This is a genomic window from Levilactobacillus zymae (assembly GCF_032190635.1).
GTDB classification, from domain to species: Bacteria; Bacillota; Bacilli; order Lactobacillales; family Lactobacillaceae; genus Levilactobacillus; species Levilactobacillus zymae_A.
The window spans coordinates 2,476,431-2,534,101 of record NZ_JAVLAS010000001.1 but is presented as its reverse complement, the minus strand read 5'-3'; the positions used below and the strand labels follow the sequence as shown (position 1 = coordinate 2,534,101).

Annotated in this window: 54 protein-coding genes and 1 tRNA gene (2 of these 55 cut by a window edge); 33 read left to right on the top strand and 22 right to left on the bottom strand. The window is 52.6% G+C overall.

Going from position 1 to position 57,671, the window contains the following annotated elements:
• A protein-coding gene (locus RI501_RS12045) for an RrF2 family transcriptional regulator (RefSeq protein ID WP_313822916.1) crosses the window boundary here: on the top strand, window positions 1-249 show its 3' portion. Its footprint begins 228 nt before the window's first position; 249 of the gene's 477 nt are visible here — the last part of the coding sequence; its start codon lies beyond the left edge, outside the window; it ends in the stop codon at window positions 247-249.
• Between the two features lie 349 nt (window positions 250-598).
• Window positions 599-1,612 carry a lipoate--protein ligase gene (locus RI501_RS12040; protein WP_313822914.1) on the top strand — a complete coding sequence of 338 codons (1,014 nt, stop codon included), beginning with the start codon at window positions 599-601 and terminating at the stop codon, window positions 1,610-1,612.
• Window positions 1,613-1,679: 67 nt separating this feature from the next.
• Here RI501_RS12040 and RI501_RS12035 read toward each other — a convergent pair whose 3' ends face one another.
• Entirely contained in the window at window positions 1,680-2,609 is a 930-nt protein-coding gene (locus tag RI501_RS12035) for an IS30-like element ISLpl1 family transposase (protein ID WP_313819825.1), read from the bottom strand.
• A gap of 173 nt (window positions 2,610-2,782) precedes the next feature.
• Here RI501_RS12035 and RI501_RS12030 point away from each other — a divergent pair, with 173 nt between their 5' ends.
• Together RI501_RS12030 and RI501_RS12025 are read left to right on the top strand one after the other, a co-directional pair.
• A complete protein-coding gene (locus RI501_RS12030; protein ID WP_313822912.1) occupies window positions 2,783-3,190 on the top strand; it encodes a hypothetical protein in 408 nt (135 codons plus the stop codon).
• A 16-nt stretch (window positions 3,191-3,206) separates the two neighbouring features.
• Window positions 3,207-3,791 carry a hypothetical protein gene (locus RI501_RS12025; RefSeq protein WP_313822910.1) on the top strand — a complete coding sequence of 195 codons (585 nt, stop codon included), beginning with the start codon at window positions 3,207-3,209 and terminating at the stop codon, window positions 3,789-3,791.
• A gap of 304 nt (window positions 3,792-4,095) precedes the next feature.
• On the opposite strand, the gene RI501_RS12020 is transcribed toward RI501_RS12025, so the two are convergent.
• A complete protein-coding gene (locus RI501_RS12020) occupies window positions 4,096-5,424 on the bottom strand; it encodes an MATE family efflux transporter (RefSeq protein ID WP_313822909.1) in 1,329 nt (442 codons plus the stop codon).
• Window positions 5,425-5,687: 263 nt separating this feature from the next.
• On the bottom strand, window positions 5,688-6,443 hold the full coding sequence (locus RI501_RS12015) for a spore germination YkwD domain-containing protein (RefSeq protein ID WP_313822907.1): 756 nt from the start codon (window positions 6,441-6,443) through the stop codon (window positions 5,688-5,690).
• Window positions 6,444-6,643: 200 nt separating this feature from the next.
• Here RI501_RS12015 and RI501_RS12010 point away from each other — a divergent pair, with 200 nt between their 5' ends.
• The 5 genes from RI501_RS12010 to RI501_RS11990 all read left to right on the top strand — a co-directional run bounded on the left by RI501_RS12010 (window position 6,644) and on the right by RI501_RS11990 (window position 9,494).
• Window positions 6,644-6,847: a hypothetical protein gene (locus RI501_RS12010; protein ID WP_313822905.1), complete on the top strand. Its 204-nt coding sequence runs from the start codon at window positions 6,644-6,646 to the stop codon at window positions 6,845-6,847.
• Window positions 6,848-7,029: 182 nt separating this feature from the next.
• Window positions 7,030-7,815, top strand: coding sequence for a CPBP family intramembrane glutamic endopeptidase (locus RI501_RS12005; protein WP_313822903.1), 786 nt, complete (start codon window positions 7,030-7,032; stop codon window positions 7,813-7,815).
• A 191-nt stretch (window positions 7,816-8,006) separates the two neighbouring features.
• Window positions 8,007-8,780, top strand: a complete 774-nt coding sequence (locus RI501_RS12000) for a CPBP family intramembrane glutamic endopeptidase (protein ID WP_313822901.1) — start codon at window positions 8,007-8,009, stop codon at window positions 8,778-8,780.
• A 26-nt stretch (window positions 8,781-8,806) separates the two neighbouring features.
• Complete coding sequence (locus RI501_RS11995; protein ID WP_313822899.1) at window positions 8,807-9,022, top strand: hypothetical protein; 216 nt, start codon at window positions 8,807-8,809, stop codon at window positions 9,020-9,022.
• Between the two features lie 163 nt (window positions 9,023-9,185).
• A complete protein-coding gene (locus RI501_RS11990) occupies window positions 9,186-9,494 on the top strand; it encodes a hypothetical protein (RefSeq protein ID WP_313822897.1) in 309 nt (102 codons plus the stop codon).
• A 481-nt stretch (window positions 9,495-9,975) separates the two neighbouring features.
• Here the strand turns inward: RI501_RS11990 and RI501_RS11985 are convergent, their stop codons facing one another.
• The 4 genes from RI501_RS11985 to RI501_RS11970 form a co-directional block, all read right to left on the bottom strand.
• Entirely contained in the window at window positions 9,976-10,248 is a 273-nt protein-coding gene (locus tag RI501_RS11985) for a type II toxin-antitoxin system RelB/DinJ family antitoxin (RefSeq protein ID WP_313822894.1), read from the bottom strand.
• 101 nt (window positions 10,249-10,349) lie between these two features.
• Entirely contained in the window at window positions 10,350-11,201 is an 852-nt protein-coding gene (locus RI501_RS11980; protein ID WP_313822892.1) for an SAM-dependent methyltransferase, read from the bottom strand.
• 112 nt (window positions 11,202-11,313) lie between these two features.
• Window positions 11,314-11,736 carry a helix-turn-helix domain-containing protein gene (locus RI501_RS11975; RefSeq protein WP_313822891.1) on the bottom strand — a complete coding sequence of 141 codons (423 nt, stop codon included), beginning with the start codon at window positions 11,734-11,736 and terminating at the stop codon, window positions 11,314-11,316.
• Between the two features lie 70 nt (window positions 11,737-11,806).
• Window positions 11,807-13,630 carry a M3 family oligoendopeptidase gene (locus tag RI501_RS11970; RefSeq protein WP_313822889.1) on the bottom strand — a complete coding sequence of 608 codons (1,824 nt, stop codon included), beginning with the start codon at window positions 13,628-13,630 and terminating at the stop codon, window positions 11,807-11,809.
• Between the two features lie 196 nt (window positions 13,631-13,826).
• On the opposite strand from RI501_RS11970, the gene RI501_RS11965 reads away from it, so the two are divergent.
• From RI501_RS11965 to RI501_RS11955, 3 genes are all read left to right on the top strand, one after another.
• Window positions 13,827-14,726, top strand: coding sequence for an alpha/beta hydrolase (locus RI501_RS11965; protein WP_313823240.1), 900 nt, complete (start codon window positions 13,827-13,829; stop codon window positions 14,724-14,726).
• 104 nt (window positions 14,727-14,830) lie between these two features.
• Window positions 14,831-16,435 (top strand): ribonuclease Y, encoded by a 1,605-nt coding sequence (gene rny / locus RI501_RS11960; RefSeq protein WP_313822887.1) that lies wholly within the window; start codon window positions 14,831-14,833, stop codon window positions 16,433-16,435.
• 100 nt (window positions 16,436-16,535) lie between these two features.
• Window positions 16,536-17,330 (top strand): hypothetical protein, encoded by a 795-nt coding sequence (locus RI501_RS11955; protein ID WP_313822885.1) that lies wholly within the window; start codon window positions 16,536-16,538, stop codon window positions 17,328-17,330.
• A 73-nt stretch (window positions 17,331-17,403) separates the two neighbouring features.
• Here the strand turns inward: RI501_RS11955 and RI501_RS11950 are convergent, their stop codons facing one another.
• Window positions 17,404-18,984 carry a bifunctional metallophosphatase/5'-nucleotidase gene (locus tag RI501_RS11950; RefSeq protein ID WP_313822883.1) on the bottom strand — a complete coding sequence of 527 codons (1,581 nt, stop codon included), beginning with the start codon at window positions 18,982-18,984 and terminating at the stop codon, window positions 17,404-17,406.
• Window positions 18,985-19,389: 405 nt separating this feature from the next.
• On the bottom strand, window positions 19,390-21,408 hold the full coding sequence (locus RI501_RS11945) for a cation:proton antiporter (RefSeq protein ID WP_313822881.1): 2,019 nt from the start codon (window positions 21,406-21,408) through the stop codon (window positions 19,390-19,392).
• Window positions 21,409-22,054: 646 nt separating this feature from the next.
• Between RI501_RS11945 and spx the strand changes: the two genes are divergently transcribed.
• Window positions 22,055-22,453: a transcriptional regulator Spx gene (gene spx, locus RI501_RS11940; protein WP_057733836.1), complete on the top strand. Its 399-nt coding sequence runs from the start codon at window positions 22,055-22,057 to the stop codon at window positions 22,451-22,453.
• Window positions 22,454-22,625: 172 nt separating this feature from the next.
• On the opposite strand, the gene RI501_RS11935 is transcribed toward spx, so the two are convergent.
• Window positions 22,626-22,901, bottom strand: a complete 276-nt coding sequence (locus RI501_RS11935) for a hypothetical protein (RefSeq protein WP_313822878.1) — start codon at window positions 22,899-22,901, stop codon at window positions 22,626-22,628.
• A gap of 189 nt (window positions 22,902-23,090) precedes the next feature.
• Window positions 23,091-24,020, bottom strand: coding sequence for an oxidoreductase (locus RI501_RS11930; protein WP_313822876.1), 930 nt, complete (start codon window positions 24,018-24,020; stop codon window positions 23,091-23,093).
• Between the two features lie 215 nt (window positions 24,021-24,235).
• On the opposite strand from RI501_RS11930, the gene RI501_RS11925 reads away from it, so the two are divergent.
• The gene (locus RI501_RS11925) at window positions 24,236-26,203 is read left to right on the top strand and encodes a S9 family peptidase (protein WP_313822874.1); all 1,968 of its coding nucleotides are present in this window, start codon (window positions 24,236-24,238) and stop codon (window positions 26,201-26,203) included.
• A 217-nt stretch (window positions 26,204-26,420) separates the two neighbouring features.
• Here the strand turns inward: RI501_RS11925 and RI501_RS11920 are convergent, their stop codons facing one another.
• Together RI501_RS11920 and RI501_RS11915 are read right to left on the bottom strand one after the other, a co-directional pair.
• Window positions 26,421-26,903, bottom strand: coding sequence for a C40 family peptidase (locus RI501_RS11920; RefSeq protein ID WP_313822872.1), 483 nt, complete (start codon window positions 26,901-26,903; stop codon window positions 26,421-26,423).
• Window positions 26,904-27,056: 153 nt separating this feature from the next.
• A complete protein-coding gene (locus RI501_RS11915) occupies window positions 27,057-28,013 on the bottom strand; it encodes a linear amide C-N hydrolase (protein WP_313822870.1) in 957 nt (318 codons plus the stop codon).
• A gap of 156 nt (window positions 28,014-28,169) precedes the next feature.
• Between RI501_RS11915 and RI501_RS11910 the strand changes: the two genes are divergently transcribed.
• Entirely contained in the window at window positions 28,170-28,796 is a 627-nt protein-coding gene (locus RI501_RS11910) for an LVIS_2131 family protein (RefSeq protein WP_313822868.1), read from the top strand.
• A 262-nt stretch (window positions 28,797-29,058) separates the two neighbouring features.
• Here the strand turns inward: RI501_RS11910 and RI501_RS11905 are convergent, their stop codons facing one another.
• The gene (locus RI501_RS11905; protein WP_099267109.1) at window positions 29,059-29,982 is read right to left on the bottom strand and encodes an IS30 family transposase; all 924 of its coding nucleotides are present in this window, start codon (window positions 29,980-29,982) and stop codon (window positions 29,059-29,061) included.
• A 252-nt stretch (window positions 29,983-30,234) separates the two neighbouring features.
• Between RI501_RS11905 and RI501_RS11900 the strand changes: the two genes are divergently transcribed.
• A complete protein-coding gene (locus RI501_RS11900; protein WP_313822867.1) occupies window positions 30,235-31,356 on the top strand; it encodes an NAD(P)-dependent alcohol dehydrogenase in 1,122 nt (373 codons plus the stop codon).
• A 161-nt stretch (window positions 31,357-31,517) separates the two neighbouring features.
• Here the strand turns inward: RI501_RS11900 and RI501_RS11895 are convergent, their stop codons facing one another.
• From RI501_RS11895 to RI501_RS11880, 4 genes are all read right to left on the bottom strand, one after another.
• On the bottom strand, window positions 31,518-32,459 hold the full coding sequence (locus RI501_RS11895; protein WP_313822865.1) for a DMT family transporter: 942 nt from the start codon (window positions 32,457-32,459) through the stop codon (window positions 31,518-31,520).
• A 180-nt stretch (window positions 32,460-32,639) separates the two neighbouring features.
• Window positions 32,640-33,191: a M15 family metallopeptidase gene (locus tag RI501_RS11890; RefSeq protein ID WP_313822863.1), complete on the bottom strand. Its 552-nt coding sequence runs from the start codon at window positions 33,189-33,191 to the stop codon at window positions 32,640-32,642.
• Window positions 33,192-33,313: 122 nt separating this feature from the next.
• A complete protein-coding gene (locus RI501_RS11885) occupies window positions 33,314-33,961 on the bottom strand; it encodes an NAD(P)H-hydrate epimerase (RefSeq protein WP_313822861.1) in 648 nt (215 codons plus the stop codon).
• 33 nt (window positions 33,962-33,994) lie between these two features.
• Window positions 33,995-34,450: a MarR family winged helix-turn-helix transcriptional regulator gene (locus tag RI501_RS11880; RefSeq protein ID WP_313822859.1), complete on the bottom strand. Its 456-nt coding sequence runs from the start codon at window positions 34,448-34,450 to the stop codon at window positions 33,995-33,997.
• Between the two features lie 159 nt (window positions 34,451-34,609).
• On the opposite strand from RI501_RS11880, the gene RI501_RS11875 reads away from it, so the two are divergent.
• The 4 genes from RI501_RS11875 (at window position 34,610) to RI501_RS11860 (ending at window position 38,244) form a co-directional block, all read left to right on the top strand.
• A complete protein-coding gene (locus RI501_RS11875; protein WP_313822857.1) occupies window positions 34,610-34,936 on the top strand; it encodes a hypothetical protein in 327 nt (108 codons plus the stop codon).
• Between the two features lie 25 nt (window positions 34,937-34,961).
• Window positions 34,962-36,287, top strand: a complete 1,326-nt coding sequence (locus RI501_RS11870; RefSeq protein WP_313822855.1) for a replication-associated recombination protein A — start codon at window positions 34,962-34,964, stop codon at window positions 36,285-36,287.
• A 422-nt stretch (window positions 36,288-36,709) separates the two neighbouring features.
• Complete coding sequence (gene brnQ / locus RI501_RS11865) at window positions 36,710-38,080, top strand: branched-chain amino acid transport system II carrier protein (protein ID WP_313822853.1); 1,371 nt, start codon at window positions 36,710-36,712, stop codon at window positions 38,078-38,080.
• Between the two features lie 92 nt (window positions 38,081-38,172).
• A tRNA-Arg gene (locus RI501_RS11860) sits at window positions 38,173-38,244 on the top strand.
• Window positions 38,245-38,449: 205 nt separating this feature from the next.
• Here the strand turns inward: RI501_RS11860 and RI501_RS11855 are convergent.
• The 3 genes from RI501_RS11855 to RI501_RS11845 form a co-directional block, all read right to left on the bottom strand.
• On the bottom strand, window positions 38,450-39,742 hold the full coding sequence (locus RI501_RS11855) for a DNA/RNA non-specific endonuclease (RefSeq protein ID WP_313822851.1): 1,293 nt from the start codon (window positions 39,740-39,742) through the stop codon (window positions 38,450-38,452).
• A 385-nt stretch (window positions 39,743-40,127) separates the two neighbouring features.
• The gene (locus tag RI501_RS11850; protein ID WP_313822850.1) at window positions 40,128-40,265 is read right to left on the bottom strand and encodes a hypothetical protein; all 138 of its coding nucleotides are present in this window, start codon (window positions 40,263-40,265) and stop codon (window positions 40,128-40,130) included.
• 167 nt (window positions 40,266-40,432) lie between these two features.
• On the bottom strand, window positions 40,433-41,281 hold the full coding sequence (locus tag RI501_RS11845) for a MurR/RpiR family transcriptional regulator (RefSeq protein WP_313822848.1): 849 nt from the start codon (window positions 41,279-41,281) through the stop codon (window positions 40,433-40,435).
• Between the two features lie 260 nt (window positions 41,282-41,541).
• Between RI501_RS11845 and RI501_RS11840 the strand changes: the two genes are divergently transcribed.
• The 7 genes from RI501_RS11840 to RI501_RS11810 all read left to right on the top strand — a co-directional run bounded on the left by RI501_RS11840 (window position 41,542) and on the right by RI501_RS11810 (window position 48,380).
• Window positions 41,542-42,006: a PTS sugar transporter subunit IIA gene (locus RI501_RS11840; protein WP_313822846.1), complete on the top strand. Its 465-nt coding sequence runs from the start codon at window positions 41,542-41,544 to the stop codon at window positions 42,004-42,006.
• Window positions 42,003-43,325: a PTS ascorbate transporter subunit IIC gene (locus RI501_RS11835; protein ID WP_313822844.1), complete on the top strand. Its 1,323-nt coding sequence runs from the start codon at window positions 42,003-42,005 to the stop codon at window positions 43,323-43,325. The genes RI501_RS11840 and RI501_RS11835 overlap by 4 nt, the downstream gene beginning before the upstream one ends.
• 34 nt (window positions 43,326-43,359) lie before the next feature.
• The gene (locus RI501_RS11830; RefSeq protein WP_313822842.1) at window positions 43,360-43,644 is read left to right on the top strand and encodes a PTS sugar transporter subunit IIB; all 285 of its coding nucleotides are present in this window, start codon (window positions 43,360-43,362) and stop codon (window positions 43,642-43,644) included.
• Window positions 43,645-43,670: 26 nt separating this feature from the next.
• Window positions 43,671-44,744 carry an L-ascorbate 6-phosphate lactonase gene (gene ulaG, locus RI501_RS11825; protein ID WP_313822840.1) on the top strand — a complete coding sequence of 358 codons (1,074 nt, stop codon included), beginning with the start codon at window positions 43,671-43,673 and terminating at the stop codon, window positions 44,742-44,744.
• Window positions 44,745-45,039: 295 nt separating this feature from the next.
• Entirely contained in the window at window positions 45,040-45,564 is a 525-nt protein-coding gene (locus RI501_RS11820; protein WP_313822838.1) for a DUF6933 domain-containing protein, read from the top strand.
• A 610-nt stretch (window positions 45,565-46,174) separates the two neighbouring features.
• Window positions 46,175-47,104, top strand: a complete 930-nt coding sequence (locus tag RI501_RS11815; RefSeq protein ID WP_313822836.1) for a helix-turn-helix transcriptional regulator — start codon at window positions 46,175-46,177, stop codon at window positions 47,102-47,104.
• 220 nt (window positions 47,105-47,324) lie between these two features.
• Window positions 47,325-48,380 (top strand): zinc-dependent alcohol dehydrogenase family protein, encoded by a 1,056-nt coding sequence (locus tag RI501_RS11810; protein WP_313822834.1) that lies wholly within the window; start codon window positions 47,325-47,327, stop codon window positions 48,378-48,380.
• A 79-nt stretch (window positions 48,381-48,459) separates the two neighbouring features.
• Here RI501_RS11810 and RI501_RS11805 read toward each other — a convergent pair whose 3' ends face one another.
• Complete coding sequence (locus tag RI501_RS11805) at window positions 48,460-51,609, bottom strand: MucBP domain-containing protein (protein WP_313822833.1); 3,150 nt, start codon at window positions 51,607-51,609, stop codon at window positions 48,460-48,462.
• A gap of 572 nt (window positions 51,610-52,181) precedes the next feature.
• Between RI501_RS11805 and RI501_RS11800 the strand changes: the two genes are divergently transcribed.
• From RI501_RS11800 to RI501_RS11775, 6 genes are all read left to right on the top strand, one after another.
• Window positions 52,182-52,703, top strand: a complete 522-nt coding sequence (locus tag RI501_RS11800) for a hypothetical protein (RefSeq protein WP_313822832.1) — start codon at window positions 52,182-52,184, stop codon at window positions 52,701-52,703.
• A 119-nt stretch (window positions 52,704-52,822) separates the two neighbouring features.
• Window positions 52,823-53,029, top strand: a complete 207-nt coding sequence (locus RI501_RS11795; protein WP_313822830.1) for a hypothetical protein — start codon at window positions 52,823-52,825, stop codon at window positions 53,027-53,029.
• Between the two features lies 1 nt (window position 53,030).
• Window positions 53,031-53,942 carry an SPFH domain-containing protein gene (locus RI501_RS11790; RefSeq protein WP_313822828.1) on the top strand — a complete coding sequence of 304 codons (912 nt, stop codon included), beginning with the start codon at window positions 53,031-53,033 and terminating at the stop codon, window positions 53,940-53,942.
• 107 nt (window positions 53,943-54,049) lie between these two features.
• Window positions 54,050-54,988 carry a restriction endonuclease gene (locus RI501_RS11785; protein WP_313822826.1) on the top strand — a complete coding sequence of 313 codons (939 nt, stop codon included), beginning with the start codon at window positions 54,050-54,052 and terminating at the stop codon, window positions 54,986-54,988.
• Between the two features lie 628 nt (window positions 54,989-55,616).
• Window positions 55,617-56,546 (top strand): IS30-like element ISLpl1 family transposase, encoded by a 930-nt coding sequence (locus RI501_RS11780; RefSeq protein WP_313819825.1) that lies wholly within the window; start codon window positions 55,617-55,619, stop codon window positions 56,544-56,546.
• A 351-nt stretch (window positions 56,547-56,897) separates the two neighbouring features.
• Window positions 56,898-57,671, top strand: the 5' portion of a protein-coding gene (locus RI501_RS11775) for an APC family permease (RefSeq protein ID WP_313822824.1). 582 nt of this gene lie beyond the right edge of the window; only the first 774 of its 1,356 coding nucleotides appear in the window; the start codon lies at window positions 56,898-56,900; its stop codon lies off the right edge, out of view.

Genomic DNA, 57,671 nt, shown 5'->3' with positions numbered 1-57,671 from the left:
TATGATTTAACAATTCCTCCCACTATTAGTTATGCGCGCTTTATTACGGGGGATTCTAAGGGCGCCAAGGCCAGCGACAGTACCGATATCTCGGCCAACATCTCACAGACGCTGACCGACTTATTTACCTTAGCCGATGAGGATTATCGGCGGTTCTATCACCGCTTCACCATGACGGATTTGAAGCAAGACCTACACCAGCACGGCTTCTTCCGGAACCTGGTGGGGCAAGATCATCCCCAGGCCTAACCAAGCAAAATTAACCCCTTTCCTAATGAAAGCGCTTATAATAAAGGCATAAAAGGGATGGCGGTTACGGCCACCATTAAGCAATACCAGCCAGGAAAAACATCCCGGCCGAAAAGGGCACCCGCAATTTGGGTGTCCTTTTTGCGTCGCGGTGGTGCTGGTTGGCGACTAGTTTGGCGGTGCCAACCGGGGTGGTGTCCGGGATGACTTGCGCGACTTTTCACAATTAATTTTATAATTGAAAGTACAATTGTAATCGTTTTCAATCCGTGCTATGCTTTTAAGTAACCAGTGCCCCGGTTTGGTCGCCGGACGCACGGTTGGTTAATTTGAAAGGGGTTTTTGGGTTATGTACTGGTATGCGATGAAGTCACACGATATTCGGCGGAACTTAGCCACCGAACAATACTTAATGAACAACAAGCAATTCGACGAACCACTGGTTTTGTTCTACTACGAAGGCCCTTGCATCATTGTGGGGCGTAACCAAAACACTTTGGAAGAGATCAACCAAAAGTACGTTGAAGAACATAACATTACCGTGACCCGGCGGTTATCCGGTGGGGGTGCGGTCTATCAAGACCTGGGTAACCTTTGCTTTAGCTTCGTGGTGGATAGCGACAGCGAAGAATTCGGGGACTTCAAGTCCTTCGTCCAACCGGTCGTCGACGCCTTGCACGACATGGGCGCGACCAGTGCCGAGGTTTCCGGGCGCAACGATATCCTAGTTGACGGCAAGAAGTTCTCCGGCAACGCGATGTACTCGCACAGCGGCAAGACCTTCTCCCACGGAACCTTGATGCTCGACGTGGATCAGGACGTGATTGCGCACGCCTTAAACGTGCCCGCCGACAAGATGAAGTCCAAGGGCATCAAGTCCGTCCGCTCCCGGGTCACGAACCTTAAGCCATACCTGGCACCGGAATACCAGAACCTGACCGTGCCGGAATTCCGGGACACTCTGTTGAAGGAACTCTTCCACGTGGAGAGCCTCGACGCCATCCAGGACAAGGAAGTTCAGCTCAACGACGACGAACAAGCTGCCATTGACGAGATCTTCAACCAATACTACAGTAACTGGGACTGGGTTTACGGTAACTCCCCAGAATTCACGGTCAAGAAGCGGCAACACTTCACGGCTGGCACTATCGACGCGCGGTTATTGGTCGAAGGGGGGAAGATCAAGAACATTAAGTTCTACGGGGACTTCTTCGGGCCAAGCGACGTCACCGAGTTGGCTGATAAGCTAGAAGGCGTCCGTTACGACCGCGAACACGTGGGGGCCGTCCTGACGGGTGCCGATACGCAGAAGTACTTTAACGGCATCGACGTCCACGACGTTTTGGACCTGTTAGTGGACTAGTTGAAAACGGATTCGGGGATTTTACTGATTTTCCCTGCGGAATACGTTAAAATGGTAGATTGCAAATTTAATCCGAATTTTTGGACAAATTGGTCAGCATAACCTGATACGGTGTTTGCCAGTCGAGTATTTTAAGCGGTCGCTGGTTAATTTGGAGTAACGTCGTCGTTAAATCTTGAGCACTAATGTGCTCAAAACGAGTCCCCTTAGGATAAAAATAACGTAAATTCCGATTAAAGCGTTCATTACTACCACGTTCAGCTGGCGTATAAGCATGACAGTAATAGGTCTTAATACCATATTGTGATTCAAATGATACTAGCCCACTAAACTCAGTACCACGGTCCACAGTAAAACTGTGCACCGGTCCATTAAAAGTTGTTAGGAACTTAGTCAGTGCTTCATTAACACTCGCTGTCGTTCGATCTTTTAACCGGTATGCCCAAAGGAACCGTGATTTTCGATCGATTAAAGTTAATAAAACTGCCTTACTATGCCCACGAGGACCAACGACTGTATCTAGTTCAAAATCGCCGATGCGATTACGTTGATTAATCATCATGGGACGCTGTTCAATTGATCGCCCCAAAGATTGATTATATTTGGATCGTTGGTCAACGTTACGCCGTTGGCGTACGCCATGTTCAGGTAGATCATTCAAGGAGAAATCAATTCTCCCCTGATTTAGCCAATTATAAATAGATTTAGTAGCTAGTTTAAATTCGTGAGCAATCATTCCTGGTGACCAGCTTAGACGTAAATGGTTGAGAATTTTTTGCTTTAACTCATCGCTCAGCTTAGTTTTCCGACCACATCGTGATCGCTTGTATTCGGCATCTGTTTGTGCTAATTCAGCCTGATAAGGTTGACATCGAGATAATTCATAAGAAATTGTTGACGGTGATCGGTTCAGCCGAACGCCCATTTGGATATTGGACAGCCCTAGTTCACAAAAGGTTTCGATTTTAATTCGTTCGGAATAGGTTATACTAGACAAAAGATCAGCTCCTAAAAGATGGGTTTGTGGTAAACACCATTTTAAAGGAAGCTGATCTTTTTTGTCCGAACAGCGTTCGGATTAATTTTACAATCTACCAAATAGAATCAAATTGACTAAACGTGGTCGGTTGACCACGTTTTTTATTTTCCCGGATATAAGGAGTTTTATAAATGAGAGATCGTAACGTTATTTCGTGGTCCATTATTTCGTTGGTCGGGTTTTTGGTGATCAACTTCTTGATGAACCAACCCTTTGTTAAGATTGGCAGTGTCGCCAACGACTTCGGCCGGACGTCGCTTCTGGCGTTGGTCCTATACGCCGTACCGATTGTGCTGGCAATTTTGAACTGGAAACCGTCATTTTACTTGCTGGGACTCGTAATTGTGTTGTATTCTTTGGGTCTGCTGGGCATGGTTTTCGTGATGTGGGGAACCAGTCACGCCGGGTTGACCGTTCGGTTGGTGATGTCCGCCTTGAGCATTGGAATGCTGGTGGCCAACGCCTACTGGTTAGTCCTGGCACTGCGCTTGCGGAAGGCCGAACGTGACGCCCGTGACCGCAGACGATTTGGCGAATAGGACGAGGTGAGTAGAAATGGAACGCAAGATTCAAGAGTTTATTGATGCTGTCGAGAACGATGAGGTGGAACATTTCACCTCGAAGACGCCCCAAAAGGCTTTTTATGCCGACCCGGACAAGGCGGTGGCCCCGTTAGCCGCCTTTATCCGTGAACAGATTGGTCAGGATCACCTGGCTCAAGCCGAAACCACGGTCAACGGTACCGACATTTCGGTGCGCTTGGAACTCAGCGTGATTAACCTGCCGCTGCAAGATACCAAGACCATTGCCAAGATTATGGACGTGGCCGCCACGGCACCGCTGAACGTTAACGCCGTGATCGAGACGCCGGACATTAACGTGTCGGGTCTACGGATCGATGCGTTGGCGCCGGCCGAGACCTACGTGGCGCAAGCGGATACGGCGGACGCCAGCCTACACGACTGGTTAAAGCTGCAAATTGAAAAGTTGCAGACGGCCGCCGAGAACGCCAAGGAAGCCGCGGCCGCTACGGATCAGCCCAAGGCCGACCTGAAGCAGCCCGCCACCAAGGCGAAGACCGCGACCAAGCGGAAAACGACCACGCGCAAGACCACGGCGAAGAAGACCACTAAGAAGTAACGCTGGACGTTCGGGAGACTGCCTGGGCGTTTTTGTTTGGGCCTTGCATCGCGGGTGGCGATGTGGTAGAGTATTTTTATGCGATGAGTCGAGAAATCACGCGCGATTGGCTTGCCAATCACGTCCGCGCAAGCGGCTAGGTGAATTTTGAGCGGCAGGGCACTTTTGATCACCGTATTGTGATGTGTCTGATTTTGCGGGAATGTGGATTCCAAAATAAATCCTGTTAGGGTTCGCCCTAACGGCTGCCAAAAACGAGCCGAGAAGTTTACTTCTCGGCTCGTTTTTTTGTATCGAATTGAATTTAGGCGTGTAGGGGCACGTCGCGGAAGGCCCGGCGGTAAAGCCAGCCACCAATCAGGCAGGTTAAGACGTCGGCCACGGGTTGGGCCCAGATGATGCCGGTCAACCCGAAGAAGTGCGCCAGAATGACGATGGCTAGGCCCAGTAAGACCGCTTGCCGGGCGAGGGCCATGATCAGGGCACTGGTACCGTTGCCGACCGATTGGAAGACGGTCGTGAACACCAGAATCGTGCCCACCAACGGGGTGGTGATCAGGATGGCCCGCAGCATGACGGTGCCCATGGCCACGATGGCGGGTTGGGCCATGAACAGGGTAATCAGCTGGGGTGCGAAGATGATGAGAAGCAGGGCACAGACTAGGGCGTACCCGACTTCGATTTTTAGGTCGAACCGGAGAATCGCGCGGAGCCGGGACCAGTTCTTGGCACCGTAATTATAGCCAATGAGGGGTTGCGCGCCAAACGCAAAGCCGATCATCACCATCATCACGACCATGTAGATCTTTTGGACGATCCCCATGGCCGCCACGGCCTGAGCCCCGTACGCGGCAAGGTAACTATTCAGTAGCATTAAGCCGAAGCTCTGGGTCAGGTTGGTGAGAGACGCCGGAATCCCCACGGCCACGACCGCCTTAAACGTGGGGCGTGAGATGTGGGCCTGGTTGGGCGCCAGCGATAACGATTTGGCCCGGCGCATGAAGATCACCAGTAGCCCGGTGTTCACGGCAAAACCTATGACGTTGGCCAGGGCCACGCCGGAAGCGCCCCAGTGAAAGCCGAAGAGAAACAGCGGGTCGAGGATGATCGTGAGAATCGTTCCACTAACGGTGGCAATCATCGAGAACTGCGCCAAGCCCTCCGTCCGAATAATGTTACCGGGGACTAAGGACACGATGATGAAGGTGGATCCCAGGACCAGCACTCGGTAGAAGTCGGCGATGTAGGGCCGCGTAGCGTTCGTGGCCCCGAGGAGGTTTAAGATGGGCGCCTCAAAAACCAGTAGCAGCACGGTCAGGACCAGACTTAAAGCGATGGCGGCATAGAAACAAAAGCTACTGATCCGGGCGCTTTGTTGATAGTCGTGTTTCCCAAGGACCCGCGAAATCACGGCACTGCCGCCGAGACCGAAGATGTCCCCGATGGCTAGCATGAACGAGAACAGGGGACTGCCCAGGGCAATGCCGGCAACCAGGTCGGCGTTACCGGTCTGGGCCACGAAAAAAGTATCCGCTAGGTTGTAGATCATGCTGGCAACCATCCCCAACACCACGGGTAGGGCTAGTTGCAGGTAGGCCTTCGGAATCGGGGCCTTTTCGAATAAATCATTCATCAAAAGTCACTCCTTATCTGAACGGTCGCTCGTCAGCTGGCGTGACTTGGCGGAACAGAAAAATAATATTTTTATTGCACTAAAAATCATACGCTTGAACAAATGGGATTTCAAACTGACCTGCGTTAATCGGGAACGTGGGGGGCTTCAATGGTTCAGTTGAGCAAAACGACCACGCTGCCCAATTGGCTAGCGTGGTCGTTTTAACGTCGAGCGGGTTAAATTTTTGGGGAAAAGCCGGGGCCCTTTCGAATGAGCGTAGGCTAAACGTGAAAGAGTTGGGCCATGGTGCCGGAGTAGTCGTTCTTGAAGCTGAAACTGACGGTGCTGTAACGTGCCCAGGTATTCAGCTCGGTCTGCCGGTGGAGCTGATCTTCCGTGAGTAAGAAATGGCTGGCCGACTGGGCGGTCCGCTTGTAGCTAAGGGTGCCCCCGGCCGTGTAGCAGATCATGGGGCCAACGGTTTTAAAACCGCCGCCCGTTAGGAAGAGGCTTGGTGTGTAGGCCATGACCTCCGCGTAGCCGCTGTTCTTAGCGTTGTACGAGGTGCCGTTAGGACGCACGTGACTAGGTTTTTGCCAGAGCTCGTGGGCCCGGACCCGGGCCTTCTTGGTGAGGGCCGCTTGATGGCGGAAAGGCTTGAGGTGCTTTTGTTTGCGGTAGGCGTTGATCTGCTTGAGGTATTGGGTACCGACCTTTTTAGCGACCGTACTGGTCTTGACGTAGATCAACGTGAGTTTACGGGGGAGTTGCGAGGCCGCGTAGGTTTTGCCGAGCTTGTAGGGCAGATAGCCCTTGATGGTTGGCGTGTAGACCGCAGCGTCAAGCACCACGTCGGCGTTCGGGTCGGCGGGGTCGGCACTGGTGGGGTAAATGGTCCGGGTGGCCCGGAGCGTCTTTCCCGTGGTGGAAACGACGCGAAGCTGGGTTGCGGTGGGCGTTGCTGCCTGAGCCGTAATGCCGCTAAGTAACAAGCTTCCACCCAACACTAGACCGCCGAAAAATGATCGTGAAAACATCGAAAGAACTCCTCTGTTATCGAATTAAATAACTAACTTAATTATGAGGAAGTGGCTCTTTAAATTCAATGGGCAAAACCGGTAAAGATTTGGTAATTTTTACCCGTTACAAGGGAGCTGGCTTAACCAACCGCTCGGTGACCTATTACCCCGCATAAGTTGGCATAATGGGGGTAAATAAGCTTGGGGGAGCTGAGAAGATGTTGATGCGAAATTTACCGTTGATCTTTTTTGTGATTGAACTGGCCGTGGCGTTTCACGTCCGGAGTGTCTCGGGGGCGACCCGGACTAAGGGGGTCGCGTCGGTTCAGGTCATCTATACGGTGATTGTCAGTGCGTTCATCGCCGTGATTGCGACCTGTGTCATCGTGGGGTTGCAGGGATCACTAAGCGTTAGTGAATAGCCGAATAGTCATGGGCCTACCGGAAGAATTTTTCGGGGGCCTTTTTGGCGGTCGCCGGCAGCGCAATAGACTATTCGGACGGAAACGAAAGTGCTATGCTTAACCTCTAGATAAGTGGATTTTACGATGGTCACCGCGGGGACCCGACAAAGCTGGTGACAGGAACGAAGGAGGATGTAGGCGTGAAGTTACGACGGCAAGGCATTCAGATTCTGGAATTAGTGGTGTTGGTCTTAGGAATCATGTTCGGGGTGGCGTTAGTCAGCCGGAGTCTGGGTGGGGGACCGATTGGCCGTTTGTTGACCCAAGATGGGGTCTTACTGGTCGTCTTGGTGGCCTTCAATCGCTGGTGGCTTCACGTGCCCATCTATTTTCGGCCCACGCCAACGTTCGGAGAACAGCTGCGGATCAATACGCTACCCATCATTTGGATGGCGTTGCTAGCCGTCGCGTTGGTCGGAAGCTTGACGGTGGGGCAACCGGCCCTCGGCGTAGGGTTGACCCTAATCATTGCCCTGTTGGTGGGGAGCTGTGAAGAGTACCTGTTTCGGGGGCTAATTTTGGGGTTATGTCTACGGTTGTTTCACCTGACCACGTTGCGCCGAGTCTGGGCGGCCGTGGCGCTGAGTAGCCTGTTGTTCGGTGCCACGCACCTGGTTAACCTAACGCACCAGGGGCTGGAGCCGACGTTGGTGCAGATGCTTAACGCCTTTGCCTTAGGCGTGCTGTTTGCGGCGAGCTACCTGCGTACCCGCAGCTTAGTTTGGCCGATCCTGCTCCACTTCTTCAACGACTTCGTGGCCATTCTGATTGGGGGCCTATCCGAAGAGGCCCGGCCGGTGGGCAGTGTGCTGGCGGTTGGTGTGATGGTCATCCTCTACTGTGGGGTGGCGGGGTACCTGTTACGTCGCCAACAGCTTCCTAAGGTGCAAGCGAATTTCGCGGCATTAGCACCGCTTGAACGTTAAAACTTAGCTTACCGGTTATCCTGTTGATGCGGGATGACCGGTATTTTAGTTTCTAGGGCACCTTATTTTCCCACCAACCCAATTTAAAAGCGTTAAATTGTTTGACCGGTTGGTTGGCCTAACCGGTAAGGGATTAAATCGGTCCCGTTAAGGTCCGCCTATAATGGGCTTACTAAGGGGGCGTTAAAGGCATGCACATTAAAGCAATGTTGCGCCTAGGAGGGGTCTGCGCCCTGTCGTTGGTGGTCATGCTGGGCTTAGGAACGATTGGGCACCTGCGGCAATTGTCCGATCCGACCGACATCATCTTACAGGATGGCATTTTACTTGTGCTGATGCTGGGACTGAACGCCGAGTGGTTACGGGTTCCCATCTTTCTCCGGTCGGCGTTACCGCTACGGCGGCAGGTGACGATTAACCTCGTGCCGTTGTCGATTATGGGGCTCACGGGGCTGGAGTTGTTGAACTTTGCACGCGTGCAACTGCAGCCTTTCGTGATGCCGGTGACGTTGGCGTTTCTCCTGGCGTTGTGCGTGGCGAGTTACGAAGAATACTTCTTCCGGGGCTTAGTCCTGGCCCTGGTGATGCGGTTGATGCCGCACCATCTCCTCAGTGCCGTCACGGGAGCGAGTCTGATTTTTGGGTTGTTTCACCTGGTCAATTGGGTGCACCAGCCGCTTAACGTGACGCTGTTGCAGGTGGGTAACGCCTGGGCCATGGGAATGTTATTAGCCGCCGTGTACCTGCGGACCAGGGGGCTGTTATGGCCCGTCGTCTGGCACTTCGCCAACGACTTCACGGTGATGGTCATGAGTGGCCTGGCTGAAGATACGCGGCCCACGGCGTCGGTATCCCTGGGCGTCTTGGTCGCCGTCATCTACGTGGGAACGGCGTTATTTTTACTGCGACCGGCCCACCGAGAGGGCCTGGAGTGGCCCACCCAACCGGCCGAGCATGTGTGGTAACCGTTAAGTAAAGGGAGGTGATAAGTATGATGGGAACGCTCTTCTGGGTCATGACGGGCATCGTGATTTTGGGAATAGTCGTCGGGGTGCAAGTCACGGCCGTGGCGAGTCAACGTACCGCAACCGCCAAGTGGTTAGGGGTCACCCCACTCATGGGGCTAACCCTGGTCGCGTTAGTGGTCCTCATTGGTGGCGCCTGCGGGTTACTCTGGTTCGGTGCGGGGTGGCACATGGGTTGTTAACGGCTAAACCAGGAAAATGAAAGTTATTTAATCGGGTAATTGATTTTGTGCTAGACTGAATCTAGGGAGAGTAATGAGTCAATTTTTAGTGAACCGATGAGACCGCCCAGTAGGGATCGGGGCCTACTGGGTGGCTGGTAAATGTAGAGGGGAATTTAGGATCATGCATAAGTTTTTCAAAGCGGGGATGTTACTAGGTTTGAGTTTATCGGGGATGTATTCTGCGGCCATCAGTTCAACGACGGCGAGGCGTTCGCCCGTGTTAGTGGCGGATCACCGTTTCGGGGGAAAACGGCTACAGGTGCACTACGGTCAAGAGCGCGTGACCACGGCAGTGACTTACTATTCAGCGAGGCGTCATCTCCGTGTCATGCCCGTTTATCGGGTGCCGCAGGACCGGGACAGCGCCGATGGTTGGATCTGGCGGGGTAACCTGCCGACTCAGCGTTCGGTGACCTCGGAATTGGATTAGCTATTATTCTAAGTAATGTTAGGAGCCTACGGAGCTTCGGATGGTAAAAGACCGTTTCGGTCCACTAAATTAGTGGGCTGAAACGGTCTTTTTAATATGAATTATAGGTGGTTAAAAATTGTATGGTGGGTACCGATGGCAATCATTGTGGTAACTGCTGGCGAGTCATGATAGACCAATAAATGATCACCATTATGGCCATCAAAATGTAATTCAAGAATTTTAATAGCCATATTCTGATGAATACCTAGCCGTTTTTTTACTTGTTGTTTGAGCTTGTTAGAGATTCTTAGTTCGTGCGAGTAGAAGTACTCCGGGATGGGGCGACGTTCGAAAAAGCATGTTAGAACATAGTCCCAAGGAGATAGGGTGTTGTTTTTCAAAGGGGCAGTTCCCTCAAAGATTGGGCGCCATCGTGGATCCTTCTGAACCTTTTTGAATTGTTTGTGAAATAGGGTGGTTCGTTCGATTCGATGCGACATTATTTGAGTGTCCGTTCGAATGCTTCTTGACTGTTCCCACCGGGGAGTGATTGATGCTGTACTTTAGCGTCCACCATTTCTAAGATAGACTGATTAACATCCGTGGAGGGCATCGCAAAGTTTTCTGGTAATCCATGTTCAGCCACGCCAGTTAAAATAATTCGAATGTACTCTGAGATAGTTAAACCGTTTTTCTTGAGCTCAGCTTGGGCTTTGAGTTTTATGGTCGAGTCGATTCGCGAATTAACGCGATCAGTATCAGTATTTTGCATTAATAATCCCTCCTTGTCATCATAATTGTATACCATACGTCATACAAAAAGAATTAAAATGCTTGGAATTTTTCTTAGTTTGAGGACGTCACTTAGATAGGTCATTTTACCAGATAGACATGATCTTTGATTAAATCAATGGCGGTATAGTGACGGTTCAACTGACGGGATGCGGCGTTTTCAATCAACTCGGCGTTGTCCCAGAACTTGGTTGACCCGGTGGCCCCGTGCGGTTCGCCGATGACCACGAAGTCTACCGTGGCGTTGGATTGGCGGATGGCTTGCAGAAGTTCCCAGTCCAGTGGTAGGCCGTCCGGAGACCAAGACATCACCACCACACCGACCTGGTCGCGGTAATTCTGGAAGGCGTCCACGGCACTGAGCGCCTCGATGGCCGTTACGGGGTGCCGGCCGGTTTCGTTTTCGGCGGTCCAGGCCTGACTATCCGTGGCGTAGACGGTCTTGTGGGCGTCACGCAGGCCCTTGGAGATGTAGCCGTTGCCGGCCATGACCTCGAGGACGGCCCGGTCGCCCACAAAGTCGGCGAGGTCGCTGATGAATGGCCGCGGCGTGTAGGCCCACATGCCGTAGTGGTCTTCGAGGTAGTCGCGGAAGGAGCGTAGGTCGTGATCTAGGTGCGGCAACGCGTCGATCAGGTCGTTCCAGAGCTTGTCACCGGTCTTATCGCCGGCCGGGTAAAGCTGGTTGAGCCGGTGGTAGATCAAATCTTCGCTGTTGTCCGGTAATTGAAGCAGGGGCAACTGTTGTGGCAGGTCGCCAGCCGCCAGCATGTGGTCGGCCAGTAAGACGTTACTGATGAGCAACTTGATGGCCGGGTAATCGTTGAACTGCTTGTAGTAGCCGTTCATTCGGTCCATGTAGGCCGTGCGTTGCTGGGGTAACGGTTGGTGGCGGAAAGTCTTTTTTAATTTTTTGAGTTTACGGGGATTCAAAGCAGTAACCTCCTAATTGAAATGAGTGCCGGTTGGCGGCAGTCCCGCTAGTGAAGTGCGAACGGGGCCAACCGCCAAACAAAAAGTCGGCTGACAACAGCCGACTTTGACCCTAGTGATCGTCGAGGTGCAGGTCCAGTTCCTCTTGCTGGTTGGGCGTAGTATTAGTAAAGCGGTTCTCCTTACCGTGCAAGTAGCCGTCAATCAACTGGTAAATTTCGTAGCGGTCCTGCCCACTCAACACCTCACGGTTAAAGCTGAGCTGTTTGCCGGAGAGAAATAACCGACTCAAATCGTAGGCATCGCGCTCGGTCTTGCCCGCTAGGTAGTCCATGGTGACGTCAAAGTATTCTGCTAATTTGCGAACCTCGACGAAGGAAGGCGTCCGCACACCCCGTTCCCAATTACCAATCTGGGAGGCGGTATTCTTGTGTTCGTCATCGGTCGTCGAAAGTTGCTGGTTCAAAGCCTCTGCTAATTGTTCGAGGGTAATGTGTTGCCCCCGGCGCAAAGCCCGAAGTCGTTCCGGAAACATCTGCTCACCCGCTTCTTTATAATGGTATAAGTTCTAATCTCTAAATTCATTATACCACGAAGCGTTGGGTTTAAGCGCGAGGGGTTGGGTGAACCAACGGATCGGTTAGGCGCATGAACTCGGCCACGTCTTTTTTGATCAACGCCACGCCTGCCAGCCAGAAGTCTGGTTGGGTCAAATCGACCCCCAAGTGTTTTTGGGCCAGGGATTCGCTGGACATGTTGGCCGTATCACGCAACAGGGCGATGTATTGGTCTTCGAAGTTGTCGGTCTGTTGGGCCTTGGCGTAGATGCCCAGGCTGAAGAGGTAGCCAAAGACGTACGGGAAGTTGTAGAAGGACAGGTCGTCGATGTAGAAATGCAGCTTGCTGGCCCAGAGGTGTGGTGAGTAGGTCGACAGGTCGTGCCCGAAGGCTTCCTTTTGGGCGTTTAACATCAATTCGTTGAGTTCGGCGGGGGTAACGAGCTTTTGCTGCCGTAACTGGTAGAAGCGCGTTTCGAACAAGAAGCGCGCCCGGATGTTCAAGAACATGGCGACCGGGTTGTCCATCTTGGCATTGAGTAACGTGATCTTCTCGGCATCGCTGGTCGCGGCCTTGACGTTGGCGTCGGCCACAATCAGTTCGCCAAAGGTCGACGCGGTTTCGGCGACGTTCATGGCGTATCCCTGGCGCAGGTAAGGCAGGTCGCCCATCACGCTGGAGTGAAAGGCGTGGCCCAGCTCGTGAGCCAGGGTGGACACGTCGTTAGGTGAACCGGTGAAGGTCATGAAGATCCGCGATTCGTTGGTTTCGGGGGCACTTTCCATCCAACCACCGGGAGCCTTGCCCGCGCGGTCCTCGGCTTCGATCCAGTGGTTGGTGAAGGCCTTCTGGGCTAGGGCGGCCATCTTCGGCGAGAATTCGCCGTAGTGCTTGATGATGAAGGCCGCGGCTTCGTCGTAGGTAAAGTGGTGCAGCTGGCTACCGGGAAGGTTCAGTGGCGCTTCGACGTCCTGCCAACCGGCGTGCTTCTTGCCCAGTAACGCCGCCTTGCGGTCCAGGTAATCGAGCAGGAATTGTTTATTGTCGTCGACCACCTGCCAGATGGTCTTGAGGGTTGCCGCGCTTAACCGGTTATCCTTTAACGGTGCGCGTAAAAAGTCGCTAACGCCGTGTGCCCGGTACTCCGTGAGCCGAAATCCGGCCAGGTGATTCAGCGTATCGGCAAAGAGTTGTTCTTTGTCCGTCCAAGCCTGTTCCCAAGCGGGTAAGAGGTCGGCGCGGTACTGCGGATCGGCGTTGCCTAACAGGTTATTATCGGCTTGGCCGGCCGACAGGGTGACGGGATTGCCGTGGGCGTCGTGGAAGGGCACGTTAACCGTGGCAACCAGCGAATCGTAATGTGAACTCCAGGCGGCCTTACCGTCGAGGTTAAGTTGGTTGATCAGGTTTTCGGTCTTGTCGTCGAGGAGTTCCTTACCGGCGTCACGCATCTCGGTCAGGTTAAAGGCGATGGGCTGCAGGGCCGGCAGGTTGAGCATTGCGGCAAATTGCGCGTCGGGAACTTGCACCAGGACCTTGTTGAGTTTATTGCTGACGGTTTGCAGCTGGGTGTCCAGGTTGCGCAGGCGGTCTTCGGTCGGAGCGACGGCGGGGTTAGCGATGTCGGCGGAGCCAATCGAACTGACGAAGAGGTTGGCTTGGGCCAATCCGGCTTCGAGGGTCTGTAGCTGGGTGATGAGCTTGATGAATTGTTGAAAGCCGGGCGCGTCACTGGTAGCGTCCCAACGGTCGAGTAGGTCGCCTAGCGCGGCGGTGTCGGTCTTAATCTGTTTGAGTTTAGCTTTCAGTTGGGCGGAGTGAATCCCGCCGGTGAAGAGTGAATCGAGATCCCAATTTAACGAATAGGTCATGGGCGTATCCCCCTTTAAGGTGTGTGGTGCGGGGTGCGTTTCGGTACCCACGCACAGAAGTTGGCTATATTATAGCAAACTTCTTAACGATTGCGCTGAGGGATAGAACCCCTGTATACTATCTCTAGGCAAGATTAAGGGGGAAATACAGTTGAATAAGGTTTTAAAACGCTGGCTAGTCGCCGGCGGAATTTTTATGGGCGTCATCATCGTGGCACTGGTGGGGGCCAGTTTTTACTTTTATAATATGACGGTGGCTCGCGGTAAAAAGAGCTTTATCGGGGCGCCCAAGGCCCTGACCACCGATGATCCACTGTACACGCAAAAGCACTGGTACCAGACGGCCAAGAAGTACCGCTGGACCGAAACGGCGGCGGACGCCAACTTTAAACTCGTCGCCAACTACATCCCGGCGACCCGCGCCACTAAAAAAACCGTGGTCTTGGTTCACGGCTTTGCGTCCAGTAAGGAACAGATGGGCGGGTACGCCGGTATGTTTCACCAATTAGGTTATAACGTGCTGGTTCCCGACGACCGGGCCCAGGGAGCCAGCGGCGGCAAGGCCATGAGCTACGGGTACTTCGAAAGTCGCGACTACCTTAAATGGATCAATCAGGTGATTGCCCGCCAAGGTAAGCAGTCACAGATCGTGCTCTTCGGGGTCTCGATGGGCGGGGCCACGACCATGATCGCCAGTGGTTTGAAGACACCCACGCAGCTGAAAGCCTACATTGAAGACTGTGGCTACACCACGGCCGACGATGAGATTCGCTACCAGGCCCGTCAGATGTACAATCTGCCGTACTGGCCGTTAGTCCCCATGACCAGCGCGGTCACCCGGTTACGAGCCGGTTTTAGTTTTAAGGACGCCGATGCGGTGAGTGCGGTCAAAAAGAATCATAAACCGATGTTGTTCATTCACGGCGGGGCGGACACCTTCGTGCCGACCAAGATGGTCTACCAGGTCTACCATGCCGATGCCGGTCCTAAACAGTTGTTAGTGGTCCCTGGCGCCAAGCACGCCGCGGCGCTGTCGCACAACCCGCAATTGTACCAAGCGACCGTCAAACGATTTTTAACGCAGTACTTCCATTAAATTGAAGAGTTGGGTTGTCCCTGAAAATAGCGTATAATTAACGAGAAACCTGACCAACCCACCCGGGGAATTCCCCGGGAGTCAAATTTAAGGAGTAAGTTAAATTGTTAGTAACCGGATTGATTATCGGTCTGTTATTGATTGGGCTGGTACTGGGCTATCTCGTGCGGCAACACCAACACCGTCAGGAACTGCTGGCGGTTCAGGAGCAGGCACGTGACATTGTGACCCAAGCCACGGCGAAAACCAAGGCCCGGATCGCAAAGTTACAAGCGAAAAACCAACGAGAAACCTTAGCTTATCAGCAATCCGTCAAGGACGAATTGACCGAACAACAAAGTGATATTGCGGTGCGAGAACAGCGCCGCCAGCAACGAGAACGATTGTTAGACCAGATGGCCGTCCGCTTGGATGACCAGACCACGATGCTGGATCAACGCAGCCAAGTCAACCAGCAGCAGCGCCACGCAATCCATGACTTACGGGACCAAGCGGCGGAACTGCGCGAGACGCGGACGACCACGTTAGCCCAACGCGCGGGGATGGATACCCAGGCGGCGCAAGACGAGGTGATCCGGCAAACGGAGATTGAGTTAAAGCGCGACCGCGACATCGAGATCAAGGCGCAAAACGATAACGCCGTGGCCAACGCCGAACGTTGGGCCAAGGACGTGGTCTTACCCGCCACCCAATCGGGGCCGCAGGACTTGCCCAAGGAACACTTGGAGCACACGGTCACGGTGCCTAACGGTGAGGTCCGCAGCAAGATCATTGGCCGCGACGGCCAGCACATTCGCTTGCTGGAGACGTTAACCGGGACGGATCTGATCTTCGTGCCGGACGACAACACCACGTTATTTATCAGCACGCACGACCCGATTCGCCGAGAGGTTGCCCGGGTGGCCATCACCAACCTGGTGGCGAGTCGCCGCATTTCAGCCAACCAAATCGAAACCCAGGTGGAAAACGCCCAACGCGACGTCAACCACAGTCTCTGGGAGACCGGGGAACAGGCCGTCAGCCTCTTACACGTGGGCTGGATGCATCCCGACTTGATGAAGCTGATTGGTCGGCTCAAGTACCGGACCAGCTACGGTCAAAACGTCCTGCAACACTCGATCGAAGTGGCGCAGATGACCGGCGCCATGGCCGCACGCTTGGGGTACAACACCCGCTTAGCACGGCGGGCTGGGCTCCTGCATGACCTGGGGAAGGCCATCGACCACGAAGTCGAGGGGACCCACGTGGAAATTGGGGTCGAATTTGCCGAAAAGTACCAGGAAGATCCGGTGGTCATCAACGCGATTGCCGCGCACCATGGCGACGTGGAGAAGACCTCGCCGATTTCGGACCTGGTTGCGGCGGCCGATGCAATTTCCGGGGCCCGACCGGGGGCGCGGAGTGAATCCGTGGAAGACTACATCAACCGGTTGCGGTCGCTGGAAAAGATTGCTAACGACCAGAACGGCGTCACGGAAAGCTACGCGATTCAGGCTGGCCGGGAGTTACGGATCATTGTGAACCCGCAGACGTTAGACGACCAGGCGGCGGCTAACCTGACACAAGAAGTTGCCAAGCGTGTCGAAGCCGAGTTAACTTATCCCGGGAAGATCAAGGTCACCACGATTCGTAAGCTCACGGCGGTCGAATACGTCGGCGACGAAAAGAAAAAGAAGAAGAAAAAGAAAAAGGCGGCCAACGCTTCGTAGGTGGTCGCTGGTGGTGCGGTTGCCGGTTGGCAAGTGCACCATTTTTTTAGCCAAGCGTGCTATACTTAAGCCAATCAGGGATGTTTGGAGGAGAACTATCATGCACATGAATGAGTTAAAATCAGGGCTCTTATTGTTGGGCGCCGTGGTGGCAGGGGTGGCCGGAATGACCGCCAGTGCGGCGGCCGATTCACGGTCCGACCACACCTATTACCGGGCTAATCAGACCTTTCGGATTCAGCTGTACGGCTCCAGTCAGCGGGTCACGATTCCGAAGGGGACCGTGGTCAAGGGGCAGGTGTCCGGGCCGTATCCGGGATTAACGGATCCCGCCAAGACGCGCTTAGAGGCGAGTTTTGATTTGCTAACGGTTAACTACCAGTTGAAGGTCAAAAACGGCTGGCCGAAGAAGGTCCACGCGGGCGGTATTGGGGAGTACACGGCGTTGAATAACGTGGGCCGGCATCTGACGGCGACCACGCGGCCAAAGTACATGTTAGAATCCAAGGGCGAGATGCCCGCCTTTACACCGACGATGAAGACCAGTATCTGGACCGGACCCTGGGTCACCGTCACGACCGACGGCTACTTAGAATCCTTTGGCACGGTCAAGCATTCCCGGCAACGGACGGAGTACCGCCCGCAGGCCAGTGCGAAGATCACCAAGTTTACCCAGAAAGGGACTCACCGGTACTATTACACCCAAAAGGCCGTGAAGGGACTCCCAACCAAGCGGGTGGCGACTCACGGAAAGTACCAGTACCGCTTGACGGTCACCAACCTGAAGAAGACCAAGTTACAAACGCCTAAGAATCAAAGTTATGCGAATTATTACCACGTCTACAAACTCGGCAAGCAGACCTACTACACGTATGCCGGCAATGCTGAATCCTAAGAGCCAGAATTAAAAAGCGTTCGCTGCGAAACCTAACGACCAGGTTAGGTGTTGCAGCGAACGCTTTTTCAGTTTAATCGGTGAGCTCGTGGGGGTCGTTAATCACCTTGAAGTTATCGTTGGTGGTGGCCTCGACGACGGGGTGTTCTTGCAGGTAGTCGGCAATCAGTTCACTCATCGGACTTTGACTCTCCGCAACGATCTTGCTGGCCTCGTACATGCTGTAGTGGCCCCCGCCCACGGCGCGGTACTGGTTCAAGACGATCCGGAGCGGTTGATCCGGTCGGACTGGCTGGCCGTGGTAGGTCAGATCCTCGACGCGGTGGCCCATCGGTTGGGCGATGTTGAGCGTATAGGTGATGCCTTCGTACATGTCATAGTTATATTGCCGGTGTTTGGGGTGCACGAACGCCGGATTGACGGTAATCTGATCGTCTACAATGGTGAAGTATCGTGCGGAAACCTCTAAGGCGGCCTTTAAGTCGGCCCCCGTGATGTTTAACAGCGACAACCCGTTGGGATAGACGTAGTTGGTCATGATATTGCGCATGGTAATCGGATTTTCAAACCCGAGGGCCTCGTCACTGAACAGGGCTGTGGCCGAAATGTCGGCGCCCATGGTGGCCATCTGAACCTGCTGGATGAACTCGATGTAGGGCGTTTCGTGAATCCGCGCCTTGAACGGGTCGTGAAAGGTCATGTCGCCGTTGATGTGGCCTAAGGGCTGATCCAGCCAATGACCTACGCGTGAATTGAGCGGGGCCGCAGCGTCAATCACCTTGGGGTCTAATGGCGCGTTGGCCGCCGAAACCAATTCGGAGTCGTGGTTGATCACCGTGACCTGCCCGTTAGCGTCGCGCTTAAGGTCGAGAGTAATCTTGCCCACGGCCTGTCCCCGAAAGCCGGGTTGGGTCGTGGGAATGTCGAAGAGCGCCGTGGCAATCTGCCGGTGTTGGTGACCGGTGACCATGGCGTCGATGCCGGGAATCTCGGCTAGCATATGGTAGGCTTCGTTTTCGCCCACGTGGATGTCGTTCGGTTCGCCGGTGGCCAGATCTCTTTCGAAGCCGCCGTGGTAACAGACCACCACGATATCGGCCTGTTCCCGGATAATTGGCACGTATTTCTTGGCGGCGACGAAGGCCGATTCGAATTGCAGGCCACTAATATTAGTGGCTTTCTCCCATTTATAGACGGCTTGGGTGGTGAGCCCCAGCACGCCAATCTTGATCCCCGCCTTTTTGATGATGGTGTAGGGTTTACCGTATTCGGGGTCGCCGTTACGGTCCAAGATGTTGGCACATAAGATCTGCCGTTTGGCATCGCGAATGGCCGTCTGCAGGTACTCTTGGCCGTAGTTAAATTCATGGTTACCCAGAATGCCGCAATCGTAATTGATCTGGTTGTAGATGTTCATGAGTGGGGCGGGGTCGCGGTCGGGCTGCACCCGGGCGACATAGTAGGCCAAGGGTGACCCTTCCAGGAAATCTCCGTTTTCGATGGCCACCACCGGACCATCTGCCGCGGCTTGTTCGCGTGCAACCACCGTGGCAGCACGGGCGAGGCCGAAACCTTGCTTACTGCCCTTCTTCACGTAGTTCGTGGGAAAAACGTACCCGTGTGTATCGCTGGTTGATAGAATTGTCAGCTTCATAATTAGTCACCCTCCGATTACGTCTAACTGGCGTTTTTAACCGCCAGCTGCTGGCAAGCAAACGCTAAGTGTGGAACGTGTTAAAGAAATTATAAGCTAGTTTACGGGAACTGTAAATTTTTGGTTCCAATTTCTCAAAATTATGAGAATTTTCTCATTATAGATGGGTTAACGAAATACCGAACGGCCGGGACCCATCAAAAAACGGCGACCCCACCAACCAGGATGGGCGTCACCGTTTTTGCTTGAAACGTAAATTACGTGTACGCGGACGCACCTAAAACATGACACAGTCCGGGGTACAATTACTTTGGAGGAGTAAAATTCGTAACTTATTCATCTTTAGTTCGTAAGTTATGTTTTCACTATACCCCCTAATTGTGAAGAAAATGTGACGCTGACCAATTAAGCTTCGGTAATCTCTTGCATGTAAAGCATCTGATCGGTCGAAATCTGTTGGTAGAGGTCGTCGGCCAACGCGTTAGGAATCGCGTGACGCAGGCGTTGTTGGCGGACGTAGTTGTATTCGTACTGAAACGCCTGAATGAACAACTCGTTTTGCAGTTCGCTGGTGTCATTTTGTGTAAACCGGCGGTGCCGGGTGTTGTAATAGGTCCGCACGGCGTTGATTTCGGCTTGATTGTCGGCGGTCGTGTTCGCGGTCAGGTAGTCCATCACGTCGTTATACCCCTGAGTTTCCATTAAGCTGAAAACGGCTCGCAGGTTCGCGTGGACCTGTTCACGTTGGGCGTTGACCACGGCGTTCTGGCCGTCGGTCGTCCGTAGTTGCTGGCGGCGCCGGTCGTGATGATTCCGGTTCTTTCGGTGGCGCAGACGGTGGGTTACCCGGTGACCGACATAGCGCAGCCACAGTCCGAAGCCGGCAAAGGAGAGCTGACCGTTGGTTCTGGTGCGCCAGATCAAGCCCCGGACGTAGCGGTTGGCGTAGGCGGGGCCGACTTGATTATGATCAGCCAGTTTTTGAACACTGGCGACCTCGACCTGGTTGGCCTGGCGCATGAGTTCCTTCACCAACTTACGGTTAGGCCGGTGATCCCCGTATTGACTATTAAGGATGGCCACGACGGCCTGGGTCTCGGCCTTGTGTTCGGGATGTTCCAGGATTAATTGTTGAGTGGCGTAAGTAATCAGGTTTTGCCGTTCGCGTTTAGCCATCTCCGGATCAATCGGCTGTTCTCTGCTAGGCAGAATCAGCGGCAAGACGATGGCGGGGACTAATAGGCTTAAAATGATGACCACGGCGGCGATGAAAATCATGGTATTTCTAAACGGAAAGGCCTGACCGTGGAACGTCAATGGTAAGGAAAAGGCCATGGCCAACGTAATGGTTCCGTGAATGCCCGATAACGCTCCGACCAAGGCATGGTGGCGTTGGTCTTTCGGAGCGGAGTGAATCATCGCCCAATCGAAGCGAATCCAGAGGTAGCGCAGCACAAACATCACAAGGTACAGGACTACCGCTAATAAGATGTAGCTAGGTAGGGCCGTGGTGTGCTCGGCTTGGATGTTGTGCCACACGGTTGGGAGTGACACGCCCAAGAGAACAAAGACGAAGCCGTTGAGAATACTGGTCAAGATCCGCCAGGTTGACCGGGAAACCAGCTGTAGTTGCGTACTCGAGAGACGGATTTGCTTGCTAGCGGCGCTCCGGAGTAACCCGGCGGCCACGACGGCCAGGATACCGGAAAGCTCGAAGTGTTCGACGGCCAGGTAAATGATAAACGGGGTCAGGATGTCGTAAGGTACGATCACGCTGGTGGAATCCATCCCCGACTGCACCAGGTAGATCCGTCCCCAGATGAAGACAATTCCCAAGATCGCCCCAATCAGGAGGCCCCCTAAAAAGACAATGAAGAAGTGTTCCACCCCGTCGCGAACGGAAAACTCACCGGTGATAAAGGCGGTCAGGGCTAAGTTGAAGGCGACCAAACCGGAGGCGTCGTTGAAGAGGGATTCGCGTTCGAGCATCCCCATCACTTTTTCGGGCACCGCCATGTTGGTGGTGATTGACGAGACTGCCACGGCATCGGTCGGTGTCACGATGGCGGCCAGTGCGAAGGCCAGGGCCAACGGAATACCGGCAACCATGGCGTGACTGACGTAGCCCATTAAGATCACGGTCAGGACGGCCAGAATCACGGCCATGGAGAGGACCGAGGGAATGTGCTTACGGAGGGCATGGGTGTCGGCGTTTTGGCCGTCATAGAACATCAATGGTGCAATGATGATGAGCATGAACATTTCGGGTTCAAGCACGAAATGGTGAAAAAAGGGCACCAAAGAGAGTAATGCCCCGGCAAAAATCTGATAGAAAGCTTGCGGAATTACGGGAAAGTAGGGGTAGACTAAGTTCGCCGCAATCGTGGCCACAATGAGGAGCACGACAGCATAGAAGATTTCCAAAATAAACGCCTCCAGGCTAGGAATGAACCGACGTGGTGGGGCTGCTAAATTAGGGTTGCTGAATCGCGTAAAACGACTACAATAGAAGGTCCCCTAAGAAACGGTCCAGTCGGTTAAGGTTGGTTCTTATTTTACCCCCTTTGCGGTTTTCGCGATACTCACAGCACCGGGCGAGCTCAGGTGTGCGGACGAATTTTTAGCCACATTTTTAGGAGTGTGTGGTGAGAAACCGCTTTTAGTCGCGATTCGCTGTGATTAAATATTCATTAAGTGTCGATAAATATTCAAAAAAGCGTTTTTGAATATTTTGCAGGCACTTACATGCATCTAGTTAAAAAATGGTAAGGTTGAGTGGGGCCCTAAAAATAACTTTGTGATGACGATAAAAGCGAATTTAACGCGAGTTATCCGGATAAATCACGAAATCGGTTGTGAACAAAGCAATTGTTGATTGAACCAACTAACTCTGAAAGTAATATGACTTTTTATTTAGAAAATTTCTATAAGGGGTTGATTATTCATTCAATTGTGGTAACATATAAATTGGTTCTACTAGATAGTTCAATGAATTGTTGGGGGAGAACCCAAGTGAGTCAGTTGTTGTTTTCTATCGTTACTCAATCCAACGATAAGGAAGTGCTGAGATATGATTAATTTGTATATTGCACCAAGTAGTGCATCCAGTCGGAAGGCACGCGCATGGTTGAAGGAACACGATATTGCGTTTCAAGAACGGAATATCAAGTCCAAGCCATTGAACGCTGCCGAGGTTAAGCAGATTTTGCGCCTGACCGAGAATGGCAGTGAAGACATTATCTCGACGCGGTCAAACATCTTTAAGCAACTCCACGTCGACCTCGATAGCTTGTCCGTTAGTCAATTAGTTGATCTGGTGGTGAAGTATCCAGACCTCATCAAGCGGCCCATCATCTTTGATGATAAGCGCTTGGAAGTTGGGTACAACGAAGAAGAGATTCGCCGGTTCTTACCTCGTGAGGTACGGACGGCTGAATTACACCATTTGGAATCTCAATTGAGTTCTTAATCGAAGTCGGTCAGTTCTCGGGGGAGTGCTGATCGATTTTTAGTGCTTAGGCAAAACGTCAAATTAGTTTCCGGTAACGTGCGGCTGAACAAGCCCCGGTACCGGTTTTTTTTGTATCCAAAATTAAACGTGGTCGTTCGCTAGAATTAGCGGACGACCACGTTCTGTTAGGTTAACGTTGGTATTGTAAGGCCATTTGGGGGTAGCCTAATTGGGTTAGCGTCTTGACGATGGTGGTTTCGATGGTCCCCGTAGCGACAACATCAAAGCCCGCCAACTGCGCAACAATCAGACTCTCTGCACGGTGCACCACGGTCGGGTCGTTGGTAAGCGCGGCGAGGTCGTGGTGAATCCGGGCCGAATCGAACGCTACGTGGGCCCCGGTAGGCCGTTCCACGGTGAGGCTCTGGGGATACATGTTGGTTTGTGATCGATGAATAACGTCCATGGTTGCGACCCTCCTAAGGTTTAGCCGACGATCAGGAATGGGGTTGCAGACGCCGGTTAAAAATAAGTATAAGTCTATGGTACGATGAAAAATCACAAATTACAACTACATATAGATTAAAAATGACCAAAAAACTATATATGGTATCAAAACCACGCTCCGTGGTGCGCTGATTTTTCGGAGAGGTCGTTAAGCAATCCCGTGCAGGGCCTCTTGACTATGAATCAGTTGGGTCAACAATGCGTTCGTGGGAGCGGGAACGTGGAGTTGGGCGCCCAGCTTGGCCACGTAACCGTTCAGAAAATCAATTTCTGTGGGCCGCCGGTGGGCCATATCCTGGTGCATCGAGGGGTAATGGTCCCCGTTCTTATCTGGTGCGAACTGGGCGGCGATGAGGTCGGTATCGACCTGGGCGTCGAAGGCCACGTTAGCCGCGGTGGCGACAGCCTGGAATTCGTCGAGGACGCTAGCGGTTAGGGTCCGCCAGTTGGGTAACGCCCCAAATTCGGCGATGTTGCAGTCGAAGAGGGTGCAGTAGGTATTCAGCACGCTGTTTAAGCCTGCCTTCTTCCAGATGGCGGCCAGAACGTCGGGCGCGGGGCTGGCTTTGAGACCGGCAGTGTTCAGCGTCGCGATGATTTGGTCGAGGTCGGGGAACTGGTCGGGCACGATGGCCTGCAGGGAGATGCTCCCGGTCCCGGTGACCGAGATGTGTCCCGGTCCGGTCAGACTAGAGGACCAAACCGTGGTGCCGGCAATGATGTTTTCCTTAGGCACGTAACGCTCGATGGTTTCAACATTGCCGATCCCGTTGGCTAAGACCAGGACGGCCGGGTGGTTGCTGAGCTGAGCGTTCAACGCCTGCAGCATGTGGTCCATCTGCATGGCCTTCGTGAAGAGAATGATCAGATCGAAGGTCTGGTGGACGTCTTGGGGCAGCGCGGCGGTCATGGGCACTACGGTGTCGTGGCCGTCTTTAGTTACCCGTAAGCCCTGAGTCTGGATCGCCCGCACATGGTCGGCCCAGTTGTCGATCAACGTGACGTCGTTACCCGCTTGCTGCAGCATGACCCCAAAGCGGCTGCCCATGGCACCCGCACCGGCAATTGCAATTTTCATAAAATAAGCACTCCTTCTAAAAAATAGTGGGGCGTGAGCGGCGGCCGGAAAAGCTTCCGACGACCGGTTCACCACCCGGAGGGACAAGTCTAGTGTAGCAGGTTCTTTCCATTAATGGGGACCCCATCACTTTAGAATTGACAGGCCAGAAGCGAAAGGCTAGGATAGGACTAATCACTTTGTGAGAAAACAATGAGAAAAGGGAAGCGATGCGGATGACAGCAACAGGGGTTAGTGCACGAGATTTATTCCGATTAAAGGCGCTCTCGCAGCCGGTAGCGGCGAACGGGCGGTATTATTTTGTGGAAAATCACATGGATCAAGCGAGCGATGGTTATCGCGCGCAGATTAACAGCGTGGATGATGCCGGGCACCAACGCGTGGTGGCAACCACCGGTGAACTTAACGTGCAACCGGCCGTGACCGCCACGACCGTCTTCTACGCGGCTAAGGTGGGTTCAGCACCCGCGCAACTCTATCGGGTACCCGTCGCGGGCGGTGAACCGGTCGTGATGGCGACGCCGGGCGAAGCCGTGAACACCGTGATTGCGGCGGCGGACGGCCAAAGCGTCTACTTTAAGACCACCGAGACCACGGAACGGCCCAAGTTACCCAGTCCCGAAGCGTTTCCTAAGCCCCGGCACGTCGAACGCCTGATCAATAAGGCGGACGGGTACGGGTGGTTACCGCTGCACGTGACCTACCGCTTACGCCGCTACTTACCGGCTAGTGACACCGTAGAGGAGGTTTTCCAGCGGCCGTACGACTTCGCGTTGACCTCGGTCAGCACCGACGGCCAGTTGGTCACGTTCTTACAGGACGACCAACCGGCCAACGACCGCGACTTCGCGCACGGCGCCTATTGCTATAATGTGGCGACTGGGGAAATCACGAATCTGACGGCCAGTCTGGCCCAGGGCCGGTTTGCCGACGCGACCATCGCGCCCGACGGCCAAACCGTTGCCTTAGTCGGCAGTGACGGCCGGTTCGATTCCCAAACCGTAGCCGACCTCTATTTCGCCGACCTGAAAACCGGGGAATTGACCGATTTGACGCCCGATTTAGCGGCGGACTGCACCTCCGAATTTGCGGCCGACTGGACCCAACAGCCCGGTGGTAAGCTGGTCCGCTGGTTGGATGACCAGCGGGTAGTCTTCACGGCGGCCTACCACGCCCATAGTCAGTTATACGTGGGCACGGCGACTGGCATCGAGTTAATCAACGACGCCGCTCACGAAATCGTCGACTTTGACGTGGTCGATGGCGATCACGTGGTCTTAGCGGTCTCCGCGCAGACCCGGCCGGCGGAACTGCAAACGGTCACGGTTAGTGATCACCAGGTCCGCGCCGTGTACAATCCCAACGCGGCTTACGAGCAGAGTCACCATTACGCCCAACCGCAACATTTCGACTACCAGGCAGCCGACGGGCAAGCTTTAGAAGGCTGGTATCTCCCCGCCCAGACTAAGGCACCCAAGACGCCGGTCCTGTTGTACGTCCACGGGGGCCCGCACGCCAACTACGGAGAGACCTTCTTCTACGAGTTTCAAGTGCACGCCAACTTAGGTTACGGCGTGGTCTTCGTGAACCCACGGGGGTCGACCAGCTACGGGCAGGACTTCGAAAACGCGGTCAACGAACACTACGGTGAGGGCGACTATACCGACGTGATGAGCGGATTAGACGCGGCGTTAGCCAAGTTCCCCGAGTTAGATGCCGACCGGCAATACATCGCCGGCGGGTCCTACGGGGGCTTCATGACGCTCTGGACCATCGGCCACACGCACCGCTTTGCCGGCGCGGTCGCTCAACGGCCCGTGACCAACTGGATCAGTCTATACGGGACCAGCGATATCGGCTTTTACTTCAACCCACGGGAACTGGGGCAAGACCTCTTCGCGAAGGGGGGCGTGGCGTCGTATTGGCAACAATCACCGTTAGCCTACGCGCCACAGGTCACGACCCCAATTCGGTTATTGCACGGTGAATGGGACATGCGCTGCCCCATCAGCCAATCCGAGGAATACTTCACGGCGGTCAAGCAGACCGGTGTGGACGCGGACTTCGTGCGGTACCCGCAAAGCTTCCACGGGGTTTCTCGCGCTGGTTTACCGAGTCTGAAAATTCAACGCATCTTAGACATGGACGAGTGGTTTACGGCCCACCCATCCGTGGAAAAATAGGTCTGAGGTTAGTCCAAAGCGGCGCCCGGCATCATCTCGATGTGGGGCGCCGCTTTTATTGACTGGCCGGGGATCACAACGTCTTCGTCCGTCACCGTTGCTGACTGGCCCGGAGACGCTGAAGCCTCACTCTAGTAGACAAACAAAAACCCTTCCGCACGCCGATGGTGGGAAGGGTCAGGTTTAGTTTTATGATTTTATGAGTTCGAAGAAGGGGTTAGTCGACGACCACGTTACCTACGCGGGCGTAACCAACGGCGTGCCACCAAGGGGCGTGAACGGCTTCGGTCACCACACCACGGTTTTGGGAATCGATCATCTTACCGTTACCGACGTATAAGCCGACGTGGGAGATAGAACGCTTGCTCCCACCGAAGAAGACCAGGTCACCCTTCTTGATGTTCTTGTAAGAAACGTGCTTGTACTTGTTGTATTGGGCTTGGGCAGTCCGGGGGATCACTTTCTTAGCGGCGTGCTTGTACACGTAGCTGGTGAACCCGGAGCAGTCGAAGCGCGAAGGACCAGTGGAGCCCCAACCGTAAGGCTTACCTAATTGGGCCTTAGCAACCTTTTGAATCTTGCTGTAGGACATGGTCTTGGCAGCTTGGGCTTGCGTTGGTTGGCTCAGTTGGGCGCCGGTGAAGGCAAAGGCCACCGTGGCGACAAGGGACAATACAATTTTTGCGAACGTCTTCTTCATAAAATTAAACAAACTCCTTAATATTATTAAATCATTTTTTAGTGGGTCATTTCGTAATCGATGTGTTTAATACTATCAGGGAGTCATTACAGAAATGTTTCAACGGCATATCAATCGGGTTAAAGGTGGGTAGAGGTTTTGTAAAATTGGCGACTAATTGGCGGGGTAGACGTGCGGAAAATGCCGACTGGCCGCCATTTGGGGCGTTAAGTGGATTTGTTGCAGACGGTGAGTGGTCCGGGGAATAAATGTATAACTTTGGGCCTCAAGGTCGATCAATGACCGGTAATGGGTGTAATTGTGGTTACGTTCGTGCCGGCGTGCGGGCTGATACGGGAGGCTAACTGCCGCTAACCAGGTGAAGATGGCCCGTTGGGTGGCTGAATCTGTCGGGAGCGTGGGCGTGCCCCACCGCGTGATGGCGGTCCGGATGAACCGGTTGGTCGGCACCGGGCCGGTCGGTAGTGGCGCGCCACTGGCGAGGTAATCGCGCGCGGCGGTGATGGTTGCTGGTTGAAAGCTGTCGCCGGGAACCCGGAGAAATTGGTTGAGGTTATGTAGATGGGTCGCCAAGACGGGGGTGTTGGTTAACACCCCACTAGCGTCGCTTTCGGCGTGTAAGGTCAGGTCGGTGGGTTCGATCACCAGTGTTTGGCCGGTGCGGTCGCTGAGAATCCAGTGGAAGGGGTAGACGTAATGGTCGCTGCCCCACCGTCGATTGACCAGGCGAACCCGGGGAAGATCGGCCACCACTTCGGCTAACGTGGCGTGTTCGCCCAAAACCCAGTTGATGAAGTCTTGCGGCGTCAGGTTGGTTTTACCGGCTACCGGTTCGGTGGCGTAGGTGACGACGCCGGGCAGGTAGAGCTCGGCGCAGGTCAGTCCACGTTCGTTGAGTCCGTCAGCCATCAGGTAGGCCGGACGGTCTGCGGCGATGCGGCCACCGCCTAAAAACGCGTAATGGGTGGTCCGAATGGTGGCTAACGCCGTGGTCCAACGGTAATGCCGGGGTAAGAAAATGGGCCGCCAGGGCGTGGTGGTGGGAAAATCCATGGTCCGGGCAAAAAAGTGGTGGCCGGTACCGTTGGTGTAGGTGAGACTAGTACACATACGCAATCCCTCCTTATAGGATGTAGTTAGCCCTAGTATAACGGAATTTATCTTGAAATGCGCTTGTATTTGGGACGGCAATCTCGTAAGCTTAGGGGTAATGGAAAAAACGTGACATTAAACTAAGCAAGATTTGAGAAGGGAACGAAGCGTTTCATGAAATCAACTTGGAACTTAGTAGGGATGGTCTTGTGGCTCTTGGTCCTGATCACCCTCATCTGGATGACCCACGATATGCGGGTGCGTCGGATTCACTTAATCGTGAAGGAGGGGCGTAGTTTCTCGTGGCGCAACTTCATCATCTCGACGGTGGAACTTGTGGTCTGGCTCCTCTTCTTTGGCGGCATGGGCTACACCACCTTTTTCCAAAACGTCAATCAATTGGGCAACCGGGTCTCGCAGACCACGCGCTACGAACCGTTAGTCTTGAATACGGGAACGGGGAATGGGTCTTCCTATTACGTGGCCGTGACCAATAACAGTGGTCAAAAACCGATCCAACAATACACCTACCTGACCGAGGGCGAGAAGTACCAGGTCGATAGTACCGTGGCCACCGTTTCGGCGGGCACCAAGCCGATTAACCTACCTGCGTCAGCTTACCATTGGGATAAGCAGCGGGTGGCCAAGTACGACCAACGCCACCAGCGAGCCTGGGTGGGCGTGATCGAGACTACCTATAAGAAGAGCTTCGTCAACGGCATCGGGCTGCACGCCGGTCGATTGGCCAACCGCTTCACGTTGATTCGGATTCCGGATCACTCGTTTATGGTGCAAAAGTAAAGTTAGCGTTACCGATTAGAGAGTAGGCCAAAGGGTGATTATTTGGCTTACGGGGTTAAGCGGAGCCAGCTGCCGGTTGGCGCACGCTGCAACCCCAATATTTGGAGACACCAAAAAGCTTGGGATTTTTGTGCCAAGCTTTTTTGGTACCTGAGTGGGCGGATCTGACCGCCAACTGGTCGTTGAGTGCGGCGGCACACCACCCTGCTAAAAATGGGCAGCGTTAATATTTGGCAGATTGCAAGAAATAACTTGAACAAATTTAGTAACGCAGATTACGCAAAAAGATCTCAATAGGTGTTCGCCAATTTAAACATTTGAGTGGTCGGGAATTCAAATACCAGTTAATTTGAATCAATTCATCATCGGTAATCTCATCAATCGGTTGACCTTTGGGAATGAAGCGGCGTAGTACTCGGTTGCGATTTTCATTACTGCCTCGTTCATGTGGCGAATAAGCGTGCGCAAAGTACAGTGGAACACCGGCCTGTTCTTCAATCAAATTGTAGTTGGCGAATTCTTTCCCATGGTCAACAGTAAGGGTCTTGAGATTATCTCCTAACTGGTTAGCCAATTCTAAAATAGCCTTGGTCATTGAAGTACTATCTCGTCCATTAAGCCGTTTAACGATGGTAAGCCGACTCTTACGCTCGACAAACGTAGCTACTGCTTGACCTTTACGTTTTCCAGATAAAACTGTATCAGCTTCGAAGTGACCTGAAGTATTACGATCAGAAATTTCAGCTGGACGATCTTCGATGGAACGTCCATGACTAAAACTACCACGGGTTTCTTTAGATCGTTTGCGACGAATACCATGGTCAGGTAAATCAGTCACATTAATATCCAGTAGTCCCTGATCAATCCAGTTATAGATGGTTTTGTAGGCAATTCTAACTACATGAGCCACTTGTTCAATTGACCATTTTTGGATCTTGATTTTTTCTTCAATCAATCGCTTTAGGTTAGTCGTTAAGATGGTTTTACGACCACGATGACTAAGTTTAACTTCATGGTCAGTTTGAGCCTTAACTGCGTGATACTCACCAGCTAAGCGATGAACCTCATTAAAGATAGTGGTTTTACTAAAGCCTAAATAATCGGCAATATATTGAAGTGAGTGCTTTTCATGATGAAGTGTTTCGATGACAACGCGGTCTTCAAATGATAAAATAGTGGTGCCCATAAAGGTCCTTCTTTCTAGTGGAATGTTGTGGTGACACCATTAAAGACCCTTATGGGTTTTTCTGTCCACTAATATGTTCAACTTAAATTTTACAATCTACCATTTAAAAATATTATGAAAGCCCTTTAATTAAAGCGAGAAATGGGTTATAACAAACTTGTAAGGCTAAATGATTAGTTATTCACAAGCTTTAACGGGTGACTAATCATCCGGATTCAGTTGTGGTATCAGCAGGTTAGAAAGGATGATATTATGCGGATCAAAGCGGCAGTTGTTGATAAGAAGGGCGGTTCCTTCGAGATTAAAGACGATGTGGACTTAGCGCCGATGCAGGCGGATGACCTACAAGTGCACATGGTTGCCACTGGGATTTGTCATTCCGACGAAGCGTTGCGCAAGGGGGATGCCGAGATTGGCTACCCCATCATTTTAGGGCACGAAGGCTCCGGAATCGTGGAGAAGGTCGGGCCCGAGGTCAAGGACTTCAAGCCCGGCGATCACGTGGTCCTGTCCTTCTACGGTTGTGGTAACTGTACGAACTGTTTGAAGGGGATGCCGACGCAATGTCTGAACTACGCGGCTAATAACCTCTCCGGCGTGCGGCCCGATGGGAGTGCGCACTTCACCGAAAACGGACACGATGTCGCCGACATGTTCGACCAATCGTCCTTCACCACGACCACGGTGGTGCGGGAACGCAACGCCGTGAAGGTGCCGAAGGACTTGGACCTACGGAAGCTCGGTCCATTAGGCTGTGGCTACGTGACCGGGTCCGGGACCGTTTTGAACACGCTGAAGCCGAAGCCCGGTGACACCATCGCCGTCTTTGGGACCGGGGCCGTTGGTTTAGCTGCCATGATGGCCGGCAAGATTTCCGGGTGTACGACGGTGATTGCCGTCGACGTCGTGGATTCACGGTTGGCCTTGGCTAAGGAACTCGGGGCGACCGACACCATCAATAGTCGGACCGAAAACGCCGTTGAAGCTATTAAGAAGTTAACCGGCGGCTACGGGGTCGACTGGGCAGTGGATACCACCGGGGTCAAGCAGGTCATGGAAGATTCCATCCAGGTCTTAGCCCAAGGTGGGACCACGGCCACCATCGCCGTGACGCCACACCACATCGATTTGGATACTTGGAACGATCTGTGTGTCAGCGACCGGAAAGTCGTCGGGGTCAACATGGGTGATTCCGTGCCTCAGATTGATATTCCGCGGTTGATTCGCTTCTATCAAGCCGGGATGTTTGATTTCGACAAGACCGAAAAGTTCTACCGCTTCGATCAGATTAACGAAGCTAACGCCGATTCCGGTAGCGGGAAGACCATCAAGCCCGTACTGGTGATCGATCCCGATTACGTCCCTGGTAAGTAAGGTCCCGGGTCAGTGGGCGTTAACCGTCAAAACAGATTAAAATTGAGAACTGAGATAGCTCTCGGCTAAAAAAACAGGAAGGAGATTCTCGAAAAATCGGGAATTTTCTTCCTGTTTCTGATTTTCAGTTACCCTGGGTCATTACGAGCAGCTGGCTGTGCTTAGGCTAAGTGAATTAACGCGACACCACCCACCATGATTAGCAGGCCGCCAATCTGGACTAAGGTCACCGGGTTACGGGGACTCTCTAGCCAGCCGAAGTTGTCGATCAGTAGGCTACCGCCCATCAGGCCGACCAAGACGATGACCACGGTCAGACCGGTTCCCAGGATGGGCACCAGGTAGACGTTACCCAGGACGAACAGCGCCCCAATCACACCGCCCAACCACATCCACCAGGGATTTGGCCGGTGATTGGGGTGGGTTAGTTGCCGTGGTGAACGCAAGACCAGGTTGATGACGATCAGGGCCAGGGTGCCCACGAAAAACGAGATGAAGGCCGCGTTTAACGAGGAATGCAGGACCAAGCCCAGGTGACCGTTGATGGCCGATTGTGCCGCCCCGAGCATCCCGGCGAAGACACCGAGTAGCCGCCAGAGCCATAGCCCACGAGTGACTTGCGGATTAGTCGCCAGCGAGTCGTGCCGGCGTAGGAGCCAGGAGCTGAGAGCCACGGTGATCACGACGCCGATCAAGACCAGCAGCGCGCCCGCCAACCGAATGGGGGTCAAGGGGCTGACCTTGGCGTGAAACAGGCCGTAGTTGTCGATGAGCAGTCCCATCAGGATTTGGCCGAACATGGGTAAGATCACGGTCTGGACGCTACCCAGTTGGGGGAACAGCAGGATGTTACAGGTCAGGTAAACCACCCCGAAGAAGCCACCGATCCACAGCCAGATAGGTTGCTGGCTGAAGAGGTGGGGACTGAAGAACAGGTGATGATCGACCCCCAGCGTGACCGTGGCCAGAAACAGGGTGCCGATGGTAAAGGAAATCAACGACGCGACGAAGGGTGATCCCACGGAACGACGTAAGCGTGAATTAATGCTGGTTTGTAACGGTAAGATCAGGCCAATGACGACCCCCATGATTAAGGCAAACAAAGTGATTCCTCCTCAAAACGTGCTTACTTCTAGTAAACACCATTTTCGGCGAGAAGTGGTGCTAAGTCGCTTGGTTACTTAAGCTTCATGGACACAACAAACGGGCGTTTAACGCCAGTCTCAATCACCGGTTTAAACGCCCGTTTCAGGGGGGAGTGCTATTAGGTAAATAAGTAAAGCCTAGAAATCATTCGGGTTGGCGGCTAACGGGGCGTAGGCTGCTTGGTCTGCGTCGCGATAGTCCCACCACTCGTTGACGTAGCCGACAAAACCAGCGGCCAACATGGCCTGATTGAGGAGTTGGTAGTTGTGTTCTTGGACGGCTGTGCGGGGGAGCTCGCGGTGAGCGCGTTCGGAAAAATCATCGAACGCACTTTGCATCTCGAGTTCGTGGCCCGCAGCGTCACAGAGGGTTAAATCGAACGTGACGCCCTTTTGATGCGAGAAATTCGGATTGGGCTGAGCCACGAAATCCGGATCAGGGTAAACTTCAAAAAGGCGTTTTTGGGCGGTTACCGGCCGGTAGGCGTCCCAAATCTTGAGACGGTAGCCCTGTTGTCGGAGCGCGTGATTCGCGGCGACCAACTTGTGGGCCGTGCCTGTCCGGGCGATTGCCGTGGTAAAGTCGTAAACGACTTGTCCCGTGAAATTGTTGGGGGTAGCGTAGCGTAACTCAACGATGAGGGTTGGATCTAAGGCTTGGATGTTGCTAAAACCAGTCTGTTTGGCCATCGAAAACCTCCTTTATGTAACCGATTTCAATATAACAAGTCCCCCTGAAAAAGGCAACAAAAATGCCCATAAAAAAACGGGTTCGTTAGGAACCCGTTACGGTGAATATTATGAGGTGAATATTATTTGATGGTTTCCACGTGATCCGCACCGTAGATGCCGATGTCGGCAACGTGTAAGATACCGGTGTGTTGCTTACCGTTAGCGGTCAACATCCCGACTTTCTTGTAGGCCATGGTGGTGGTCGAATCGGCCAGAACCGCCACGCCTAAGGTTTCCCCGCTATCGGCGTTGATCCCGGATGGCACGTCGATGGCCACGGTGGAAGCGTCGGTGGCGTTAATCGCGTTGACGGCTTCGGCAAATTTGCCGGTAATCGGGCGACTCAGGCCCACGCCGAAGATGGCGTCGATAATTGTGGTGGCGTTAATCACGTCGTTTAAGTCCGTGGTGAACGGAATGTGGTAGTAGTTGGCAATTTTTAATTGTTGGGCTGTCTGATCCGTTGCTTTGGCGGGGTCCCCCAGCAGGTAGATGGCGACGTCGATGTTGCGGACCTTCAGCAAGCGGGCCACGGCAATCCCGTCGCCGCCGTTATTGCCGGTTGCGGCGACCACCACCACGCGGGTGAGGTCGTAATCATCGTTTAACAGGTTGTTGAAGGTGGCTAACGCCGCGCGTTCCATCAGCACCATGGCGGGAATGCCAATCTCGTTAATGGTATGGGCGTCGTAACTCTGCGCTTGCGCAATCGTAATGGCTTTACTCATTAATAGTCCCTCCTTGGGTTCAAAACAAACAGGTTAAATATTCTTCAGTGGATGATCGAACTGCAACACGCGCATTGAGAGGCGTTGGAGCTGTTCGGTCATGGCTTGAAAGTTCACGGTGGTATCGGTCGGGGTGACGTTTTGCCACCAGTGGTGCAGGACTTGAATCGCCCGTTGGACTAGCTGTTCACCGCTGGCCGTCAGGGTTAGCTGCTTGTTGCGCCGATCGGTTGGGTCGTCGGTCTTTTGCAGGAAATCTAAGGCCACCAGATGACGGACCATGCGGGTCATCAGGCCCTCGTCCACCGCAATTGTGCGCGCCGCCATCCGTTGGTTGATGGGACTGGTCTCGGAAACCAAAACGAGGAGATAAAATTCCGTGATGTTGATGGGGACCTTATCCGCTTCCAGAATTTGGTTCATGTCACGCTGAAATTGCCGGTGGAGGATGGCGAGGTTGGTGGTGAAGTCTAGGATGTAGTCTTCCATAAAACGCCCCTCCTTAACGAATCGAACTCGTATCGCGGGAATCACCCGCGTACTATCTTTAGTTTACACCAGATAACGGTTAAGGATAACGATTCGTCTCGTTCTTTTCGGTTGAACGAAGTGATAGAATAAATTAAAAACAAACTGGGGGAACTAACCATGTTTATTCAAATTCCGGCCGATATGGATGAAGTCCAACTACGCCAATTGCAACTGCAAAAACTGGGCGAAGACGTCAGTGAAGACGACGTGATTCGTCAGGGGGTCCTGGACACCTTTCAGACGTTTCTCGACCAGATCGAAGACGGGCACTACGACACCGCCAAGTGGCAGGCTGAACAGCTGATCGTCATCGACATTCTAGGCAAGCAGACCGCCACGGTGGCCCCGATGAGCGACTCGTTTTTGACCGACTTTCGGACCAACGCGGAGGCCACCCAACAGTACCTGGAACAACAGGCCGAACGGGCCGCGGGTGGCCGGTAACGTGACTTAAAAGGGGGATGGCAGAATGGAACAATCATCGTTATTCGAAAATCCCCAGCAGATGCCGCTGGCCAACCGGGTGCGTCCGGAAACGCTGGACGACTTCGTGGGGCAGCGCCATTTGCTAGGGCCCGGTAAGATCTTACGGGAACTGATTGAAAACGATCAGGTCTCGTCGATGATCTTCTGGGGACCACCGGGTGTGGGTAAGACCACCTTAGCCGAGATCATCGCTCAGCAGACCCAGGCCAAGTTTATCCGGTTTAGTGCGGTCGACAGCAGTATCCGCAAGATCAAGCAGGTCATGCAGCTGGCCGAGGGTGACCGCGAGATGGGCGAACGCACGCTGGTCTTCGTCGACGAAATCCACCGGTTCAATAAAGCTCAGCAGGACGCCTTTCTCCCCTACGTTGAACGGGGCAGCATCATTTTAATTGGCGCCACCACCGAAAATCCGTCGTTTGAGCTTAATTCGGCCTTGTTATCGCGCTGTAAGGTCTTCGTGCTGAAGGCCTTAGAAACCAGCGACATCGAACAGTTGTTAACCAACGCGCTCAAGAATCCGGCGGGGTTCCCGGATTTCACGGTCCAGGTGGGCCCCGACGAACTACGGGCGATTGCCGAGTTCGCCAACGGGGATGCCCGCACGGCGCTTAACACGTTGGAGATGGCGGTGCTGAACGGCCAGAAGACCGACCAACGGGTGACCATCACCATGGACGACCTCAAGCAGCTCATCACCCAGAAGTTCGTCCTGTACGACAAGAGTGGCGAGGAACACTACAACATCATCTCCGCGCTGCACAAGTCGATGCGTAATAGCGACGCCGACGCGGCCATCTACTGGTTGTCGCGGATGCTGGAAGGCGGCGAAGATCCGCTATACATTGCGCGCCGACTAGTCCGGTTTGCCAGTGAGGACATCGGGTTGGCCGATACCAACGCGTTGAACGTGGCGGTCAACGTCTTTCAGGCCTGCCAGTTCCTGGGAATGCCGGAATGTGACGTCCACCTGACCGAGGCGGTGACCTACCTGGCCTTGGCACCCAAGTCTAACGCCATCTACAAGGCTCGCTTGGCGGCGAAGAAGGACGTCAAGGAGACCCGCGACGAACCGGTGCCGCTGCAGATTCGTAACGCGCCGACCAAGTTAATGGCCGACCTAGACTACGGCAAGGACTACCAGTACGCCCACGACACGCCAGACAAGCTGACCACCATGCAGAGCTTACCGGACGCGCTAGTGGGTCACGAATACTACCACCCCACGGATCAGGGCCGCGAAGACTTGTTCAAGAAGCGGTTGGATTACGTGAAGAAGTGGCGGCGGGAACACACGAAGAAGGCGTAAGGCCGATTGGGGCCCGTTCTGGAGGGGCTGCAACGATGGACGTGATCTTAAATTAAAAAATGATGAAAATTGTCATTGATTTTTCGTTTAGTGCTGGTTATAATAACAACCAATAGTTGAAAAACGTTGAGGAAAAAAGTAACGCGCGCGGCGACGCCCAGTGAGTCACGGTTAGTGAGAAGTGACCGTCTAGCGTAAGTGAAAATCGTTTCTGAGTTCGGTGCTGAAAGGGCTGTAAGGCCTGTAAGTTACCGTGGCGGCCACCATTACCAGGCTAGCGGATGATCGTCCGTGATGAGTGTGGTGGCTCCGGCCGCCACAAAAAGGTGGTACCGTTCTACTTAAAACTAGAGCCCTTTTCCCGTTTCGGCGGGAGAAGGGCTTTTTGACGTTAACCGATCAAACTGACTGGAGGAATCAAGATGGAACAAACAGACAAGCGACACAATTTTTGGCAATTATTAGTGGTGAGTTCGTTAATTTTCGGCATGTTTTTTGGGTCCGGCAACTTGATTTTTCCCGTTCACTTAGGGCAGATGGCGGGGCAGAACTGGTTTACGGCGGCCTTAGGGTTCGCCATCTCCGGCTCCCTGTTTCCGTTGCTAGCGATCTTAGCCGTGGTGGTCACCAAGAGTGATGGCCTCTACGACCTGGCGAAGCCGGTCAGTGCGAAATACGCGGCGGTCTTTCTGGTCTTAGTCCACCTGACCATCGGCCCGTTCTTCGGGACGCCGCGGACGGCCGCGACCGCCTACCAGATGGCGGCCGAACCGTTCTTACCGCAGCAGTGGACCACGTTAGGGCAGTGGCTGTTTACCGCTGCGTTCTTCGCGCTAGCCTACGTCTTAGCAACGCACCAGAACAGCTTAGTCAAGGTAGTCGGTAAGTATCTGAACGCCGGGTTTCTAGCGTTACTGGCGGTGGTCTTCGTGGTCGCCTTCTTAAAGCCCATGGGGAACGTGGCCCACACACCAACGGTGGCCTACCAGACTAACGCGACCATCAGCGGGCTGTTGGAAGGGTACAACACCATCGACGCCGTGGCCTTACTGGCATTGAGTGTGACGTTCGTGCATGCGGTGCGCGGGCTGGGGTATCGGGATAAGGAACTGACCCGGTTGACCGCCAAAGCCGGAACGTTGAGTATCGTGTTGGAAGTCTTGGTCTACTTCGGGTTGGTGCTGTTAGGAACCTTAAGCCTGGGGCAATTGAAGTTGTCCGGTAACGGCGGGGTGGCCTTATCGCAAATCGTCGGCCACTACTTCAGTAATTTCGGGACGGCCTTCTTAGGGGTGCTGGTCACCTTAGGGGTCTTCACCACGGCGTTGGGCCTGGTCACCTCGTTTGCCCAAGACTTTCATAAATTATTCCCGAAGGTCAGCTATCTGACCTGGTTACGGGTCACCACGGTGGCGTCGTTTCTGGTGGCCAACGCCGGATTGGATAACATCATTGCTTGGTCGTTACCCGTCTTGATGCTGCTGTACCCGCTGTCGTTGGCCTTGATCCTAGTCTCGCTGACTGTGGCCAAGAAGCCGTATGCTAGCGTGGTTTACAAGACCACCATTGCGGTCACGGCGGTACCGGCAGTCTTGGATATGCTGGCCAACGCACCGGCTGTCGTGGCCGGATTTGGGCCGGTCGCCGCGGTTTTACGCGCCTATCACACCTACGTGCCGTTCGCGAGTCTGGGACTCGGGTGGTTGGTTCCAACCGGCTTGGCCTTTGTGCTTAGTCTAGCCTGGGGTCACTTCCGCTTGGTTGCCCAGGAGGCCACGGAGAGCGCACAGTAGCCCTGGTTAAATTCTTTTTTGGCGAAACTAATGAGTCGTTAAGTAAAAAAGTGCGTCACGGATTGCATTTTGTATTAAAATGGAGGTGTTCGGCGCCCTTAGTGTAATGGATAGCACATGAGATTTCGGTCCTCATGATCCGAGTTCGACTCTCGGGGGGCGCATTAATCGGGTATGAACCGGCGGAGACGCTGACGAGACGCTAGTTGTGGCTAGCGTCTTTTTTACTGGTCTATATAAGCCTGCGCGCAAAAAAAGCCCCTGACTACCGCAATAGTCGGGGGCTTTGGTGTTCAAAACGGTTTGTATCCTTAACATAATAGGCAGAGTGCAACCTGCCGAATATCTGATATGTCGCCTAAACTTAACCTAAGGGCGGGCGTACTGATTCCCGCGCGTCGCCCGTGTGGCACCGTTAGCTTGGGCCGCGGATTCACTTTCGCAAGTGTAGTTATCGGGGTTAGTGACTTGGGAATAGTACTTATTGCTGTCGGAAACGTACACCTTGCCAGCCGGGGCAATGGTCCACCGCCCCGATTTAGTCCCCGCTTGGGTGGCGGAATGGGCGGTGGTGTTCGTCTGATGGCTCGCGCTACTGTTACCGTTGGTGGCGTGACTAGAGCTGGCCCGCGTTGCGTAACCGGATTGGCGATGCGTGGTCGAGGTAATGGGCTTGGCGTTGTTGCCGCCGGTGTGGTAATTAATCTTGATTCCTTCGGCGGAGTTGATCACCGCGACCGCCGTGTTGAGCTGACCGTCTGAGGACTTGATGTCCGCGATGGACCCGCGGGGGATGGTTTCACTGCGGTAGTAAAGCGGTGTGGTGGCGTACTGGATGGTGTCGCTGGTGTTCGGGTTAGCTTGCCAGTAATCTTCCGCGGTTTCTTCGGCGTAGCGCATCCCACCGTCCTGGTTTGCGCCCACGTTTTGCGGCCGGGTGCCCGTGGTGAAGTTGTTTTCTGACGTGTAGGACTTGGCCCCCAGTAAGCTATCGCCGATGGAATGGCTGCGGTTATAGAGGTAACCGTGGTAAATGCGTCCGGTGAAGGCGTAGCTGATGGCGACCTTAGGATTGTCCGTGGGCCAACTGCTGGGGTTCAGGGGATCGCCTTGCCGCGAGCCCCGTGACCCGGCGTATTCGCCGTAAGTCAAAACGGCCCGCGCGGTACCGGCCCGACCCTGTGAATCGCTGGCGAAATGGTAATCGCCGGCCTTGAGATGCTTGAAACCGTTGGTGTGGGCCTTACCTAGATGCCAGTAATAATTCTGGGTGGGACCGGCCGATTCGTGGTTGGTGTAACTGACCAGTTTTTTTAGTACCTGCTGGTTCCGCGACTTAGTGGCCGTGGACGTTGGGGTGGACGTCCGCTTAGCGGTAGCCCGTTTGGCCGGTTTAGACGTCGCGGTGACGTGCTTGGTTGCCGTGGCGGAAGAGTGACTTGACGAGTTGGCCACGTTGGCTTTATCCGAGCTTGTCTGGGTCGTTGCGGTGCCGCTGCCCCCCAGACCCATGAAGATGATCGCGACCACTAAGGCAACGAGGGCGTTCCGACCCTGGTGATGCGTATGCCGGTGACCGACTTTGTTGATGACCCAGAGGATGCCTAAGATCATGGCGATGAGCAGGCTGAGGCCACCAATGAATGATGCAAATGACGACATGAAAAGTTCCTCCCTCAGAAATTTATGTAATGGAGCTGTTGCTGTCCGGAGGGACCGGTTGACTCAGGCGTACCGGTGCATTCCGGAAAACGATTGCCCCATTCAGCATACCAGAAATTTAATAATGAGAGGAATTGGAATCGGAATTTGATCATCTAAGGACGAAATTAATGGGCCGGTTAGGGATGTCGTCTTAAAAGCGTAGAGGAAATCACGATATTGCGGATGTATGGTAATGATCAATTGACCGCCTAAAAAAGCCCGCGACAACTTGGTATTTGTCGCGGACTAATGGGGTGATCCTTTAAAACCAAAATCAAACCGGTTGATCGTTCGGCCAACAGCCGGGCACGATCGATTAAATCAACATGGTTAGCTGTGTTCGTCACCTAAAGATTAGATTATAGATTCCTAAAACCACCGAAACTATACTGGTGGCAATCGCTGCGTACAGTAAGACGATGATTTTGGAGTTGGCACTGGTTTTCGGGGCCTTATTTGGCTGGCGTTTTCGCTTGCCCATGGTGCTCACCTCGCTTCGTGCCTCTATCATGCCGTGAAAGGGGGGATGTTGTAAAGTCCCTTTTCCGGCGCAATGCGACTATTCAACGGACGATTAAAATCGTCGCTGCGTCAAATCTCGTATTTTTGATATTTAGTTATCTGTTATTTGAATAAGTAATTAATCAGCTAGCTGTGATTAGAGTGCTTCGTGAAGATGGTTTTGTGCATATTGTTGAGAACATCTTCAGCGCCCTTACCAAAGTATTGGGCTGTGAGCATATATAGGCAATCATTAATGGCAATTTGGGAGGTTAACGACAAAAGTGCTTCAGAACGAAATTTCGAATCCTCTGATATTGAGTAAAAAGTAACGTTACCATAATCGGCTAATGGTGAGTTGGGAAAACTAGTAATGACAATCATGGGAACTTTATTTTGCTTAAGTGATTCGGCCAAATCTAAAGTATCAGTATCGTCCCCAGTATGGGAGATGACAATGGCACAATCATGATGATTAAAACGGGACGCTTCCATTAAGGCTAGGTGGTATTCCGTGTTGTGCACCAAAGTTAATGGTGTTCGTAAGAATTTGTGATAAGCATCTAAAGCAACAATGTTGGAACCGCCCATACCGAAGAATCCTAGACGCTTCGAGTTAACGATCAAATTTAGTGCGTATAGCAAATCCTGATTGTTCATCTGCTTGAAGGTCCCATTTAGGGTTTCAATATTGGCTTCTAGCGTTTTTTTTGCTATAACAATTGGCGTATCTTGCTTGGAAATTTCGTGGGTCGTTGGTTTAGTTTTAATGTCTTTAGCTAATGACCATTTTAGCTCAGAGAAATTGGCAAATCCTAATTGCTGCGCTAAACGTGATACCGTGGCAGTTGAGACGTGACACTCACTGGCTAATTCTTGGATGGTTTTGTTGGACAATCGGTCACCAAGTTCTAAAAGGTGTTGGGCGAGCTTTTGGCTCTGAGCCCCAAGGGTTGGGAAAAGTTCGGAGATACGTTTTTTTATGTTAGATTCCATGTTAATCATTCCTTTATAAATAATGGTTTCAATCGGGGATTGATGAACCATTCGATTACATATTTTTTTGTAAATACTCTCAGAATCAAAAATTCGTTATTAAGAATTCTTGTCTTAATAATAGCTGTAATAGTACCTTCTCATCAATTTTAGAAGATTAATCCTTGAATTGAAAGCGGTTTCGTATATAATAGATTATGTAAAAAGAAGTCATAATAATATCGATATTTATGATAAAAGTTTTCATGGAGGTGTAAAAATTGAGTGCAAAGTCAGTAATATCACCAAATGAAATTCAATTGAATGTTGAGGCAAGCGGCTGGGAAGATGCCATTCAGAAAGCGGCCCAACCACTGGTTGACGAGAAACATATAACGGATGATTACGTTCAATCGATGATTGAATCGGTTAAAAAGCTTGGTCCGTATATTGTAATTGCCCCCGGTTTAGCTTTGGGACATGCTCGACCGTCAGCAGCAGTTAAACAGACGTCCTTTTCCGTTGCGACGTTAAAGGAACCCGTAGAATTTGGTAATGAGCAGAATGATCCAGTTGATCTGGTCGTTATCTTGGCGTCAATTAATTCGAATGATCATCTCGACCTCATGCGGAAGGTGGTTAACTTCTTAAATAAGGCTGACAACTTAAAGTTCTTGCGCCGAGCAGCTACAGAAACTGATAAGGTCACCATTGTTGAAAGTATTAATGGAGGCGCAGTCGAATGAAGATCCTTAATTTTATTGTGTTTCAGGTGCTTAGCAACGAAACCATCTTTTTAGGTCTGGTGGCATTGCTGGGACTACTATTACAACGCAAGAAATTTCCACAAGTGATTGATGGCACCGTCAAAACCGTAATCGGGTTAACGGTATTATCTTCAGGGGCTGGCATTTTAATTAGTGCAATGTCCCCCATTGTAACAAAATTGAACCAAACGCTCCATGTTAAAGGGGTGCTTCCTACTAATGATGCGGTCTTTGGTGTTGTTCTAAAGTTTAATACAATCGCTAAAGATACCGTGATTACGTTTTTACTAGCATTCTTCTTACATCTAGTTTTAGTGCGAATTACGCCAAACAAGAATTTTAAAAACGTTTACTTGACGGCGCACTTATCACTTTATCATGCGGCCTTTATGAATGTTACCTTACCTGTTGTTTTACATACGGGGTCGTTCTGGACGGTTATCATTGCGACGATTTTAAACGCTGTGTACTATACTTATTCGCCGGCGATTCCTCGAGTTATTTCCCGCCCCTGGATGCACGATGTTTCGACATTAGGGTTTATGGATCAAGTTGGGTCGATTCTAGCGCACTTCATCGGAAAATGGTGTGGGAGCCCGGATAAGAGTCAAGATGCGGATAATATGAAATTGCCAAGATGGGCTGCAATGTTCCGGGACAATACCGTGGTACTGTTCTTCCTAATGCCAATTATTTTCGTTGGTATTGGATTGGCAGTTGGTCAGACTGGCATCCAAGCACTGTCTGGGACGGGCAGTGGTGATACTAACTGGATTATCTGGTTAATCTTACAAGGATTTACATTTACTGCCGGAATCGTTATCTTGCTTTCTGGGGTACGAATGTTTATTGGATCTATTGTTCCCGCTTTTAAGGGGATTTCCGATAAATTTTTACCAGGAGCTATTCCAGCATTGGATGCGCCAACTCTCTTTCCTTACTCGCCCATGGGTGGAATGTTTGGATTCTTAGGTTCTAGCGTTGGATGTATTTTGGTCACATTTTTAACGATTATTTTCCATTCACCAGTAATTGTCTTCCCGAGTCCCATCATTATGTACTTTGATGGAAACGTTATGGGGGTTTTCGGTAATAAAGCAGGTGGTTGGCGAGGTGCCATTGCGGCAGGACTTGTAACTGGGATTATTTCTTCGGCCGCCGTTATCTTGTTCTACCCATTAACTGGTGCTGTTTATGGTAGTGGATTAACTTGGTCCAACATTGATTATGCAATTGTTTGGATGCCGTTAATGTATCTGCTAAAGATTATTCGTATCGGAATTATGGCCTTACTGTAGTTAAAAAACTAGAAAATAAAAGGAGATTTTTATTATGAAGATTATTGCGGTTTGTGGTTTAGGCGTTGGTTCTAGTGTTATTGCTAAGATGAACATGGAAAGTATCTTGGCTGATGAGGGCCGTGACGATGTTGATGTTGATACGGTTGATTTAGGTAGCATTATGAGTGCCCCCGCTGATATTTATGTAACGACGCGAGAACTTTTTGATCAGTTCCCAGATGAAGACAAGGATAAGACGATTGTATTGACCAACTTTGTTGATCAAGCCGACATTAAGAAGCATTTAGATGCACGGTTTGCAGAAATGGGTAAGTAAACCCAAGTGTTGGGAGGCGAGCAATCATGGCAGTTAAGAATGTAAAAGACGTTACGGAACAAACCTGGAAGGACGAGGTCTTTCCAGAGTGGGGAAATTGGTTAAACGAAGAGATTGACCGGACAACAGTAAAACCCCATACGTTTAACATGTGGTGGCTGGTTAACATGGGATTATGGGTTAAATCAGACCGTCAGACCAACATCGCCATTGACCTGTGGTGTGGGACTGGGAAAACGACTCATGATAAGCCGGATATGTCACCAAGACATCAATGGTCACGGTTAACTGGGGGACGGACTATTCAGCCTAACCTGCGGGCACAGCCAATGGTAATCAATCCTTTTTCGATTCATCATCTCGATGCGTTGCTGGTTACCCATTTCCATCACGATCACATTGATATGAACGTAGCAGCGGCTGTTTTACAAAATACGCCGGACACGGTCCCCTTCATTGGGCCCAAAGATGTTGTTAACCAGTGGATTGACTGGGGGGTTCCAGCGAAACGTTGTCGAGTTGTGAAGCCAGGAGATGTCGTCAAGGTTAAGGATATCGAGATTAGCGTAACCGATTCATTCGATCGTTCTGTATTGATTACTGATCCCGATACTAAAGAGTTACCTGCCGATGATTCAGTGCCGGATATGGACGATCGAGCCGTTAATTTTGTAATTAAGACGACAGCGGGCACAATTTATGATGCAGCTGATTCTCATTATTCCGCATATTTTGCCAAACACGGTAAAGACTTTGATATTGATGTAGCTGTGGTTGCTTACGGAGAAAATCCCATTGGAGTTCAAGATAAAATGACTTCTGTGGATGTTCTACGAGCGGCTGAGGCTTTGAATACCAAGATTGTGATTCCACTACACTGGGATGTGTGGACTAACATGCTGGGAGATCCTGCTGAGGTTGAACAATTGTGGCGGATGCGTAAGGAACGCTTTAATTATAAATTCCATCCATTTTCTTGGTTACCAGGTGGGAAATTTGTTTATCCTGATGACCAAAATAAGCTAGAATATTACCACGATCGCGGCTTTCATGATCGATATACTCATGAAATTAATCTACCATATAAATCCTTCCTGTAAGGGTGTAGAAGTGGTGCCCTTGATATTTAGAAGTTAAATTGGTCGATATTGATAAAACACCGAGAATCCAGTTCAGCGATGAATTGGATTCTTTTTTGTGTATTTTTAGTGAAGCACCAATTGGAATGGATATGAAAAGCAAATTTAGGCTTTTTCGAAACGGCGGACTTTGAAGACGGGTTACTGCGCTTCTTCAGTTCGCTGGCCTAGGGTGGAACGGGGTAACCTGACTAGCACGCCACGTCGCTGGTGGTATACACTGTGGGGTGAAGTCTCATCAAAGGAGTGACTCGCAATGTACCTTAACGTTACGCAGAAAAGCCGGGATCTCTTCCGCGATTACCCGGTCGGTCGTTCGGGCGCCGCGGCGCAAGAAGCCCGCGCCAACCCGATTTTTTCCTGGCACGCCACGGCCATCACGGTGCAGCGCCAGCGCTTCGTATTAGTCAGTCACGATGCCAGTGCCCTGTGCGTGGTCCTCAACGCCGCGGATTGTGCGCAGCCCCGATTAGCTGACTTGTTCTGGCAGCAACTCGCCGAACAATGGCCCCAGTATGGCCTGGCACCCGCCGACCTGACCACTTACCAGCAGGCCGCCGGGGACTGGCAGATTAACCAACCCCTCGATCACCAACGGGTCCGGCGGCTGAACGAACAGGGGCTTTACGTCGACTTTCTCTGGCAGCAAGCCATCACGTCGCCGCTGGAGATGGCCTTGCTGGTGGCCCAAACGCCGCCATTGGGTCGGCAACAACCGGTACACCAGGTGGCAACGGTAGCGCGCGACTTAGCGCCCGCTCGGTTTCGGTGGCACCCGTAACCTGGCGATACTGAGGCACGGTCAGCCTAACTTGGCTTAACGGCACCGTGCTATAATAGAACTACCCTTGGCAGGAGTGGCGCAATTGGCCACTGACGGACGGTCGTGATGACCGTCTTTTTTTATCTAATCTTTCGTGCGAGTCCTGGTGGTCACCGTTAGGGTCTGTCTTAAAACTCAATCACCGATTTAAATGATCATCCATTACCCTTTACTGAAAAGAATCCAGTTTATTTATTGTTATAACTCGTATAAGCTGGAGGGCCAGTCAGAAATGGGCTCAGGGGTGAAATTTGTGTTGGCCGGTGTCCTTTGCCGGCTCGAAACTCAGACACAGGTCGGTCTTCAAGACCTGGGCTATGGGCTTGAAGCCGTGCCCACCCCGTTCCAGCCCGTTGCTGACCGGGTTAAACCGGAGGCGCTGAATACTCCAAATTAGTCTTTTAAGACAGACCCTAGTTCCGTCAAAAATAATTTATTTTTTTCGGCGGCCGGGGGGATCGCGCCATATGGTGACACCCTAAAATCGTAAACTAGACGCATAACGGTGGTACGGGGCTCGTCAAGTGACGGACCGTTCCGCTAAAACGTGATTTTACGGAGGGACAACATGAATAGCCAAGAACGCATTGTTAATTTACTCTTTCGATTATTAGACGGCGAGCACCTCAACTTTCGTGGGGAGGCCCACGACTACGGTTGTTCCGAACGGACGTTGACCCGTGATCAGGCCGTGCTGGCCGATGCACTGGCGCACGAGACGGACTTTCAACTGGCCTACGATTCAACGGCTCGGCAACACTATCTGGATCGTGACGACCAGCTGTTACCCGCAGAGGTTCTGGCGTTGATTCAGCTCGCCCTGGGGACCCGCGTCCTGAGTCACCGGGAACTGCGCCGGGTCACCCGGCACCTGTTAGGAACGGTATCACAAGACGCACAAAAGACGTTGAAGAAGGCGCTCACCGGGGACCTGGCGGCGTACACCCCCGTAGGCCCGGGGCAAGAAATCTTACCGGCGTTAGCGAAGTTTAGCGACTACATCGCGGCGCGCCAAACCATCCGGTTCACCTACCAGAGCCAGGCGGCAGAAAGCCAACCCGAGTCGCGGGTGGGGAGGCCCCTCAGCCTGTACTTTTCGGAAACCTATTTCTACGTGGTGATGGCCCTCGACCAGACGACCCAACAGGTCTTGCGTCTCGACCGTTTTATCAGTACCCGGCTAGCGGGGCACCAGTTTCAGGCTCCATTCAGGGTGCCAGTAGCGGAGCTAACCGTTAACCGGCAAGGCGGAACGACGCCACTGCATTACCGGGTCCGGTACTGGGGACACCCACAAAATGCGCTGGATAAGCTGCCTTCGGCGACCGTGACTCAACGCCACGATGATGGCAGTGTCACCATCGAAGGGGACCGCTTCTCCCGGGAAGCACGGCGGTGGCTCCTGGGGCAGGGCAACCTGGTTCAGGTTTTAGCCCCCCAGACGCTGGTTGCCGACGTCAAGGCCACCCTCCAAAAGACGTTAACCTTTTACGCTTAAACGCGGTCCGTTCACCGGCCTTCTGGTCAGGTGGACGGATTTTTAGCGTTGTGAGTAAACTAATTCCGCCGTTTCCCCTGCACGTTAGGGGGGAAGTAGACTAAAATAGCAGGTGAAGACGTTGACCTACTCAGCAAATGCCGGCCGTTAACTTGGCCGGTCCGGTAAGCCTTAGGCCGACGTGTCGCCGTTGCATCATCAGGGTTAGGAGGAATGAATGATGGCTGAACAAGCAGAACAAGTGGCCAATTTGCCAACGCAGATGCGTGCCTGGCAGGTAACCACCCCGGGGCCCATCGACGGGCCGCAGTCGCCACTGGAATTAGTTACTAAGCCGGTTCCCCAACCGGGACCGGGAGATACGTTGGTCCGGATCTTGGCCTGTGGCGTGTGCCACACCGACCTGCACGTGAGCGAGGGGGATTTACCCGTCCATCACGCGCACGTCACGCCGGGTCACGAAATCATCGGAGAAGTGGTGGGTAACGGGCCACAAGCCGACCGCTTCCGGTTGGGTGAACGAATCGGGGTTCCGTGGTTGCGATGGACCTGTGGGGTCTGCCGGTACTGTCGGTCGGGCCGGGAGAACCTGTGTCCGCACTCGCAATACACCGGTTGGGATCACGATGGGGGCTACGCTCAGTACGTGACGGTGCCCGAGGGGTTTGCCTACCGGATTCCGGCGCGGCTGGATTCCGTCACGGCGGCGCCGCTTCTGTGTGCCGGCATCATCGGCTACCGCGCCTTCGAGCGGGCCAACGTGCCGGCCGGCGGGTCGCTGGGCCTGTATGGTTTTGGCGGGTCGGCCCACATCACCGCGCAGATTGCGATCGCTCAGGGAATCGCGGTTCACGTGTTTACCCGGGGCAAGGACGCCCAAAAGTTTGGCTTACAGCTGGGGGCCGTATCGGCGCAGGGCGCGTACGATCCGTCGCCGGTTAAGCTGGACTCGGCCATCATGTTTGCGCCGGTGGGCGACATGGTGCCTAACGAATTGGCGAACCTCGCCAAGGGCGGCACCCTGGCGTTAGCGGGGATTCATTTAAGCGATATTCCGGCGTTAAGCTACCAAGACCACATTTTCCACGAAAAGAATCTAACCAGCGTGGAGAGTAACACCCGCCGCGACGGCGAGGAATTCTTGACGTTGGCCGATCGGTTGAACATCCAACCGGCCACCACCCCCTACGCCTTCGAACAAGCCGACCAGGCGTTGCGCTTCGTCAAGCGCGGGGATATTCAGGGTGCTTGCGTCCTGAAAATTGGTGAAGATTAGCTAACCGTATCAATCAGCACGCAAAAACACCGCCACGATAACCGTGACGGTGTTTTTGATGTCTTGAGGGGCAACAAGGTTAATGGTTCCGCTTGCGCTTGAGACCCAGTCCCAAGGTGGCGAGCAACAGGGTCAGGCCGGCCACTAGCGGATTAACGCTGGCGTGCTCGTCGGTCTGCGGTAATTCGGTCGTTGGCGGCGTGACGGTCCGGTCGGCGATTGGCTGGGATGTGGTGGCCAATGGTGCGGGTGTCGCCTGACCGGTCGTTGGCCGGGCCACCGTTGCGGCCTGTTGGCCAGTTGCCGGTTGGGCGGTTGCGGGTTGCGCCCCCGTCGTTGGGTGGGTCGGCTTAGTTGGCTCAGTCGGCTTAGTCGGTGTTGGCGCTACCTGGTCGCCCTGACCGTTGGCATCGGGCGTGGTGACTGGTTCGAAGACGAAGGTGACGGTCTGTGGTTCAGTCGCGTAGGTCCCGGTCTGGGTGGCAGCGCCGGTGACCCGGTACCCGGCTAACGTGTCGGCGTTAGCGGTGAAGGTGTCGCCGACCTTCCCGGTGAGCAGGTGTTGGCTCAACACGTTGCCGTTAGCGTCGACGTTCTTGACGATGACCGTGCCGTTAGTCGTTGGCGTATCGATGTCGCCACCACCACCCGTTGTGATCTTAGTGAAGGTAAAGGTGATGGTTTGCGGAGCCGTGGTATAGGTCCCGGTCTGAGTAGCGGGTCCGGTGACTTGGTATCCGGCCAGCGTCGTGTCGGCGTTGGCGGTAAAGGTGTCGCCCACGTTACCGGTCAAGGTTGACTGGCTCAGCACGTTACCAGCGGTATCGACATTCTTGATGGTGACGGTTCCTTGAGCAACGGCGTAGACGAAGGTCACCGTTTGTGGGTCCTCGGTGTAAGTCCCGGTGGCGGTGGGGTCACTGGTCAACGTGTAGCCGTCAAGCTGGTCGGCGTTGACGGTGAAGGCGGCGCCCACGTTGCCGGTTAACGACTTTTGACTGAGGACGTGACCGTTGGTGTCGACGTTTTTCACGGTGACGGTTCCCTTAGTGTTGGTGTAATTAAAGGTGATGGTTTGCGGAGCTTCGGTATAGGTCCCCGTCACCGTCGCGTCACCGACTAGCGTATAACCGTAGTGGTGGCCCGCTTCAGCGGTGAAGGCGTCGTCGATGGTCCCGGTCATGGTCCGCTGGTCTAGCACGGTACCGTCGGGAGCCAGTTCCTTGACGGTGACGGTCCCTAACGTGGAGGCGTAAACGAAGGTGATGGTTTGTGGCGTGTCCGTGAAGACCTTATTAACGGTCTGCGTCGTACTGATCAGCTTGTAGTTGGCCAGGTCGTCGGCGGTGACGGTGATCCGATCACCTACCTTGCCGTTTAAGACCTGTTGACCCAAGACGTTTCCGGCTTGATCAACGTTCTTGACGGTGATGGTGCTGGCGGCGCCTTCTTCGATCTTAGAGGTGATAAAGGCGGAGAAGTTATAGTGGGAAGCTTCGCCGGCGTATGCCGCTACCCGGAAGACGTAGTAGCCACCAGGAAGCGCCTGCAGAGGCGTCAGCTTGTATTCTCCGGTGCTGCTGAGAGTAAACCTGAACCAGGAACGGACATCGGTCTGTTGATCAGCCCAAGCGGCCCAGTCCGCGTAATCCTTCAGGTTCTCGGGAGCGGTTGGACTGTAAACCATACTGGTGGGGTGGAGGTTCCCAAACTTCAGCGTCCCAATCTTAACGGCCAGGTTTTCGCCCGTGACGGTGTCCTGTACGCTGGTGACGTGGGCATCGGTGAACGGATCAAAGCCGGCTTGAGCCTGACTCTGCGTGTAGTCCGGCGTGGTCAAGGCTTGGTTCCAACCCTCGTACTGGAAGTAAGTACCGTCTTGAGGGTGGTAAAGGCCTGAAGTAAAGTGGTTCTGCGCGTAGGCCCAGTAGCTGAGGTTGCCGGCGTTGGGCAGGTTCCCCGTGAAGTTGTTATTGGCGATATCGAGACTGGTTAATCCGGGGGCGGTAGCGAAGTCCGGCAGGGTCCCACTCAATTGATTGTGGTTCAGCGTCAGCCGGTAAAGGTTAGGCAATTGGGCGAAGTCTGGCAGGGTCCCCGTGAGTTGATTGTGCGTTAGCGTGACCATCCACAGGTCCGGATAGTTCACCAAGCCATTCAGGTCGCCGGTTAAGCCGACGTTATCCAGGGATAAGAAGTGGAGCTTGGTGTTCTGGCCGAGGTACGTCGTTAGAAAATCCGTCAGCGAGGTGTTCCAGTCGAGATTAGCCGCGGACGTGTTATTAATCCGAAAAGTGGTGAGGTTGGGTGCAAAGTCAAAGTTGATCATGCCACTTAAAGGCAAGTCAATGTCGGTCACGTCGAAGCCGGTCAACCCAGTGAAGCGTTCCAACCCCTGGAGACTCTTGAGTCCGGGCTGGGACTGATAGTTCCCGTTAGAGAGCAGGAACTGATCGTTGACGAATTGATACAGGTTCTCGTCGGTCACGAACGTCCCCTGGGGAACGCCGTTGACCAAAACGGTGTGGTTGCCCGTCAACGTGTCTTCAATCCACTGACGCATCACCGGATCGGGCATCCAGTTGACCGCGTTATTCGGATCGGTCGTGGGATCAACGGCGTCAGTCAGCGCGGCGACCTGTGGACTGGCCATCATCCGGGAAGCCCGAGCGGCAGGTTGTGGTGCCGGGGTCTCAACGGGTTCAGTGGACTCAGTGGGTTCAGTGGTCGTAGTCGTCGTTGGAGTCGCCGCCGGTTGAGTCTCGGGATCCGTTACGGGATCTGGTGATGAGGTTACCGGTGCCTGGTCAGGTGTGGCGGCTGGGGTTGTCGTTGTGGTTGGTGTCGATGTCGTGGGTTGGGTGCTTGGTTGTGATGCCGGTTCATCCTGCTTGACCGGTTCGGTTTCCGTTGAAGTGGCATCACCGGTCGTTGTTTGAGTTGGGGTGTCCGGCGTCGTTGCTGGCGTCGGTGTCACGTCGTCGGTCGTCTGGCTGGTGTTCTTTAGCGTTGCGGTGGCGGCGGGCTGAGCGTTAGCGGTCGGGTCTACCTGAGCGGTAGCGGCGTCCGTGTCGCTCGAGGTGTCCGTAGACGTGTCAGCCTGGGCGTTAGCGGGGCTACTGAGCAGCCCTAAGCCCAACGTGGTGACGGTGAGGCAAGCGTAAAGCCAGTGCTTACCCGCCTTATAGCTCTTGTAGTGTTCCTTGGTTTCGTTTAATGTGTTCTTCATGATTGAAATCCCCCTCAAGATATCAATGCTCAGTGTGGCGTGGAAGAGTCGCGTGCAGCTTTCCAGTAAACGAATTTAAGTAAGGTAACCAACAACAATTAATTAAATATATCAATACAACCATATCTATAATTACCACATAATTAGTTAAGTGGACAATTTAGATTTCACCTCCATTGTAGCCAGCATCTGGCAGAATATCAAGGGGGATTACGACTTATAATTGATAAAGTTTAGACTAATAATGGTTAGGACCGGTTTTCAGAAATTTAATTAACAACTCTAATGATTGAAAACAAACCATACCGGGATTTAACGGAAGACTACTTGATAAAGTTAACAACCAAAGCAACTAATTGGTCTAGCACTTAAATTAGCGTTCTAGCACGCTAAATCCGCCACTTAGAGCGGTCATGATTATTCTGACAAAAAATTTAGACGTGCCGTTAAAGGTTTAACGAATGAACGTGTAGTTTAAACGGACGCATGATTTAGGGAAAGTCAAGACTGTTGCGGGGCAGGCGCCTGCAGTAAAATAGGACCACGATTGAGAGACCAAAGGGGACGGACGAATGCCACGATTAACAAAATTACTCGTGGGGGGATTTCTGGGACTCAGCTTGTTCAGTGGCTTAACGGCTTGCCAGCGGACCCCAGCCGCCCCAACACCGAGTAAAAAGGCCGCAGTGACTCAGCCGGTGCGGCCATTGACGGTCGCCGAGGTTCAGCGGGATCACCGGTTACGCGATGTGAGTCTGATTTATTACGCCGTCAAGCATACGGGCGTTCAGCGGTGGCAGGAAGTGTCCGATTTTAAGCTGGGTTGGCAGGTCGAAACCGAGACCGTTCACGGTACCAAGCGTTATTCGGTTTGGCCGGACGCCCACATTCAGGAAAGCCAAAAGAAACTAGAACCCAATTGGTTTACGTTGAAGGGGCAACGGGTGACCTACGAAAGTTTTGTGGTGCACTCTGACGGTGACTACACGGTGGCCCACACCACGCTTCCGCGGGTGGTGCGGCAGATTAACCGGGATCACGCTGCTCGCCGGGTGCGGCACATGACCATCAATTTAACGACTTTAGAGAAGTAACCCTCGGCGCGTTGGACGCTTAGAAAGTTACCCGGACGCAATCGGGAAAAACGCTGGTATTGCCGGACCAACTAGCCTATCATTTAACTTAACCATGAGTAAGTGAGGGGGAACCGCTGATGATCGACAACCTGGATCAACGCCTAATTGGGCGCCAATTTGTGCTGAGTCAGGCGGACGTGACCGTGGGGGCCACGTTTTACGGGATCTTTTATCGATTACACGCAGCAGAACCGCTGCACGTTGGCGATACGGTGAAAGTGGTGCAAGCGGACCAGCACGGCCTGACGGTTCAGGTCGTATTGGCCCAACGAGGAGGAGAGTAATATGTGGGGAATTGTGACACTAGTGATTATTGTGTTGCTGGTTGCATTAGTGTTGGTCAACATGGTTAAGATCATCACGCAGCCGGACCGGGGCGTGGTCATCACGTTAGGGAAATATAACAAGACGCTGACGCCCGGGTTTCACTTGATTGCGCCGTTTATTTCACACGTGATTCGGGTCAGTACGGCCCAAACGCCCGTGGACTTGGACGAACAAATCGTGATTACCAAGGATAACGCGGAAATTTCCGTGAAGATTTCGCTGAAATACCACGTGACCAACATCGAGGACTTTGTGTTCAAGAACGAAGACTCGGTGCGCAGTATGACCCAGGATACCCGGGCATCGCTGCGGGGAATCATCGGGAATAAGGAACTTAACGAGGTTTTGAACGGGACCGAAGAAATCAACCAGGCCCTGTTCTCGGGGTTGTCCGACGTGACGGCCGGGTACGGCTTAAACGTTGACCGGGTCAACATCGATTCGGTTAACCCCTCTAAGGACATTCAAGAATCGATGAACAAATTGCTGAAGGCTACCCGGGAACGGGACGCGGCGATTGCCACGGCCGAAGGTAAGAGTAAGTCGATCACGCTGGAAAACGAGGCCAATAATAAGGCCTTACTGGCCACCAACACCGCGCAAAATACGGCGTTGGTTAATTCGGCGACGGCCAAGGCCACGGCAATCCACACGGAAGCCGACGCCCAGGCCTACCGGGTCACCCAGCTGGATGCGGCGTTGAAGGTGTCTTCTCAGAACTACTTCATCTCGCAAAACATCGCGGCCTTCAAGGAACTGGCGAAGAGCGACGCCAACACCGTGATCATGCCCAACAGTACGATCGACAGTCTGGGCACCATTCCGGCGATTGCGAAGGCGGTCCACGGTGCGATGCCGAAGTCTGATTAGGTAGACTTAAAAATGACCACCGTCTGAGCATGGATCTTGCCGGGATGGTGGTTATTTTGACGGGGTGCGATGACGGATTGAATTGGAACTTGGAGGAGATTTAAAGGATGGCAGAAGACTTAAAACTGGGAAAATATCAGTTGCCAACGTGGGATGCGTTGGTTTTACCGACGCTACAAGCGATGGCGGGAAGACAAGAATGGTCAGGCAAACAGCTTAAAGAAAAAGTTGTCGATAGCTTGAATTTGTCACCGGAGCAACAAGAACGGAGATACCCAGACCGCGATGTCAGAATTATCTTGGATCGTGCCGGTTGGGCACTGAGCAAAATGACTTTAGCGGGAATTCTGTTACGCGTTAGCCGGGGCCACTATCGGATGGCCGAATTGGGGAAGCAGTTACTCATCAACAACCAACCATTAAGCCAGAATGACATTCATAATCTGCCTAAGTTCAAACAGCACCAAGCAGAGTTAAACGAACGCAAACGGCGTGATTTGGATGGTAGTAAGGACTATGAATCGGTGAGTCCGGATGGGGAAGAAGACCTTAGCAGAGTCATTAAGGCTTATAATAACGAGGTGGAAACCGATCTACTGGAACGCATTCGCCACGCCGATCCCAGTTTTTTTGAGAACTTAGTGGTCAGACTACTTGCGGCAATGGGCTATAAGGGACCGAATGGGTCAGCGATAGTGACGCAACCAAGTCATGATGATGGGATTGATGGCATTATTAATCAAGACGCGTTGGGAACGCGGAAGGTTTATGTGCAGGCTAAACGATACAATGAAGATCATCGAGTTCAACGACCTGAAATAGACTCGTTCAGCGGTGTTTTGAAACGTAAGCATGCCGATAGCGGGGTATTTATGACGACTTCCAAGTTTTCCGAGGGGGCCGTTGCTGCGGCTAAGAATGCTGCCATTATTACGGTTGATGGTATCTCACTCACCCACCTCATGCTTCAATATCATGTTGGGGTGCAGGTTAAAAAACGCTATGAACTGTTTGAAATTGACGAAGATTTTTTCAATGAAGATTAAGGCTAACAACTGGCTAATGAAAACGAACTGGCTACTTTGGGATTTTTCTCTAAATATTTTAATTATGTGGGAGATGACTTCCGCCATTAATCGGTTAATCATGCAGAGTCCACGTTAAAATTGGGCTGGATTAAATTAATCCGGTTAGTGTAATCCCTTGGTAGCTAACGTTTATTGGCAGCTTCGGTTAATTAATTTTCAAAAAAGGGTTGACGTTTGAAAATGATCGGGCCTATAATACTGTCAATCGCAAATATTAAAAAGTAATGAGAAGATGAGTAGAGGTGGCACCGTTCCCCAGAGAAGTTGCGGGTGGCTGCGAGCAACGTTCGGTAATCCCTCGAAGATGGTCTTTGAACTAAGTGCTTGACGAGCCGGTGGGTGAGTCAAGACTGGGAGCGCCCATTAACGCGCGAAGGCATTGCGTGCAATGCCGTTTGAGGTTTCGGCGTCAGTCGGAACAAAGTAAGGTGGTACCGCGAGATAATCGTCCTTGGAAGTAATTTCCAAGGACGTTTTTTAATTGAATGGTAGATTGTAAAATTAATCCGAACGCTGTTCGGACAAAAAAGATCAGCTTCCTTTAAAATGGTGTTTACCACAAACCCATCTTTTAGGAGCTGATCTTTTGTCTAGTATAACCTATTCCGAACGAATTAAAATCGAAACCTTTTGTGAACTAGGGCTGTCCAATATCCAAATGGGCGTTCGGCTGAACCGATCACCGTCAACAATTTCTTATGAATTATCTCGATGTCAACCTTATCAGGCTGAATTAGCACAAACAGATGCCGAATACAAGCGATCACGATGTGGTCGGAAAACTAAGCTGAGCGATGAGTTAAAGCAAAAAATTCTCAACCATTTACGTCTAAGCTGGTCACCAGGAATGATTGCTCACGAATTTAAACTAGCTACTAAATCTATTTATAATTGGCTAAATCAGGGGAGAATTGATTTCTCCTTGAATGATCTACCTGAACATGGCGTACGCCAACGGCGTAACGTTGACCAACGATCCAAATATAATCAATCTTTGGGGCGATCAATTGAACAGCGTCCCATGATGATTAATCAACGTAATCGCATCGGCGATTTTGAACTAGATACAGTCGTTGGTCCTCGTGGGCATAGTAAGGCAGTTTTATTAACTTTAATCGATCGAAAATCACGGTTCCTTTGGGCATACCGGTTAAAAGATCGAACGACAGCGAGTGTTAATGAAGCACTGACTAAGTTCCTAACAACTTTTAATGGACCGGTGCACAGTTTTACTGTGGACCGTGGTACTGAGTTTAGTGGGCTAGTATCATTTGAATCACAATATGGTATTAAGACCTATTACTGTCATGCTTATACGCCAGCTGAACGTGGTAGTAATGAACGCTTTAATCGGAATTTACGTTATTTTTATCCTAAGGGGACTCGTTTTGAGCACATTAGTGCTCAAGATTTAACGACGACGTTACTCCAAATTAACCAGCGACCGCTTAAAATACTCGACTGGCAAACACCGTATCAGGTTATGCTGACCAATTTGTCCAAAAATTCGGATTAAATTTGCAATCTACCGAATAGCTAATATTGACGAGAAGAGTAGTGGCGCGAGTGCTTGACAGCGACCCCCGGATGATGAGAAGGGGGACCCACCAACACCATGAAGATGAGCTCGGGTAGATGCCCAACCGTGCAAGCGGTTGGGCCGGTAGGAACCGTTATTTTCCCTGATATTTTACGATATCGATGAGGCGTCAATTTACGACGTGAATAAAGGGTGGCACAGCGCTGGACAAGCGCCCCTTGAGAGACTTAGTCGGCTCTCAAGGGGCGCTTTTTGACGTTTAGGAGGACACGTCAAGACCCGTTGGGAGCAAGAGAATTGAAGTTACCTTATGGGAGGTTACAGGATATGGAACAAACAGCACATACGATTGATACGGGCAATTCCTTAAAGGTAAGCCTGAGCACCAAGGACTTAGTGATTTACGGCATTACGTTTATGATTCCGGTGGCACCGTTAGCCTTTTACGGGTCGTTTTTAACTCCCGCCAACGGGATGGTGGCCCTGGCCTACTTTATCGGGATGGTAGCAATGTTATTCACCGGTTTTAGCTACGCGACCATGGCGGCGCGCTACCCGTATTCCGGGTCCGTTTATACTTACGTGCAACAAGGAACCAACGCCGGTTTAGGATTTCTCGGCGGGTGGGGCATCACGTTGGACTACTTCTTGATTCCCACGATTACCTACCTGATGAGTGAGTCCTTCGGTAATTCGTTACTCCCGGGCGTGCCAGGCTGGGTGTGGATCATCGCACTAGTGCTGATTAACACCGGGGTCAACATCTTGGGGGTCAACATTGTGACCAAGATCAGTTGGGTACTCTTCGCCTTACAAGGCATCGTCTTGCTGGCCTTCATCGTGGGCACCGTGCGGTTGTTGATTCTCGGGCAAATCCAGTTCCAGACCATTTCGTTCTACAATCCCGCCCACTTCAACATTCAAGGGGTCTTGCAGGCAACCGGGATCGTGATTGTCAGTTACTTAGGGTTCGACGCCATTAGTACGTTATCCGAGGAAGCCAAGGATCCGCACCATTCCGTGGGCCGGGCCATCATTTTATCGATCATTTCCATCGGGTTACTCTTCGTGGTCATTACCGTTCTGGCTGGCTTCGTGGCA

Coding starts and splice junctions, on each gene's coding strand:
- RI501_RS11810 (WP_313822834.1), top strand. CDS start 47,325: ATGGCTGAACAAGCAGAACAAGTGGCCAATTTGCCAACGCAGATGCGT.
- RI501_RS11880 (WP_313822859.1), bottom strand. CDS start 34,450: ATGGAAGACTACATCCTAGACTTCACCACCAACCTCGCCATCCTCCAC.
- RI501_RS11990 (WP_313822897.1), top strand. CDS start 9,186: ATGCATAAGTTTTTCAAAGCGGGGATGTTACTAGGTTTGAGTTTATCG.
- RI501_RS11815 (WP_313822836.1), top strand. CDS start 46,175: ATGAATAGCCAAGAACGCATTGTTAATTTACTCTTTCGATTATTAGAC.
- RI501_RS11850 (WP_313822850.1), bottom strand. CDS start 40,265: ATGGGCAAGCGAAAACGCCAGCCAAATAAGGCCCCGAAAACCAGTGCC.
- RI501_RS11805 (WP_313822833.1), bottom strand. CDS start 51,609: ATGAAGAACACATTAAACGAAACCAAGGAACACTACAAGAGCTATAAG.
- RI501_RS11910 (WP_313822868.1), top strand. CDS start 28,170: ATGAAATCAACTTGGAACTTAGTAGGGATGGTCTTGTGGCTCTTGGTC.
- RI501_RS11790 (WP_313822828.1), top strand. CDS start 53,031: ATGTGGGGAATTGTGACACTAGTGATTATTGTGTTGCTGGTTGCATTA.
- RI501_RS11785 (WP_313822826.1), top strand. CDS start 54,050: ATGGCAGAAGACTTAAAACTGGGAAAATATCAGTTGCCAACGTGGGAT.
- RI501_RS11915 (WP_313822870.1), bottom strand. CDS start 28,013: ATGTGTACTAGTCTCACCTACACCAACGGTACCGGCCACCACTTTTTT.
- RI501_RS11955 (WP_313822885.1), top strand. CDS start 16,536: ATGCACATGAATGAGTTAAAATCAGGGCTCTTATTGTTGGGCGCCGTG.
- RI501_RS11930 (WP_313822876.1), bottom strand. CDS start 24,020: ATGAAAATTGCAATTGCCGGTGCGGGTGCCATGGGCAGCCGCTTTGGG.
- RI501_RS12020 (WP_313822909.1), bottom strand. CDS start 5,424: ATGAATGATTTATTCGAAAAGGCCCCGATTCCGAAGGCCTACCTGCAA.
- RI501_RS11995 (WP_313822899.1), top strand. CDS start 8,807: ATGATGGGAACGCTCTTCTGGGTCATGACGGGCATCGTGATTTTGGGA.
- spx (WP_057733836.1), top strand. CDS start 22,055: ATGATTAATTTGTATATTGCACCAAGTAGTGCATCCAGTCGGAAGGCA.
- RI501_RS11950 (WP_313822883.1), bottom strand. CDS start 18,984: ATGAAGCTGACAATTCTATCAACCAGCGATACACACGGGTACGTTTTT.
- brnQ (WP_313822853.1), top strand. CDS start 36,710: ATGGAACAAACAGACAAGCGACACAATTTTTGGCAATTATTAGTGGTG.
- RI501_RS11890 (WP_313822863.1), bottom strand. CDS start 33,191: ATGGCCAAACAGACTGGTTTTAGCAACATCCAAGCCTTAGATCCAACC.
- RI501_RS11965 (WP_313823240.1), top strand. CDS start 13,827: ATGGGCGTCATCATCGTGGCACTGGTGGGGGCCAGTTTTTACTTTTAT.
- RI501_RS11855 (WP_313822851.1), bottom strand. CDS start 39,742: ATGTCGTCATTTGCATCATTCATTGGTGGCCTCAGCCTGCTCATCGCC.
- RI501_RS11800 (WP_313822832.1), top strand. CDS start 52,182: ATGCCACGATTAACAAAATTACTCGTGGGGGGATTTCTGGGACTCAGC.
- RI501_RS12010 (WP_313822905.1), top strand. CDS start 6,644: ATGTTGATGCGAAATTTACCGTTGATCTTTTTTGTGATTGAACTGGCC.
- RI501_RS11885 (WP_313822861.1), bottom strand. CDS start 33,961: ATGAGTAAAGCCATTACGATTGCGCAAGCGCAGAGTTACGACGCCCAT.
- RI501_RS11845 (WP_313822848.1), bottom strand. CDS start 41,281: ATGGAATCTAACATAAAAAAACGTATCTCCGAACTTTTCCCAACCCTT.
- RI501_RS12040 (WP_313822914.1), top strand. CDS start 599: ATGTACTGGTATGCGATGAAGTCACACGATATTCGGCGGAACTTAGCC.
- RI501_RS11795 (WP_313822830.1), top strand. CDS start 52,823: ATGATCGACAACCTGGATCAACGCCTAATTGGGCGCCAATTTGTGCTG.
- RI501_RS11870 (WP_313822855.1), top strand. CDS start 34,962: ATGGAACAATCATCGTTATTCGAAAATCCCCAGCAGATGCCGCTGGCC.
- ulaG (WP_313822840.1), top strand. CDS start 43,671: ATGGCAGTTAAGAATGTAAAAGACGTTACGGAACAAACCTGGAAGGAC.
- RI501_RS11985 (WP_313822894.1), bottom strand. CDS start 10,248: ATGCAAAATACTGATACTGATCGCGTTAATTCGCGAATCGACTCGACC.
- RI501_RS12000 (WP_313822901.1), top strand. CDS start 8,007: ATGCACATTAAAGCAATGTTGCGCCTAGGAGGGGTCTGCGCCCTGTCG.
- RI501_RS11835 (WP_313822844.1), top strand. CDS start 42,003: ATGAAGATCCTTAATTTTATTGTGTTTCAGGTGCTTAGCAACGAAACC.
- RI501_RS11975 (WP_313822891.1), bottom strand. CDS start 11,736: ATGTTTCCGGAACGACTTCGGGCTTTGCGCCGGGGGCAACACATTACC.
- RI501_RS11935 (WP_313822878.1), bottom strand. CDS start 22,901: ATGGACGTTATTCATCGATCACAAACCAACATGTATCCCCAGAGCCTC.
- RI501_RS11830 (WP_313822842.1), top strand. CDS start 43,360: ATGAAGATTATTGCGGTTTGTGGTTTAGGCGTTGGTTCTAGTGTTATT.
- RI501_RS11820 (WP_313822838.1), top strand. CDS start 45,040: ATGTACCTTAACGTTACGCAGAAAAGCCGGGATCTCTTCCGCGATTAC.
- RI501_RS12030 (WP_313822912.1), top strand. CDS start 2,783: ATGAGAGATCGTAACGTTATTTCGTGGTCCATTATTTCGTTGGTCGGG.
- RI501_RS12025 (WP_313822910.1), top strand. CDS start 3,207: ATGGAACGCAAGATTCAAGAGTTTATTGATGCTGTCGAGAACGATGAG.
- RI501_RS11900 (WP_313822867.1), top strand. CDS start 30,235: ATGCGGATCAAAGCGGCAGTTGTTGATAAGAAGGGCGGTTCCTTCGAG.
- RI501_RS12015 (WP_313822907.1), bottom strand. CDS start 6,443: ATGTTTTCACGATCATTTTTCGGCGGTCTAGTGTTGGGTGGAAGCTTG.
- RI501_RS11875 (WP_313822857.1), top strand. CDS start 34,610: ATGTTTATTCAAATTCCGGCCGATATGGATGAAGTCCAACTACGCCAA.
- RI501_RS11905 (WP_099267109.1), bottom strand. CDS start 29,982: ATGGGCACCACTATTTTATCATTTGAAGACCGCGTTGTCATCGAAACA.
- RI501_RS11925 (WP_313822874.1), top strand. CDS start 24,236: ATGACAGCAACAGGGGTTAGTGCACGAGATTTATTCCGATTAAAGGCG.
- RI501_RS11920 (WP_313822872.1), bottom strand. CDS start 26,903: ATGAAGAAGACGTTCGCAAAAATTGTATTGTCCCTTGTCGCCACGGTG.
- RI501_RS11970 (WP_313822889.1), bottom strand. CDS start 13,630: ATGACCTATTCGTTAAATTGGGATCTCGATTCACTCTTCACCGGCGGG.